This is a genomic window from Flavobacterium hiemivividum, assembly GCF_004349145.1.
Classification (GTDB): Bacteria; Bacteroidota; Bacteroidia; order Flavobacteriales; family Flavobacteriaceae; genus Flavobacterium; species Flavobacterium hiemivividum.
Map to the genome: position 1 here is coordinate 115344 of NZ_SMFO01000008.1, position 45500 is coordinate 160843.

At 35.8% G+C, this 45500-nt stretch carries 25 protein-coding genes; 19 read left to right on the forward strand and 6 right to left on the reverse strand.

What is annotated here, in order from left to right:
- Positions 1–531: 531 nt before the first annotated feature.
- Together E0F98_RS11650 and E0F98_RS11655 are read right to left on the reverse strand one after the other, a co-directional pair.
- Entirely contained in the window at positions 532–750 is a 219-nt protein-coding gene (locus E0F98_RS11650; RefSeq protein ID WP_132111638.1) for a hypothetical protein, read from the reverse strand.
- Positions 751–1217: 467 nt separating this feature from the next.
- Positions 1218–2081, reverse strand: a complete 864-nt coding sequence (locus E0F98_RS11655; RefSeq protein ID WP_132111640.1) for a hypothetical protein — start codon at positions 2079–2081, stop codon at positions 1218–1220.
- 581 nt (positions 2082–2662) lie between these two features.
- On the opposite strand from E0F98_RS11655, the gene tgt reads away from it, so the two are divergent.
- The 15 genes from tgt to E0F98_RS11730 all read left to right on the forward strand — a co-directional run bounded on the left by tgt (position 2663) and on the right by E0F98_RS11730 (position 32296).
- Entirely contained in the window at positions 2663–3793 is a 1131-nt protein-coding gene (tgt, locus tag E0F98_RS11660) for a tRNA guanosine(34) transglycosylase Tgt (RefSeq protein WP_132111642.1), read from the forward strand.
- 103 nt (positions 3794–3896) lie between these two features.
- A complete protein-coding gene (locus E0F98_RS11665) occupies positions 3897–4985 on the forward strand; it encodes an LptF/LptG family permease (protein WP_132111644.1) in 1089 nt (362 codons plus the stop codon).
- The gene (locus E0F98_RS11670) at positions 4972–5889 is read left to right on the forward strand and encodes a DMT family transporter (protein WP_132111646.1); all 918 of its coding nucleotides are present in this window, start codon (positions 4972–4974) and stop codon (positions 5887–5889) included. Before E0F98_RS11665 ends, E0F98_RS11670 begins: the two co-directional genes overlap by 14 nt.
- 259 nt (positions 5890–6148) lie before the next feature.
- Positions 6149–7102: an acetyl-CoA carboxylase carboxyltransferase subunit alpha gene (locus tag E0F98_RS11675; protein ID WP_132111648.1), complete on the forward strand. Its 954-nt coding sequence runs from the start codon at positions 6149–6151 to the stop codon at positions 7100–7102.
- A 142-nt stretch (positions 7103–7244) separates the two neighbouring features.
- Positions 7245–8789, forward strand: a complete 1545-nt coding sequence (gene dnaB, locus E0F98_RS11680) for a replicative DNA helicase (RefSeq protein ID WP_132111650.1) — start codon at positions 7245–7247, stop codon at positions 8787–8789.
- Between the two features lie 167 nt (positions 8790–8956).
- Complete coding sequence (locus tag E0F98_RS11685) at positions 8957–10219, forward strand: asparagine synthetase B (RefSeq protein ID WP_132111652.1); 1263 nt, start codon at positions 8957–8959, stop codon at positions 10217–10219.
- 539 nt (positions 10220–10758) lie between these two features.
- Positions 10759–12192 (forward strand): alpha-L-fucosidase, encoded by a 1434-nt coding sequence (locus E0F98_RS11690; protein ID WP_132111654.1) that lies wholly within the window; start codon positions 10759–10761, stop codon positions 12190–12192.
- Positions 12193–12600: 408 nt separating this feature from the next.
- A complete protein-coding gene (locus E0F98_RS11695) occupies positions 12601–15942 on the forward strand; it encodes a glycoside hydrolase family 2 TIM barrel-domain containing protein (protein WP_132111656.1) in 3342 nt (1113 codons plus the stop codon).
- Positions 15943–16805: 863 nt separating this feature from the next.
- Entirely contained in the window at positions 16806–20039 is a 3234-nt protein-coding gene (locus tag E0F98_RS11700; RefSeq protein ID WP_132111658.1) for a SusC/RagA family TonB-linked outer membrane protein, read from the forward strand.
- 30 nt (positions 20040–20069) lie between these two features.
- Positions 20070–21833 (forward strand): RagB/SusD family nutrient uptake outer membrane protein, encoded by a 1764-nt coding sequence (locus E0F98_RS11705; RefSeq protein ID WP_132111660.1) that lies wholly within the window; start codon positions 20070–20072, stop codon positions 21831–21833.
- Between the two features lie 567 nt (positions 21834–22400).
- Positions 22401–24473 carry a sulfatase-like hydrolase/transferase gene (locus E0F98_RS11710; RefSeq protein ID WP_132111662.1) on the forward strand — a complete coding sequence of 691 codons (2073 nt, stop codon included), beginning with the start codon at positions 22401–22403 and terminating at the stop codon, positions 24471–24473.
- Positions 24474–24530: 57 nt separating this feature from the next.
- Complete coding sequence (locus E0F98_RS11715; RefSeq protein ID WP_132111664.1) at positions 24531–26105, forward strand: sulfatase; 1575 nt, start codon at positions 24531–24533, stop codon at positions 26103–26105.
- A 110-nt stretch (positions 26106–26215) separates the two neighbouring features.
- Complete coding sequence (locus tag E0F98_RS11720; protein WP_132111666.1) at positions 26216–28513, forward strand: glycoside hydrolase family 20 protein; 2298 nt, start codon at positions 26216–26218, stop codon at positions 28511–28513.
- A gap of 73 nt (positions 28514–28586) precedes the next feature.
- Entirely contained in the window at positions 28587–29840 is a 1254-nt protein-coding gene (locus E0F98_RS11725; RefSeq protein ID WP_243699236.1) for a glycoside hydrolase family 27 protein, read from the forward strand.
- An 8-nt stretch (positions 29841–29848) separates the two neighbouring features.
- A complete protein-coding gene (locus E0F98_RS11730) occupies positions 29849–32296 on the forward strand; it encodes a glycoside hydrolase family 95 protein (protein WP_132111668.1) in 2448 nt (815 codons plus the stop codon).
- A 352-nt stretch (positions 32297–32648) separates the two neighbouring features.
- Here the strand turns inward: E0F98_RS11730 and E0F98_RS16190 are convergent, their stop codons facing one another.
- Both E0F98_RS16190 and E0F98_RS16055 read right to left on the reverse strand, forming a co-directional pair.
- The gene (locus E0F98_RS16190) at positions 32649–32801 is read right to left on the reverse strand and encodes a hypothetical protein (RefSeq protein ID WP_243699237.1); all 153 of its coding nucleotides are present in this window, start codon (positions 32799–32801) and stop codon (positions 32649–32651) included.
- A gap of 161 nt (positions 32802–32962) precedes the next feature.
- Complete coding sequence (locus E0F98_RS16055; RefSeq protein WP_165425773.1) at positions 32963–33115, reverse strand: hypothetical protein; 153 nt, start codon at positions 33113–33115, stop codon at positions 32963–32965.
- Positions 33116–33218: 103 nt separating this feature from the next.
- Here E0F98_RS16055 and E0F98_RS11740 point away from each other — a divergent pair, with 103 nt between their 5' ends.
- Complete coding sequence (locus tag E0F98_RS11740; protein WP_132111670.1) at positions 33219–34004, forward strand: alpha/beta fold hydrolase; 786 nt, start codon at positions 33219–33221, stop codon at positions 34002–34004.
- Positions 34005–34316: 312 nt separating this feature from the next.
- Positions 34317–34973, forward strand: coding sequence for a VOC family protein (locus E0F98_RS11745; RefSeq protein ID WP_132111672.1), 657 nt, complete (start codon positions 34317–34319; stop codon positions 34971–34973).
- Positions 34974–34985: 12 nt separating this feature from the next.
- Here E0F98_RS11745 and purU read toward each other — a convergent pair whose 3' ends face one another.
- Together purU and E0F98_RS11755 are read right to left on the reverse strand one after the other, a co-directional pair.
- Positions 34986–35840: a formyltetrahydrofolate deformylase gene (gene purU, locus E0F98_RS11750; RefSeq protein WP_132111674.1), complete on the reverse strand. Its 855-nt coding sequence runs from the start codon at positions 35838–35840 to the stop codon at positions 34986–34988.
- 226 nt (positions 35841–36066) lie between these two features.
- Complete coding sequence (locus tag E0F98_RS11755; RefSeq protein WP_132111676.1) at positions 36067–36777, reverse strand: DUF4197 domain-containing protein; 711 nt, start codon at positions 36775–36777, stop codon at positions 36067–36069.
- A gap of 385 nt (positions 36778–37162) precedes the next feature.
- Between E0F98_RS11755 and E0F98_RS11760 the strand changes: the two genes are divergently transcribed.
- Positions 37163–40615: a methylmalonyl-CoA mutase family protein gene (locus E0F98_RS11760; RefSeq protein WP_132111678.1), complete on the forward strand. Its 3453-nt coding sequence runs from the start codon at positions 37163–37165 to the stop codon at positions 40613–40615.
- A gap of 1119 nt (positions 40616–41734) precedes the next feature.
- Positions 41735–45500, forward strand: a 3766-nt coding sequence (locus E0F98_RS11765; RefSeq protein ID WP_207917104.1) for a SprB repeat-containing protein, incomplete at its 3' end; no start/stop codon positions are given.

Below are 45500 nucleotides of genomic sequence, written 5' to 3' on the forward strand. Positions count from 1 at the left end.
CAATAAAGTTTTTTTTCGATATAGCAAATTGCTTTCGGTTCGGTAGTTAGGCAAAATCGCAATGTGTGACCTTTAAAATTCCGCCGCTTCGCGTCAGTTGGGAAGATTATAACCGATTATTTTTAACTAAAGATAAAAAATCTTGCGAAATATAAAGTGAACATACAACAAAAATCGAAATTACACGAAATTTCTGTGATTCCTTGAAGCAGTTAAATGGAAAGATCCTAAATCTAGGAAGTGACAATTGGAATGGGTACGAAGTCGGGATATTTAGCACAGCAGTTAAGTTTCATTTAAGTTTGAATCAATACTTCGTAGAGAAGGAACTCCATAATGTTCGTCATTCCGCAGGAATCTCAAGCAATGTATTTATATAAAGGAATTAAATGGAGTAATTGTTAAATTTAAGAAGTGATAATTGGAATGGGTACTAAGTCGGGAGACTTCGTCCAGCGGTGCAGGCCAAATGATTCTCCAGCGATAAATAGTGATTTGTGATTTTAACAATCGCCTGTAAACAGCGGATTTTTAGTCATTTTCTGTAATTTCCTTTCTAATTTTCGGCATTAAATAAGCCCAAATAGGAATGTTTAACAATAAAAATAATAGAAAATTAAATTTAGATTCAGACTCAATACTCAAGGTAATAAAAGCACCTAAAAGCACTCCAAATGAAAAAAATAAGGTGGCTGTTAATGAGATTGCTTTTTTAGAGAATGTTAGTTTTCCAATTGTAATTGATTTCATAGATTTTATTTTTTTTATTAGCAATTAAAGGTGGCGGTGCGAAGTCAGGAGATTTCGTACAGCGGTGACTTCGCAGCATTTCAGTACTATTTTAGTATGAATGAATACTTCTGAGAATTGGTTGTGGCTTTGTATTTAGTAGACATCGTTTTTTAATTTTCTAAACCAGTACAATTTAGTTTGCTAACCTCTTGAATGCCATATTTAATCAATACACATTAGATTTATAGTTTTTGTTTTACTATGTTGGCACGGATTACAAATCCGCACTATCGGGTCTCAAGGAATGTATTTCCATAAAGGAATTAAATGGAGTAATTGTTAATTTTAAGAAGTGATAATTGGAATGAGTACGATGTCGGGAGACTACGCACAGGGGAATTCGTGCAGCGGGCGAGAATTTCGCAAGAATTTTCCAGATGAGCATAGATCCAGGATCGTTTATACACGGTGTTGTAAGACGTTTTTCAGAAAGGTAAATCATCTGGTTCATTCATTTTATCCAGTTCCTGCTTAGACAAAATTCTCTTGGATAGGACATAATTTTTCCAAAAATGTTTTCCTTTATTTGTTAGTACATAATAAACTCTTTGATTCTCGTCGTCATCTACTTTTTTGATTAATCCACTATAGATTAATTTTTCTATTACAATTTTGTCTATGTTCTTTGGAATAGATTTAAATTGACTTATTTCTGAACCAATTTCCTCAAAATATGTTGAAACCTCGGTTTTTAAAAACTCTTCATATTCTTTGTCCAAACTCATCTTCATTTCCTCATTAAATTCGGTGTTTTCAGGACTTTCTAAACTTATGTATTGCTCGAGCTTTTTTTGTTCCTTTTTTGATTCAGTCAAATCAATTTTCAATCTTTCAATTATTTTGTCTTTTTCGGTATTGACTTTTGTAAGTTCTTGGATATTTGAATTTAATTGAGATATTTCTGCATTACCTGCTTTTTCTTGTTCATATTTAAACTCTTCTCTCGCAATTTTTTGTTTATCTCTTAAATCGGATAATTGTTCACTGATAGAATTCCGCTTTCTTCCGAATTTAGCATACTGAACTAAAACTTCAATTAACCAAGTGATATATGGCAATAATAAAACATATCCAAAACTGAAAATTAAAGGATAGAACAGATTGAATTGTATTTCGTTGAAATTTTCAGATATATAATTTATTCTGTCCTCGATTTTTTTATCAGAAAGTAAAAGAGTAAAAATTGGTCGCCAGTTAAAAGCTAACCAGGAAAGTAAAAATGAAAATATAAGAGGGTTTTTCAATCTTTCATTTGATACATTAAATAAGTTCGATATAAATTCTTTCATTACTTTACGTGGTTGGTCAAATGTTTTACAACTTGTAGATATGTATGACAGCCGTCATACATTATTTGTAAGGCTAATGTAAGAAAAAAACATTATAAATCACCAAATCGATTTTTGTTTTAATCGTCTGCGTAGAAAGAACTTTGTTTTTAAAATATTCGTTCTCGCGAGCGCGTGAGGGATAGTAGCGGCATCTCCCGGTTTAGAAAAACAAGGCTTTTGGGCGTAGTTTTTATTAATCGGGAATACAGCGAATAGCCCGACCTGAGTTAAATTGCAGGATCGAACAGTGAAGCAATTACGAAGGGCACGCCCAAACAATTCTCAAGCGATAAATTGCGATTTGTAATTTTAATAATCTCCTGTAAACAGCAGAAAGTTTTATATTACAATCCCATTTTTAATGGAAATCCTAAATCTTAATTAATTTTTGTAATTATCTAATTTTCAAATTGTCGAATTAACCTATCTTTGCGCTCCCGAATGGTCGGGAGAAAAAAGCATCTATGAAATGTGCTGTGCTGATCTTAATCTAAATAAAGAGACTGCTAGCAAATTACATCATACTGAAAAAAGCATCTATGAAGTTTGATTTATTACAAAAAGACCCGCAGACGAAAGCCAGAGCGGGAAGCATTACTACTGATCACGGTGTTATAGAGACACCTATTTTTATGCCCGTTGGGACCGTAGCCTCTGTAAAAGGGGTGCACCAGCGAGAATTGAAAGAAGATATAAACCCAGATATTATCCTGGGAAACACCTACCATTTATACCTACGCCCACAAACGGAAATCCTAGAGAAAGCCGGTGGATTGCATAAATTCATGAACTGGGATCGTAATATTTTGACTGATTCTGGAGGATATCAAGTGTATTCACTTTCGGGAAACCGAAAAATTAAGGAAGAAGGAGTGAAGTTTAAATCGCATATTGACGGTTCGTACCACTTTTTTACGCCAGAGAATGTGATGGAAATTCAACGTACCATAGGTGCCGATATTATCATGGCATTTGATGAATGTACGCCTTATCCTTGTGACTACCGATATGCACAGCGCTCTATGAAAATGACACACCGCTGGTTAGACCGTTGTGTGAACCATTTGGAGAAAGTGCCAGTGAAATACGGTTATGATCAAGCATTTTTCCCTATTGTACAAGGAAGTTGTTATAAAGACTTGCGTCAACAATCGGCGGAATATATTGCAAATAGCAACCAAGTAGGAAACGCAATTGGCGGACTTTCAGTAGGAGAACCTGCCGAAGAAATGTATGCCATGACTGAGGTAGTTTGCGAAATTTTGCCAGAAGATAAACCGCGTTACCTAATGGGTGTGGGTACTCCGATAAATATTTTAGAAAACATAGCCTTAGGAATTGACATGTTTGACTGTGTGATGCCTACACGTAACGCTAGAAACGGAATGTTGTTTACGGCTAACGGTACGATTAACATTAAAAACAAAAAATGGGCAGATGATTTTTCTCCTATTGACGAAATGGCAATTACTTATGTGGATACTGAGTACACAAAAGCCTACTTGCGTCACTTGTTTGCGGCTAATGAATACTTGGGGAAACAAATCGCTACGATTCATAATCTTGGGTTTTATATGTGGTTGGTTCGCGAGGCCAGAAAACATATCTTAGCCGGAGATTTTAGAACTTGGAAAGAAATGATGGTTCGTAATATGAGTCAGAGATTATAAAAAATGTTTAAAGGTTTTTAGTTTAAACTTTAAAACTCCTAGCGTGATTTTGCAACTTTTCTAAACTTTAAACTTTTAAATCTTAAACCTTACACTTTTTTAAATGCTTTCAATAATTGATAAATACATTCTGAAAAGATACCTAGCCACTTTTGCGGCCATGTTGGGTATGTTTATTCCTATCGGGATTGTTATTGATGTATCAGAGAAGGTGAATAAGATGATTGAGAACAAGGTTCCATTGCTAGAAATTGCGATCTATTATTACCATTTCACGATTTACTTTGCTAATTCCCTTTTTCCAATATTCCTGTTTTTATCGATTATTTGGTTTACCTCAAAACTGGCTAACAATACCGAAATCATTGCAGTACTAAGCTCGGGGATTTCTTTTACCCGTTTTTTGAGACCGTATATTATTGGTGCTTCGCTGATCTCAGTGTTTGTTTTGATTATGGGATTCTATGTGGTTCCGGCATCGAGTGAAGGCTTTAATAATTTTAGATATACTTATCTAAAAGGAGGCGGAAAGGAAGCCATGCGAGGCGATAATACCGATGTGTATCGCCAGATAAACGACAATGAATTTCTCTATGTGAACAGTTTTAATAGCGCTTCTAAAGTGGCTTTTAACTTTGCCTTAGAAAAATTTGATAAGGAAAAATTAGTTTCTAAGGTTACTGCTAGTCGTATTAAATGGAATCCTGAGGATAGCACTTATACGATGTATGATTATAACAAAAGAACCGTTGGTGTTTTAAGCGATAAGATAGAAAAAATGCCTGAGAAAAAGACTAAGTTCAGTTTTGATCTCGAAGATTTAACGCCGGTCGTTTATATTGCCGAAACCTTAAGCTTGAAAAATCTGTATCAGTTTATTGATAAAGAAAAAAAGCGTGGTTCTTCTAATATCAATGTCTATATGGTGGTTTTGTACAAAAAGTATAGTGTGCCGGTTTCGGCATTTATATTGACCATAATTGCTGTTTCTGTTTCGTACAAAAAACGAAGGGGAGGAATGGGAATGAATCTAACCATTGGTATTGCGATTGCTTTTGGCTATGTGTTTTTTGATAAGATTTTTGGTACACTGGCCGAAAAATCTACTTTTTCACCACTTTTAGCAGTGTGGTTCCCCAATATTATTTTCGGAATATTAGCGATATTTTTACTACGCAATGCAAAACGATAAATTAAAAAGTTACATCAGCCTTCATCTAATCGTGTTTATTTGGGGTTTCACGGCAATTTTAGGAGCGCTAATTACAATCACTGCCGATGCTATTGTTTGGTATCGAATGCTATTGGCTGCAGCCTTCCTATTTGTATTTATAATTTTCAAGAAAAAATCCTTTCGGGTTCCTTTAAATTCGTTTTTGAAATTAATTTTTGTAGGATTCCTGATTGCGATGCACTGGATTACCTTTTTTCATGCCATCCATGTTTCTAATGTTTCTATAACCCTTTCTGTTTTCTCCTTAGGCGCCTTTTTTGCCTCTATTTTAGAACCGCTTTTTTATGGTCGAAAAGTATTGTGGTACGAAGTATTCTTTGGAGTCATCATAATCGCTGGTTTAGCGATGATTATGAAAGTGGAGGTGAATTACTTAAGTGGAATGCTTTATGCTTTGGTTTCGATAATATTAGGTGTCCTGTTTACCCTTATGAACGGGAAATTAATTCAAAATCATGACGCTACCGTGATCTCCTTTTATGAGTTCCTTGCAGGTGTGTTTTTTATATCGATTTATTTTTTATTCGAAAATAAATTCACTGCCGACTTCTTTGTATTGTCCTATAACAATTGGATGCTAATGATAATTTTAGCGTCAATTTGTACCGCTTACGCCTTCACAGCATCTGTTAAAGTGATGAAAAAACTAAGTCCGTACACGGTTATGCTTACCACTAACTTAGAGCCAGTTTATGGAATTATATTAGCTTATTTTATAATTGGTGGAAAAGAGAAAATGAGTTTCTCGTTTTATATTGGAGCCGTAATTATCCTTATTACAGTAATATTGAATGCTATTATCAAACACAAGGTAGGCAAAAAAGTTCAGCCTATTAGTGAGGTAAATTCTGATTTAATGTAGTAAAATTACTGTAAATCAGCCTTGTTTCGTTCTTAATCTGGTAATTAGTATCAAATTGAAGTTGGTGTATAATAGCGTTATTTATTGCTTTTCTTGATCTTGTCAAAACCGAAAGGAACAGGATGGCTAAGAAAGAAATTAATGATAAAATCACATTTAGATAACGGCTTTTAAGACTAAAGTAAAAAATAAACGATTGCAAACGATTTAAAATTTTATATTTGCAGTTCCAAATAAAAAACAAAAACGCACAAATCCTATGGAATATTTAGATTTTGAGCTTCCGATAAAAGAACTAGAAGATCAGTTAACAAAATGTATCGTTATTGGTAAAGAATCAGATGTTGATGTAACAAATACCTGTTCGCAAATCAATAAGAAACTTATCGAAACCAAAAAAACGATTTACAAAAATCTGACAGCATGGCAACGTGTACAATTGTCAAGACATCCTAGTAGACCGTACACTTTAGACCACGTAAGAGCACTTTGCGGTGATACTTTCCTAGAACTTCACGGTGACAGAGGGTTTAAAGATGATAAAGCAATGATTGGTGGTCTTGGAAAAATTGACGGTCAATCTTTTATGATTGTGGGTCAACAAAAAGGATACAACACGAAGACGCGTCAATACAGAAACTTTGGGATGGCAAATCCTGAAGGATATCGTAAAGCATTGCGTTTGATGAAAATGGCAGAGAAATTTGGCATTCCAGTTCTTACACTGATTGATACTCCGGGCGCATATCCAGGACTTGAAGCTGAAGAACGCGGACAAGGTGAAGCAATCGCTAGAAATATATTTGAAATGGTTCGTCTTAAGGTGCCTATTATCACAATTATTGTGGGTGAAGGAGCTTCGGGTGGTGCATTAGGAATAGGAGTGGGAGATCGCGTTTATATGCTTGAAAACACTTGGTATTCTGTAATTTCTCCAGAGTCTTGCTCTTCTATCTTATGGAAAAGCTGGGAGTACAAAGAGATTGCTGCTGAGGCATTAAAATTGACTTCTGCTGATATGAAAAAGCAAAAGTTAGTGGATGATATTATACCTGAACCATTAGGAGGTGCTCACTACGATAGAGAAACGACTTTTAATACAGTTGAGCAGTATATCATGAAAGCTTATAACGAGCTAAAAGACTTATCAACAAAAGATTTAATCGCTCAGAGAATGGACAAATACAGTAAAATGGGCGAATACAAGGAGTAAATTCCTACAAACGTAAAAAAGTCCGTCTCGTCCATAAACGAGGCGGTTTTTTTTTGGTTATAAACAAAAAACAGATACTTATAAACAAATCTTTGTAATAAGTCAACAGCAATATTTTTTAAATTTTGGTTACTTTCGCTATATGGAAAACTTCAGGAATATAAATCCCGTTAAGGTTGACAAGTCAACAATTATTAACCTTGAAAAAGGAAAGCTACCCCCACAGGCTTTAGACTTAGAAGAAGCGGTTCTTGGGGCGATGATGATTGACAAAAAAGGAGTAGATGATGTAATTGATATATTATCACCAGACGCTTTTTACAAAGACGGACACAAACATATTTTTGAAGCGATAGTGCAGTTGTTTACTGAGACACAGCCTATTGATTTACTTACCGTATCAGCACAATTAAAGAAAAACGCCAAATTAGATTTAGCTGGTGGTGATTTTTATTTAATTCAGCTGACTCAAAAAATTTCCTCATCAGCACACATCGAGTTTCACTCGAGAATTATTCTTCAAAAATTTATTCAGCGAAGTTTGATTCGAATTTCATCTGAAATTATTGAGGATTCTTATGATGATTCTGCCGATGTATTTGACTTATTAGACAAAGCCGAATCCAAGCTATATGAGGTTACCCAAGGGAATATTAAACGTAGTTCGGAAACTGCACAAAGTTTAGTATTGCAAGCTAAAAAGAGAATCGAAGAAATTGCTGGTCAAGAAGGATTAAGTGGTGTAGCCACTGGATTTGAAAAGCTAGACAAGATTACCTCAGGATGGCAGCCAAGTGATTTAATAATTATTGCGGCAAGACCTGCGATGGGAAAAACAGCATTTGTATTGTCGATGGCTAGGAATATGGCGATCGATTTTGGAATGCCAGTAGCTTTATTTTCACTTGAGATGGCATCTGTACAGTTAATTACGCGTTTGATTTCGTCTGAAACGGGATTGTCTTCAGAGAAATTACGTACTGGTAAGTTAGAAAAACACGAATGGGAGCAGCTGAGTACTAAAGTTAAAAATTTAGAGAAAGCACCTTTGTTTATTGATGATACACCTTCACTTTCTATTTTCGATTTAAGAGCGAAAGCAAGACGTTTAGTGTCACAACACGGAATTAGAATTATCATTGTGGATTATTTGCAGTTGATGACTGCTGGTGGAAATGGAAAAGGCGGCGGAAATAGAGAGCAAGAAATCTCTACAATTTCCCGAAATTTAAAAGCCCTAGCTAAAGAGCTAAATGTTCCTGTAATCGCACTATCTCAATTATCGCGTGCGGTTGAAACACGTGGATCTAGTAAAAGACCTTTGCTTTCTGACCTTCGTGAATCGGGAGCGATTGAGCAAGATGCTGATATTGTTTCCTTTTTATACCGTCCTGAATATTATAAAATTGACGAGTGGGATGATGATGAAGCTTCGCCTACAGCCGGACAAGCCGAAATCATGATTGCAAAGCACCGTAATGGTAGTATAGAAAACGTTCGTTTGAAGTTTATAGGACACCTAGGAAAATTTGACAATTTAGAAGACCACAGTGGTAATTATGATGATTTACCTTCTTCAATGAATCAAGACGACAATCCTTTTATAACTAAAAATTTACCTTCGGCACACGAGGCATTTGGGTCTAATCTCAATGACGACGATGACGACAGCGATATGCCTTTTTAATAATTTCCCCAAGCCTATTTTTAATAGGCTTTTTTTATAATTTATATAAATTGCTTTTTTTGAGTCGTTTCTTTCAAATGTTAATCTTGGATAGGAATTAATTTAAAAAGTTAGATTTGAGTAAATTAAATATTTCCTTTGCTATCTTTGATTGAAAATCTTATCTCATGATTCCCAAAAGAGTACTTTTTATTCTAGTTTTTCTGGTGTCGATTGCAGCAAAAGCATCTTTTATTTTGTTGCCAATGGATGAAAATACGCAAAAGAATCATTTGAAAGCTTATGGAATTACTTTTTGGTGTTTAGAGAAAAATTACAAAGCCAGTTGGTTACTCAATTATCGCGGCGGCTCTTTTCTCTTGCCAGACGCACCAGAAATACGTAAGGAATGTCAGATTCGCGGGGTTAGTTTCGAAGTGCTTTCTGATAGTGAAGAAGCTCAGATTTTAAATGAAATAGCTAGTCCATCGCAAAATATGGAGTCCGTCATTCTTGAAAAAGCACCTAGAATTGCGGTCTATACTCCAAAAGGGAAACAGCTTTGGGACGACGCGGTGACGCTTGTTTTGACGTATGCCGAAATTCCATTTACACCTATATATGATGAGGAAGTTTTAACCGATCAATTAGTACTTTATGACTGGTTGCATTTGCACCATGAAGATTTTACGGGACAATATGGTAAGTTTTTTGGCTCGTATCGAAATGTTCCTTGGTATATCGAGGACAAGAAAAATGCAGAGGAATTAGCCGTCAAATTAGGCTTTACCAAAGTTTCTGAGGAGAAAGGGGCTGTCGCCAAAAAAATAAGAGATTTTGTGGTTGGCGGAGGCTTTATGTTTGCCATGTGTTCTGCTACTGACAGTTTTGATATTGCCTTGGCGGCTGATGGAGTAGATATTTGCGAATCAATGTTTGATGGAGATCCAAGTGCTGCGAATTATCAATCCCAGATGAATTATGGAAATACTTTTGCTTTCAAAGATTTTACTCTCGAAAGAAGTCCTGAGAAATATGAGTTTTCAGATATTGATATGACGGAGAAACGCCGCATACCAATGGATAAGGATTATTTTACATTAATGGAGTTTTCGGCTAAATGGGATCCTATTCCCAGTATGCTTTGCCAGAATCATACCCAACTTGTAAAGGGCTTCATGGGACAAACTACTTCCTTTGATGCTGCACTAGTGAAGTCGAATATTTTAACGATGGGAAGCTGCGAACTCAATGGAGAAGCGCGGTATATTCATGGCCAAAAAGGAAAAGGAATGTTCACCTTCTACGGCGGTCATGATCCAGAAGATTTCCAGCATCAAGTAGGAGAAGCACCAACAGTTTTAGATTTACATCCAAACTCTCCTGGTTACCGTTTAATTTTAAATAACGTGCTATTTCCTGCTGCCAAAAAGAAAAAACAGAAAACCTAATCTTTTAATGGGCTAGCTGATAGGTTATTATTTTCTAATTCTATTTTTTTATAACGGCGAGTGTTAATTTTTTTTAATGCTCTGTAGTGCTGTACTTAGGATTTTCCATTTCCATTTCGATTTTCATATTGAATTAAATTTGTCCAAAAACTGGTAGGCACTGTTTATTGATTCATGAAAACTTATGTAGATTTGATTTATTGATAATTATGTGTTTACCCAATATTTCCGAGTGAATATTTACTATATGTGTAATTTGTTAGATAAAGAGTTAGGGTATTTCAATTATTAGGATTGATAATCCCAATTGTAAATACTAGTTAAAAGATTCAATTTTTCAATAGTTCTAAAGAATTTAGCTAGTACAAACATATTATAAGAACACCTACAAATGAAAATATTTAAAATACAAGCAATAGTTTTAGCACCATCTTGTAGGTGATTTGTGCCTCTATTGGTCCAGAATATAACGGAAACAGTTATCATAGTACAGCCTACGCTTATGAATTAGTGAAATTTAAATTTATTTTAAAATAGTTATGGATATACATACAAAATTTAGAAAGCTATTATTAAGTATTATTTTATTGTATGTATGCTCAGTAAATGGACAAGTAAAATCCCTGCCGTTACCAAACAAACAACAATTGGCTTGGCAAAAGGCTGAGCTTGGTGTAGTTTTTCATTATGATTTGCATGTGTTTGACACGTCAAAATACAACCAAGGGACGAACAGGATTACTCCAGTTGAGGATTATAATATTTTCAATCCACAACAATTAGATGTTGAGCAATGGGTAATTTCGGCAAAAGCTGCGGGCGCAAAATTTGCGATTCTAACTGTAACTCATGAAACAGGTTTCGCTTTATTTCAATCGGATGTGAATCCGTATTCAATGAAGAGTCTAAAATGGAAAGACGGGAAAGGCGATCTTTTTAAGGATTTTACAGATGCCTGTCGCAAACATGATATTAAACCAGGTGTTTATTTAGGTATCCGTTGGAATTCATTTTTTGGAGTGCATGATTTTGTAGTAGACGGAGAACCAAATGGAGCAATGCAGAAAAAAAGACAGGCTTATTACAATAAAATGGTAGAAGGAATGGTAAAAGAAATTTGTACTAATTATGGTCCTTTATTCGAAATATGGTTTGATGGTGGCGCTAGTACTCCAGAAAAAGGTGCGCCAGATGTTTTACCAATAGTAAAAAAATACCAACCGGATTGTTTGTTTTATCACAACGACCAGCTTGCCGAAGCACGTTGGGGCGGTTCTGAAAGCGGAACGGTAAACTATCCATGCTGGTCTACATTTCCATACAATTTTACAGGTTCAGGAGAAAGTGCTATTCCTGGAATTTCAAAAAATGGATTTAAATTACTTAAAGAGGGCGATGCAAACGGCGAATATTGGGTACCAGCTATGGCAGATGCTCCGTTGCGTGGTTTTAATGGAAGACATGAATGGTTTTGGGAACCTGGAGATGAAAACAGTATTTATCCTTTGAAAGAGCTAATGGATATTTATTATAAATCTGTTGGGCGAAATGCAACTTTAATTATGGGATTAACACCAGATAATACGGGGCTTTTGCCAAAAGAAGATGTGCAACGTCTAAAGGAATGGGGTGCTGAAATTAAAAAGAGATTCGATTCCCCTCTGGCTGAGACAAAGGGAAAAGGAAAAATTATTGAATTAAAACTGAAGAAGGAAACAGCGGTAAATCAAATTGTAATACAAGAAAATATTGCTTTAGGACATAGAGTAAGAGCTTTTAGTGTACAAGCTTATGTGAATGGGAAATGGCAAACAATCAATAAAGGAACTGCTATAGGGAATAAATATATATATCTTTCTGACACACCGATTCGTACAAACAAATTAAGATTGCGTGTTGATGAATCAGTAACGGAGCCAGATATTGTGAATTTTTCGGTATATAATGTGCAGGATGTAAGTGTCGATTTGTAAAGGAGACCAGTCTTAGATAGGGTTCAGCAAGAGGTGAAATAAAACTGCATGAAAATGAAATAACTGATTATTTTGTTTTTGCAATAGCAATTCGAAAAATCAGTTTTCTTAAGTGAAATGTAATTTTTCAGGAAAAACACGAACAAACTGGTAGGTACTGGTGTAATTCGTTCGGAATTCAGTATATATTTGGAATTCTTTATTTTTCTAAAAATCAGTTGGAATGAAAGAAACGGATGTCTTTTTCCATAGGTAAAGTTTTTTTAAACAGTATTATAACTAAAAGTTATATAAAAGCGCATAGAAGGATTCAATAAGAATAAGAGGTTGTTTGAGTAGTTATGCTTTGACACCTTAAAGAATAGCATAACAAACAAAAATGAATACTTAATATTTAACCTTTTTAATATGAAAATTAATAGCCTTTTAGTTATTAGCTCTTTATTTTTTTTCGGTGTTAATTCCTACGGTCAGAAAGCTGACATCTGGCATTATATTGAAAATGAAAATATGATCAGTGAGAACAAAGAACCTGGTCGCGCCACATTTACATCCTTTACTTCTGCAGCCGATGCAGCAACTGGAAATGCAAAGTACAAGCAAGTCCTAGACGGATTGTGGAAATTTAAATATGTTGACTCCCCAAAAGATCGTCCTACCACTTTTATGAATCCTTCAGAGAATCTAAGCGGTTGGGATAATATAAAAGTACCTTCAAACTGGGAAGTAGAAGGCTATGGTATTCCTATATATGTAAATCATCAATATGAATTTGCCGATTATAAAGCGCCTATCGCAAAAGATATGGAGCTGGATGGAGTTTATCCAAAATACCCGGGAAAAGTTCCTCACGAAAATAACCCAGTAGGTTCGTACCGTAGAGATTTTGACATCGCCAATGATTGGGATGGAAAAGAAATTTTTCTACATATTGGTGCAATGAAATCAGGAGGTTTTGTATGGTTAAATGGAGAGTATGTAGGATATTCTCAAGGGAGTAAATTGCCTAGTGAATTTGACATTACAAAACACGCTAAGGCTGGAAAAAATACTATTGCTATCCAAATCTTTAGATGGACAGACGGTAGTTATTTAGAGTGTCAAGATTTTTGGAGAATTAGCGGAATTGAGCGTAGTGTTTATGTATATGCTCAGCCAAAAGTAAGAATCAAAGATTTTGAAGTAGTTTCAACCTTAGATAAAGCCTATGAAACTGGTGTTTTTAGTTTAGATGTCGAGCTTAAAAACCATTTGTCTAAAAAGCAAAAATTAAAAGTTGCTTACAGTATCCTTGATGGAAATACAGTATTGCAAAAAGGAGTTGAGGCAATTTCTATCGAGAAAGACGCCGCTGATAAATTGTCTTTTTCTACTGAAATAAAAAATGTAAAAGCGTGGAGTGCAGAGCATCCTAATTTATATACTTTAAATATTGATGTTTTAGATTCTAAAGGAAAAGCGATTGAATCGACTACTCGCCAAATTGGTTTTAGAAGTGTCGAAATTAAAAATGGATTATTATTGGTAAACGGACAACGCATTACTTTAAAAGGAGTAAATGCGCAAGAAACAGATCCAGAAACAGGTCACGTTATGTCAGAAGAGATGATCATGAAAGACATTCGTTTATGGAAAGAAAATAATATAAACGCTGTTCGTTTAAGTCATTATCCTCGCGGAAGTAGATTTTATGAATTGTGTGATGAGCATGGTATTTATGTAGTTGATGAAGCTAATATTGAATCTCATGGGATGTATTATGGAGACCATTCATTGGCTAAAAAGCCAAGTTGGGAAAATGCACACGTGGACAGAATGACGCGTATGGTTGCCCGTGATAAGAATCATCCTTCGGTAATTATCTGGTCTATGGGGAACGAAGCTGGAAACGGTGTGAATTTTTATGCAGGTTACAAAGCGATTAAAGCCTTAGATAAATCCAAAAGACCTGTTCAATACGAACGTCCTTATAAAGATTATGACGGAAGCAATTATGATATGGATTGGAATACGGATATAATTGTTCCGCAATATCCATCACCAGCTGCATTTGAAGAAATAGGAAAATCTAAAACAGACAGACCATTTATTCCAAGTGAATATGCGCATGCAATGGGGAATAGTACAGGGAATTTCCAAGATTATTGGGATATTATTGAGCAGTATGATAACTTACAAGGTGGATTTATTTGGGACTGGGTAGATCAATCTATTTGGAAAACAAATGAAAAAGGAGAGCGTTACTATGCTTACGGAGGAGATTATGGTAAAAACATGCCTTCGGATAATTCGTTCTTGAACAATGGAATTGTTTTTCCAGACAGATCGCCACAACCGGCACTTTTTGAAGTAAAAAAAGCACATGAGTTTATAAATTTCAAGCAAAAAGGAATCAACGGTCATAATGAATTAAGAATTTTAGTAGAAAATTTATATGATTTTACAAATCTGAATCAATTTGATTTAATAGCTACAATTAAAGCAGACGGAAAAGTATTAAAGACGGTTCCAGCTGAAACATTAGATGTAGAAGTTCACACAGGAAAATTAATCCGTGTTGATTTAAAAGGGATTGATTATAAAAAGAATACGGAGTATTTTGTTGAGGTTTCAGCAGTTACTAAAAAAGACTGGGGAATTTTACCAAAAGGATTTGAAGTTGCTCATGAACAAATAAAAATTGACAGATTGCATGTTGAAGAACAAACAGCTGTAGCGCAAGGAGCTTCATTAAAAGTAAAAAATACTGATAAAGGTGTTGTTGTTTACAACGATGTTGTTAGCTTAGAATTTAATAAAAAAGAAGGTCGTATTACTTCTTATGTATTCAAAGGGAATGAATTGCTGAAAGACGGAAAAGGACCTAAACCTAATTTCTGGAGAGCGGTGACTGATAATGATTCTGGAAGCAGAATGTATGCAAACAATATTGAATGGAAAAAAGCTTCATTATTTTCTGAGGTGGAAAGCATGTCAACTAAAAAAGTAGCAGACAACTTGATCGAATTGAATGTAACTTATGAGTTGCCAGGTGTAAACACTAAGTTTCACAGTACCTATCAAATTGATGGAAACGGAATTGTAAAAGTGGAGAATCTTCTTGATAAAACCGCTTATAAAGCTGATTTGCCAAGACTAGGAATGCGTATGCAATTACCACAACAATATAGTAAGATGACTTATTTTGGTCGTGGTCCATGGGAAAACTACTCTGATAGATATCATTCTGCTTTCTTAGATTTATATGAGTCTAGTGTAAGTGATCAATACGTTCCTTACATCCGTCCACAAGAAAACGGTTATAAAACAAATGTAAGATGGGTAGCTTTAGCTGATGAAAAAGACAACGGTCTTTTAGTTGTTGCCGATAATGTAAAGAAAGGTTTAGGGATCAGTGCCTTGCATATGACCATGGAAGACTTTGATACGGCTGATGGTTTAGATTATGGAAATAAAGCTAAAATTGAAACTAAATATAGAATTGACGGAGTTCCTGTAATTAACGCGAGCAAGCACACGATCGATATCAAAGAACGTGATTTAGTGGAGCTAAATATTGATCTTGGACAAAGAGGTGTAGCTGGAGACGATAGTTGGGGATCTACGCCACAGGATAAATACAAGATTAAGGGAGATGTGGCACAAGGCTATTCCTTCTACTTGATTCCTTTCGAAAAAGGAACTAAAGAATCTATGTTAAAATTATCAAAAGAGTATGCTAATTCAAAAGTAAAAACAGCTACCAAATAACAGCAGGGTTTTGTAAATAGAATTCACGATAACCTTGTATTATAGGTATTTATGAATTTAAAATTAAAGAAAGAGTAATGAGGTTTTAAATCCTTATTACTCTTTTTTCTTGTTAAAAATACAACTGGTAGGTAGTGAGTGATATTTACTTTTAGTTTTTTTAAAGAAATATAAATGGTTTAGTTTTCGGTTGATATATACATAGGTTTTTTCCTAATTTCAAATATGAGTGCGTTTTAAATATAGAATGTTTTTAACATAATATTATACTTAATGACAACTTAACTCATTTGGACGACTAAAATTAATCGACAAACGGCGTTAAGTGGATTTTGTTTTTTCGACTTTTAATAAACAAATACATGTAGGAATCTCCAATTGTTTCGTAAGGTTTATTTTTTTAATAGTAAATGAAATAGCATTCCGAATTGACTTTTTTGACTAGCCGTTTAGAAACTGGTGGGTAGTGGTCTTTTTCATAAATAATCTATTCTATTTTTGACAGTAGCTTCTATTTTCATTAAATAACTAATTCAGCCAAATAAATGAAAACTATTTTATTTCGAACAGTACTTTATTTATAAATCGTTTTACTAAATCGATTGAGTTGAAAAAAAGTACAATAAACCTGCCAATAGCTAAAAGAGCTACGCTTTCGAATAACCCAATAGTGTAACTAAACATGATACCAATATAATTAATAACCAAACCACTAAAAATGATGAAAGGAAAAACGAATTAGTAAACAATTGCAAGAAAAAAGGAGAGGTGATTTTGAATCGCTTATTCTAAAGAAAGTTGTTATTGCAAAGATGTAATAGCTCAATTTTATTTAGTCACGAACTAACAAAAAAAATTAAAGTATGGTTAAAAATAATAACACTAATACGATTTTTAAAATAAAGAAAATTGTATTTGTTCAGCTGGTACTAGGAACCTTTATGGTTAGTACAGCATACGCTGAGAATAGTAATAGAGGAGCACTTTTAGAAGGATCTACTTCTTCTACGATTGAAAACACCAGTGGCGTTGCTTTTGAAAAGATTACTGGTCAAGTAGTTGATGAGCAGGGAATTTCTCTTCCTGGAGTTAACGTATTTAAGAAAGGGAGTAAAACAGGAGTTTCTACTGATTTAGACGGTAATTTTACGATTAACGCTGAAAAGGGAGAAGTTTTGGTTTTTTCTTATTTAGGATTCCTAAACCAAGAAATACAAATTAAAGATAAGAAGGTATTAAAGATTGTCTTGAAATCTGAGGCTCAGCAAATGAGCGAAGTAGTAATCGTTGGTTATGGTTCTCAGAAAAAGACGAACTTAACCGGATCAGTTACTCAAATAGATGCAAAAGTTTTAAAAGACAGACCAATCACAAGATTATCTCAAGGATTACAAGGAGCAGTGGGTGGTTTGAACATTACTAGTAATGGTGGAGGGCCTAACGCTACCCAGTCAATAAATATTCGTGGGTTTACAGGATTAGGTTCTGCTGGATCGCCATTAATTGTTATTGATGGAATTCAAGGAGGTGATATCAACTCCATTAATGCTAATGATGTTGAAAGTGTTTCCGTTATAAAAGATGCTGCAGCCTCAGCTGTTTATGGATCAAGTGCGCCTTATGGAGTGATCTTGATTAAAACGAAGCAAGGAAAAAAAGGGCAAGCTGTTTCTATAACGTACAACAACAACTTCACCTTTGACACTCCAATTGGACTTCCAACAATGTTGAATTCGTTAAAATTCGCAGAAATATATAATCAATCTCTTGCAAATGGAGGAGGAAACCCTTTTTTCAACCAGGATGCAATTGATAGAATGACAGCGTATCAAAATGGAACTCTTGCAACAGAAACAGTAGCGAACTCCACAGGTGATTCTTATAAAGCATGGGGCGGTGCAAATGCCAATAATGATTGGTATAAAATTTATTTCAAAGATGTATCATTGAGTCAGCAACACAATATTGGCGTAAGTGGAGCATCTGAGAATTCAAATTACTATGTAGGTTTAGGTTATAATAAAAAAGAAGGAATGTATCGCTATGGTGAAGATAACTACAAACGTTATAATCTTCGTACAAACCTTTCAAGTAATCTTACAGATTGGCTTACTTTCAATTTTAGAGGTGCTTTTTCTCAAGATGTGTATGATACACCAAACACTTATGGAGGTAAAACGGGTGGGAATTATATGCACCAAATAGGTAGAAAGCATCCAAATTTAGCGTTGTATAATCCTGACGGAGCAATTTCTGACGAGAGTGATATTTTGTTGATGAAAGAAGGTGGAAGAAATATAGTAACAAACGACAAGCCGATATTTACAGGTGAGTTTGTAACTAAATTTACTAAAAACTGGAGTGGAACTGTTAACTATACTTTTGATGGTGTATTTAACAATGAAACGAATCATACTAAGATCCTTTATACGGCATTGCCAAGCGGTACATTAGCTGAAGTAGGAGGAACTGCTCCAAATAGATTTTCAAGATACTTTTCTAAATACCAAAAAAATATCATCAATGCATTTACTAATTATGACTTAGATCTTAAAAAGCATCAGTTTAAATTTTTAGGAGGTTATGTTCAGGAATTAACCACGTTTTCTTCTTTGTTTGGTGCTAATAATAATTTGTATTCTGATAAGATTCCGTCTATCTCAACTTCATATGGAACCACTCCTTCTGTATCTGACAATGCTTATAAATTAGCCATTCAAGGATATTTTGGAAGAATAAATTACTCTTATGATGATAAATACTTGCTTGAGATTACGGGGCGTTATGATGGTAGTTCTCGTTTCTTAAAAGATGTAAGATGGAAAGCATATCCCGGAGTTTCTGTAGGTTGGAACGTAAACAAAGAAAATTTCTGGAAAGATGGAATCGCTGATGTCGTGAACACACTTAAATTTAGAGCTTCTTATGGTTCATTGGGTGCTCAAGATCCTAATCTTTTAGGGAATTATCCTTTTTACCCAAGTTTAGGAACGGTTTCTCCTACATCAAGTAACTGGTTTTTTGGTGCAAATAGAGAACCTTACGTAAACACTCCAGGATTAGTAGATCCTACGTTAACATGGGTTACAGCTACTACAAGAAACTTTGGTATTGATGCTTCATTTTTGAACAGAAGATTGACAGCGATTTTTGACATGTACACTAGAAAAATGGATGACTACATAGGTCCTGCTCAACAATTGCCTGGCGTTTTAGGAATTAATGCACCTCAAACAAACAGTACTGCTTTGGAAACAAAAGGATTTGAATTGACATTAGCTTGGAATGACCACATAGGGGATTTTAAATATGGTGTGCGAGGAGTTCTAAGTGACTATAAAGGACGTGTTACTAAATATCCTAACCCTAATAAGTTATTGAACACATGGTATGAAGGACAAGAGATGGGTGAGATATGGGGATTTGTAACGGATCGTTATTTTACTGAAGCAGATGATTTAGCAAACGTAAAACAATTCAACTTGTCTAATTGGTCTGCGGGAGATATCAAGTATGTTGATTTAAATGGTGATGGAAATATTGATTGGGGTAATTCTACTGTAGATAATCCTGGTGACAGAAAAGTAATTGGGAATTCTACACCTAGGTACAGTTATAGTTTATTTATGGATGGTAGCTGGAAAGGATTTGATTATAGCATCTTTATTCAAGGTGTGGGTAAAAGAGATTACTATACTACTAGTAATATGTATTTCGGTATTGTTGGAAGTGAATGGCAAAGCTCTTTGTTCACAGAACATCTTGACAGATGGTCACCTGAGAATCCTAATGGATTTTTCCCAAAATCATATATTGGTGGAGGTAATAACTGGAAGAATACAGAGGCTCAAACTAAATATTTGATAAACGCTGCTTACCTGCGCATCAAGAATGTACAAGTTGGGTATACCCTTCCTAATACTATTTCGAATCAAGTAAAAGTTCAAAAGCTACGTTTTTACATCAGTGTTGATAACTTAGGAACATTCACTAAGATGAATGATCACTCTGTGTTAGATCCTGAGAACACATTCTCTGATGCTAAAAATTATCCTTTACAGAGAAGTTTTTCTCTAGGTGCTAACATCACTTTGTAAAGACAATAATAATTCTAAAATTATAATAATATGAAAATTATAAAATATTTCAGTGTAGGACTAGTTTGTCTTTTGGCACTTAATTCCTGCGAAAGTGACTTCTTGGAGCGTTCTCCAGAGGTGAATATTAGTGATGGTGAATTTTGGAAATCTAAAAATGACCTAAAATTATACACCAATAATTTTTACAATAACTTCCTTCCTTCTTACCAAGGATATTTCACTCAAGGAATTTACGGCCTAGATTCAGATGAAGGAACAGATAACATGGTTCATCTTAATTTTAACGGAAATATTCTTAACGGGGAGCGCATTGTACCTTCTTCTGGTGGTGGATGGAGTATAACTGAGTGGGGAAGAATTAGAAACGTAAACTACTTTCTACAAAATTATACTAAGAGTACTGAGAACTTCGAAGTAATTAAAGAACATGTAGGAGAAGCTCATTATTTTAGAGCGCTATTGTATTTTGATTTATTGAAAAAATTCGGGGATTTACCTTGGATTGATAAAGCTTTAACTCCTAGTGACGCTGATTTATTGAAAGCTCCAAGAGTATCAAGAGCAATAATTGCTGATAATATATTAGCAGATCTTGATAAAGCAACTCTTTACTTACCTACCAAAGCTGCTTCATCAAGCAACCGCGTTTATAGGGAAGTTGCTATGGCATTACAAGCTAGAATTGCTTTGTATGAAGGGACTTGGGAAAAGTACCATGCAGGCACTCCTTTTGGGGTAGCTGGTTCTAATGGAGACAAATACCTAACGAAAGCTGCGACAGTGTCTAAAGCGATCATTGATTCAGGAATTTTTGACTTAGATAATAAAGCTACAGGAAGCAATAGAGGATATTGGTCACTTTTTAATCAGTCGAACTACTCAAATAGTAGAGAAGTGATTTTTTGGAGAAGATATGATGTAGCTTCTAATTTTACTAATCGTTGGGCTGAATATGGAGCTCGTGGTAATGGTAAGGGATTTACAAAAAGTTTAGTTGACGATTATTTATGTATTGATGGTAAGCCCATCAGTTCTAGTTCACTTTATCAAGGGGATGAAACTTTAATTGATATTGTTACAAATAGAGATCCAAGGTTAAAACAATCGATTCATGTAAATGATGGAGCGCATCCAATCACTAATAATCGTCCTTCAGGTTTAGCCGATCTTTTATTTACAAATCCAATAGTAGATCAAGCTACAGAAGACAACTGTTCTACAGGTTTTCAAAGATTTAAAGGAACGGAACCTAACTATGCAAAGCAATTAAATGGTATGGGCGATGCGGGACTTATTTTCTTTAGATATGCTGAAGTATTATTGAATTATGCTGAAGCAAAAGCTGAACTAGGAACAATTACTCAAGGTGATCTTGATATCTCAATTAATCAATTGAGAGCAAGAGTTCAAATGCCAAATTTAGTAATGGGACTAATAGTAAGTGACCCAAACTGGGCTTTCCCTACTTTATCACCAGTTATTAATGAAGTAAGAAGAGAAAGACGTATCGAGTTAGCTGTTGAAGGTTTCCGTCATGATGACATATGGAGATGGGCTGCTGCAGATGAGTTGATCATTGGTAAAAAACCATTAGGTGCTAAAAAAGCACAATGGGCAAATGTGCCAGGAATTAACCTTTACAACACAAATGCTGAAGGTTATGTTGAGCCCTACAAAAATGTTGGTGCAATGGCAACTGGATATAAATTTAAAGCAGATAGAGATTATTTATTGCCTATCCCTTTAAATCAAATTACATTAGCTGGATATAAACAAAATCCAAACTGGTAGTATAACTAGTATCATTAAAGGAATTTGCCCAAGGATATATAAAATATCCCTGGGCATTTTTTTTGCTTTTATTTTCGAAATAGAATTAGGCTGTAATTTTTGGTATATAGAATACCGCGATTTTTTTAGAATGTCGATGTAATATGAAAATGGTTTAATTCAGTTGGACTATTTTGAATATACAATTGGTCTTTTGAAAATTTTAAATTCTCTGTAAATTGCACTAATTTTTATACATAACAATAAAAAAACTGGTAGGTACTGGTGTTTATTTTTAAAAAACTGTTATATTTTTGGAATTCAGTTTTTTTAATTGCATTTGATCCCCAATATATTTTTTAATTTCTAAAGTAGGCGTTTTGAGCTAATTGGAATTAATAAGGATGAAATAATAGAATTAAAGAAATCGTAATACAATATAATAACAGAGGATAATTTTACAATGGTTGAGTTAGTTTGAAAATTGGGGGGAATATTTATTTTCTCCCTTTTTCTTTTGTAAAAGAGTCATTTATTTTAATAGCTATATAAAGAATAGAAAAATAATTTTAAAAGATAAATCTAGAGATGAAAAGAATATTTTCGATGCTATTATTAGGCTGTTTCGCCTTAAAAAGTTTTGGACAACAAAAGCCAAATATTATCTACATTTTAGTAGATGATATGGGATATGGCGATGTAGGTGTATTTTTTCAAAATGAAAGAATGAAAAGTGCTGATCGTTCAAAACCATACCAAATCACTCCATACTTAGACGAGATGGCAGCATCGGGAGCGATATTTACCCAACAATATTGTAATGCACCAGTTTGTGCGCCTTCCAGAGGTTCGCTGTTAACAGGGACAAACCAAGGAAACGCGCATGTTAGAAACAACCAGTTCGATAAAGCACTTGAGGAAAATCATACAGTGGGAACCGTTCTTCAACAAGCGGGTTATCAAACCATGGCAATAGGTAAATGGGGATTACAGGGAGAAGAAAAAGCGGCGCCTTACTGGCCGTCACACCCCTTAAAAAGAGGTTTCGATTCTTATTTTGGATACATCCGTCACATGGATGGTCACGAACATTATCCTTATGAAGGAATATATCGCGGTAAAAAAGAAGTTTATGACAACTATGTGGACGTAGCTGATGGACTTGAAAAATGTTATACCACAGATTTGTGGACGGCTGTGGCCAAAAAACAAATTATAGAGCACACCAAAGGAAAAGAGGCTGACAAGCCATTTTTCATGTATCTTGCTTATGACGCACCACATGCCGTACTAGAACTACCTACTCAAGATTATCCAAAAGGATTAGGTTTAAACGGTGGATTACAATACACAGGAAAGAAAGGACATATGATTAATACTGCATCGGGTGTCCCAGATAGTTTTGTTTATTCTGAATATGCTAAGGCGACCTACGATCATGATAATAATCCAAGTACAAAAGAACTTTCATGGCCAGATACTTACAAGCGTTACGCTACGGCTAACCGTCGTATCGATGATGGAGTGGGTGATATTCTTCAATTATTAAAAGATTTAAAAATTGACGAAAATACCTTAGTTGTATTTTCATCTGATAACGGCGCGGCTGTGGAGTCTTACCTACCAGCTAAGTACGTTGGTTTTGAGCCTACCTTCTTTTCAAGTAATGCTACTTTTGAAGGGATTAAAAGAGATGTTTTAGAAGGTGGTGTTCGTATGCCAGTTTTAGCCACTTGGCCTAAACATATTGAAGCTGGAAAAGTGATTGCTACTCCATCAATGTTATCTGATTGGATGGCTACTTTTGCAGATATGGCTGGAATTCCGGCGCCCGCAAGAACTGATGGAGTTTCATTGTTACCTTCAATGACTTCGAAAGGAAAACAAAAAGAAAGCCTAGTTTATATAGAATATGAAGGGGAAGGCAGAACACCTAATTTTAAAGAATTTGATCCTTCACACAGAGGCCAGAAACGCGGACAAATGCAAATAATTAGAATGGGTGATTACAAAGGAGCTCGCTATGATATTAAATCGGCAGCCGACGACTTTGAGATTTACGACATTGTAAAAGATCCTAGAGAGTTAAACAATCTTGCTTCAAAATCGGGTTTCGAAAAAATGCAACAGCAAATGAAGGCTGCTGTTTTACAGCTAAGACGTGCTGATACAGAAGCTCCTCGTCCTTATGACACCGCATTAATTCCGGCAGCAGAAGTATCGGCGAAAGTCGCATCTGGAGTTGTTCAACAATTCTTTGAAGGAGATTTTCCTTGGGTAGTTGCTACAGATGGATTGAAAGCTAAAAAACAAAAAATTAGCAAATCAATAAGCGACGCCAAATCAACAAAGAAAAAAGGAATGTTTCTGTATACTGGTTTTGTGAAAGTTCCCACGGACGGGAAATACAGCTTTTCGATGAAAACATCTAGTAAGGCTTTTGTGCGTTTGCACCAAGCTAATTTATTCGATGCTGATTTTGGATATCAAGCTGGTGAAGAATTGACAGCGGAAGTTTTCTTAAAAGCAGGATATCATCCAGTTTCGGTGTATTTGCTGAAAAATTCAAAAGCAAATGAAACGATTCACATCAAGTGGAAGTCTGCTTCGCAAACCAATTGGAGGAATTTAGAAGCAAGTGACTTATTCCATTCGAAATAATATACTTAGTAATACGAATTGCGTATTTTGTTGAGAACTAACTAATTTATAATAAAAATGAATTCCACACTCAAAATTTCACTCAAAAAAGAGCAGCTTTACCTCGGTTTACTGACTTCGTTATTATTTGCTGTCAGTGTATTTGCTCAATCATCAAAAAGCAAAGAAAATAAGAGACCCAATATTGTCGTTTTTCTAGTGGATGATATGGGTTGGCAGGATACTTCTGTGCCATTTTGGACAAAAACTACCGAATTCAATAAAAGGTATCATACACCTAATATGGAACGACTTGCCAAAGAAGGGATGAAATTTACCAATGCTTATGCTACGCCAGTTTGCACTCCTTCACGTTCCAGTTTATTAACGGGAATGAATGTTACAAAACACGGAATTACTAACTGGACTTCGCCATACAAAGACAATAATTCAGAGAGTAAAGACCAACAAATGGTGCCGATGTCTTGGAATATGAATGGTTTGAGTTCTGTGCCAAATATTTCGAACACAGCTTATGCGACGCCATTTCCCCAGCTACTGAAAGATACAGGATATTTTACAGCGCATGTAGGTAAAGCGCATTGGGGTTCTATGGGTACTCCGGGTGCTAATCCATACAATTTAGGGTTTATGGTAAATATTTCTGGTCATTCAGCAGGCCATCCACAGAGTTATTTGGCTACCGATAATTACGGAAATATTCCGGGGAAAGCCAGTGTTCAAGCGGTTCCTGATTTACAAGAGTATTATGGTTCAGACACTTTTTTGACCGAAGCATTAACATTAGAAGCTATAAAATCAATAGAATTTCCAATTCAAAACAAGCAGCCTTTCTTTCTACACATGGCTCACTATGCGGTTCATGATCCTATAATGGGAGACAAGCGTTTTGAGCAAAAATACCTAGACGCTGGAGTAGATCCAATTGAAGCTAAATATGCTTCGTTACTTGAAGGAATGGATAAAAGTTTAGGTGACATAATGGATTACCTGAAGAAAAAAGGAGTAGACAAGAATACGATTGTTATTTTCATGAGTGATAATGGTGGTTTAAGTCTGGTTCCTCCTCGTGGCGGTATTGAAAACACACACAATTTACCTTTAAAAGCAGGAAAAGGATCTGTGTATGAAGGTGGTATTCGTGAACCTATGATTGTAAAATGGCCAGGTGTAGTAAAGCCGGAAACAGTAGCAAATCAATATGTTATTATTGAAGACTTTTTCCCTACAATATTGCAAATGGCGCAGATTAAAAAGTATAAAACGATACAAGAAGTTGACGGACAATCGTTTCTTCCTATTTTGAAAAACCCAAACTTCGTAGATAATAGCAGGTCATTAATTTGGCATTCACCGCACAATTGGAGAGGAGTAGACGGACCTGGAATTAACTACTATAGTGCTATCCGTAAAGGTGATTGGAAAATGGTTTATAGCATGAGAACCGGTAAGAAGGAATTGTACAATTTGAACGATGATATAGGTGAGAATAATAATCTTTCTGCTGTGAATCCTGATAAGGTAAAAGAACTTGCTTCGATTCTTTCTAATGAATTAAGAAAAAATAAAGCGCCAATACCTAATTTCAAAAGCACCGGAAAACCAGTTCCTATGCCTGATGAAACACCATAAATAAAAATAATAACATTATGGAGAGCCCTTTTTTTTATTGATTTCTCTTTTAATAAAAAGTTATAAACCTAAGGCAGTATTATGATTGCCAGATTAAATATTAAATAAATATGAAAAAAATAATTTTAGCAGCATTGCTATTGCCTTGCCTGCTTTTGGCACAGCAAAAAGTATCTATTATTCCGCAACCAGTTAGTATACAAATTGATAAGGATAGTTTTATTATCGATAATACAACGACTATAAGTTTTAAAAAATCGGATAAAGATTTAAAAGCCGTTGCCGATTTTTTATCAGCAGGGATCAGTAAAATTTCGGGTATTAATTTATCCCAAAATAAAGGCAAAGGGAAAAAGATCGAATTCAAAATTAGTCCTACGGAGGGAATTGGCGAGGAAGGTTATTTATTGAATGTTACGCCAAGTGAAGTTAGAATTACCGCAAATACAAACAAAGGTTTAATTTATGGTATTCAGAGTTTGTTTCAGGTGCTACCGCAAGTGCGTACCAATGCAATCTTAAAAATACCTAGCATGCAAGTAAAAGATTATCCTCGTTTTAAATGGCGTGGAATGCACTTAGATGTAAGTCGCCATTTCTTTACGGTTGACATGGTAAAAGAATATATTGAGCTTTTGGCTTATTATAAAATGAATACTTTTCATTGGCATTTAGTTGATGATCAAGGCTGGCGTATCGAAATTAAAAAATATCCAAAACTGACAGAAATTGGAGCTTGGAGAGTAGATCAAAATGATAAAATTTGGGCCAAACGTCCGCAAGCAAAAGCAGGTGAAGAACCTACTTATGGAGGATATTACACTCAGGAAGAAATTAAAGAAGTTGTCAAATTTGCTGCAGCAAGAGGCGTTAATATCGTCCCAGAAATCGAGATGCCAGGACACGTGGCTTCGGCAATAGCTTCTTATCCTGAATTGAGTTGCAATCAAAAATTCCAATTGCCTTTAACAGGAGGTGATTATACGAATATGTCTAGTAATTATTGTCCAGGAAATGAAGATGTATTTCAGTTCAATGAAGATATATTAACAGAAGTGATGGCGCTTTTTCCATCTCAATACATACACATTGGCGGAGACGAAGTCGATAAAAGCTCGTGGAAAAGTTGTCCAAAATGTCAAGCGAGAATGAAGACCGAAAATCTGAAAACAGAGGAAGAGCTGCAAAGTTATTTCATCAAGAGAATCGAAAAGTTTATTGTCAGCAAGAAAAGAAAAATGATTGGTTGGGATGAAATTCTTGAAGGCGGACTGGCACCAGAAGCGGTAGTTATGAGCTGGAGAGGAGAAAAAGGCGGAATAGAAGCAGCCAAAATGCACCATGAAGTGGTGATGACGCCCGGTAATCCAGTATATTTTGATCATTATCAAGCAGGTCCTGATGGTGAACCATTAGCAATTGGTGGGATGAATACTTTGAGAAAAGTGTATGATTATGAACCTATTCCTAAAGAATTACCAGCGGAAAACAGAAAGTATATACTGGGAGCACAAGCTAATTTATGGACCGAGTATATAACCACAAATGAAGGAGTGGAATATATGGTTTTGCCTCGAATGTTGGCTTTGGCCGAAGTAGTTTGGAGTCCTTCTGCGGCAAAAGATTGGACGAGCTTCAACCAAAGACTGAAATGGCATTATCGCGGTTTTCAACAAAAAGGATTGCATTATTCTGAAGGAAGCAATAAAATTGAAATTACTCCTAAAGTTGAAAACGGACAGCTTACAGTCGCTTTAGCTTCTGAAGTAGTGGGAAGTGAGATTTTCTATACATTGGACGGAAGCGATCCAAATGACAATAGTATAAAGTATGATGCTCCATTTACAATCGAAAAAACGGCATCAGTAAGAGCTGTATCGGTTTATGAAGGAAAAGTAGCAAACGGAATTCCTTCTAAATTAGATTTTGCAATTCATAAAGCGTCGGGAAAAAACGTAAGCTATTTGAATAAACCTAGTAGTGCTTATAAGGCTAATGGAGACAACAGTCTAACTGATGGAGTAAGAGGTACTTTTAATGTGACAAAATACTGGCATGGGTTTTATGCTAAAGATATGGTTGCAACCATCGATTTAGGAGAGACAACTACTGTGAGCAAATTGGCTTTGGGATGTTTGCAAAACAAAGTAGATTGGATATTTTTTCCAACAGCAGTTAAATTCGAAATTTCTACAGACGGAATAAATTATAAAGAAGTTGTACAAAGTGAATTGCCATTGGAAAAAAGCGTTGAGCCTACAGCAATCCATAATTTTACGACAAGCTTTGCAGCCCAGAAAGCTAAGTTTGTTAGAATAACGGCAAAGATTATCCCTGCACTTCCTAAAGGACATAATGGAGAAGGAAAACCAGGTTGGTTGTTTGCTGACGAAATAGTAGTAGAATAGTTTGTATTTAATTTTTGTGTGAAATCTATGAAACCCAACTTATAATAGTTGTATTTTCATTTAACAATGTTTAATGATGAAAAAAAAATGTATTAGTCTTATTGCAGCTGCACTTTTGTTTGCTAGCGCTAATGTAAATTCTCAGACGAAATCCAGTAATGGTTCAATATTGGCGCCAACTCCTCCTATGGGATGGATGACTTGGAATTATTTTGCCGATAATTTTAACGAAAAAGATCTTCGCGAAATGGCCGATGCCATGGTAAGTAGCGGTATGCTAGAAGCAGGTTATGATCATTTATTTATAGATGATGGATGGCAAGGAGGCCGAGACAACAAGAATAATATGATTCCAGATCCAGTTAAGTTTCCATCTGGAATAAAAGCGCTGGCTGATTATGTACATAGCAAAGGATTGAAATTAGGTATTTATTCGGATGCTGCACCGCTTACTTGTGCGGGTTATACTGCCAGTTTAAATTTTGAAGAACAAGATGCTAAAACTTTTGCTAGTTGGGGAATTGATTATTTAAAATACGATTATTGTGGTGCTCCAGATGATATGGAAATTGCCAAAACTCGTTATAAGAAAATGGGAGATGCCTTAAGAAATAGCGGTCGTGATATCGCTTTTGGAATCTGTGAATGGGGTGACCGTAAGCCTTGGCTTTGGGGTGCTCAAGTAGGAGGTCAGTTGTGGCGTACTACTGCAGATGTAAGAGATAAATGGAAAAGTCTAAAACCAGCAGAAAAACAAAGCGATCTACATGCAACTGGTGCGGGAATACTTGATATTGTCGATTATACGCAGGATCATGCTGTTTATGCGGGACCAGGTCACTGGAATGACATGGATATGCTAGTAGTTGGACTTTATGGTAAAGAAGGACCTTCGGGTGCTATGGGTGGAACTGGTTGCACGGATGCAGAATACCAAAGTCAAATGAGTCTTTGGAGTATTATGAACTCGCCTTTGGCTGCTACTAACGATCTGAGAAACATGAATGCGGAAACGAAACGCATTTTGCTAAACACTGAAGTGATTGCTATAAATCAGGATGTTCTTGGTAAACAAGCGGTAAGTAAAGTAAAGAACGAAAAATGGAGTGTTTTTGTAAAGCCTTTATCTAATGGAGATTTTGCAGTTGCAATTTTGAATCGTGCTGATACTACTCAAAAAGCCAATTTCAATTTTGCTGAATTAGGATTAACCGGCAACTACGAAATAAGAGATTTATGGCAGCACAAAGTTATTGGAAAAGGAAAGAAATGGGATGGAAAAGTGTTAAGTCACGAAACAAAATTGTTTCGCCTAAAGAAAATATAGTGTAAGAAATGAAAAATGGAGCTCTTTATTTATTAGTTTTTTTTGTGTCCAATAGTTGGATTCACGCTCAAACAGATCAGGAAATTAAATTCGATTCGCCGGCTACACATTTTACCCAAACAATACCTTTGGGTAATGGTAGGTTAGGAGCTATGGTTTATGGAAATCCTCATAAGGAACGAATTGTTCTTAATGAAATTTCAATGTGGTCTGGCGGTATCGAAAACCCCAATAGAGACGATGCTTCTCAGCATTTAGCTGAAATTCAACGATTGCTCAAAGAGGACAAAAATAAAGAAGCTCAGAATTTGCTGCAAAAATATTTTGTTAGTGCTGGACAAGGGACAGCATTTGGCAATGGTGCAAATGCAAAGTACGGGAGCTATCAAATCTTTGCAGATTTATTGATTAATTGGCAAGATTCTACTGGTGTTGTTACAGATTATAAAAGAGTATTAAACTTGAATAATGCTTTGGCTGTGAACGAATGGAAGAAAAATGGGATTACTTTTAAAGAAGAAGTTTTTAGCAGTGGAGCCGACAACGTAATTGTTGTTCGCCTTACTGCCGATAAACCCAATGCCTTAAATTTTAAGGTTTTGCTAAGCAGGAAAGAGCATGCTCAATTTTCTGCAGCAGGAAATAACATTACCATGACTGGGCAGTTGCCAGGAGGAAACGGAGAACTTGGAATCCGTTTTACGGGATATGCTAAGGTATTGTCAACAAATGGAAAATTAGAAACAGAGAATAACAGTATAAAAGTTACGGCGAGTTCGGAGTGTATCATAATTCTTAGCGCTGCAACAGATCTAAATTGGCCTACTGTTGAAAAACGGGGGAAAGATCCAGTAGTAGTCGTGCAAAAAACGGTGAATGCAGCCAGTAAATTTTCTTGGAAAAAATTAAAAGAAAAACATATTACAGATTATCAATCTTATTATAATCGCTGTAAACTAGAATTCACTGCAAAACAAAATGAATCAATCGCAGATTTATCTACAGCAAAGCGTTTGATTCGGTATTCCAAAGGAGAAAGCGATGTTACTTTGCCTGCGCTATATTTTAATTTTGGGAGGTATTTATTGATTTCGTCTTCACGTCCGGGTGGATTGCCCGCTAACTTGCAAGGACTTTGGGCCGAAGAATATCAGGCACCTTGGAACGGCGATTACCATCTAAATATAAACTTGCAAATGAATTATTGGCCCGCCGAGGTCACTAACTTATCTGACTGTCATAAACCTTTAGTGGAGTTTACAAAGCAATTGGTTGAACCTGGCGAGAAAACGGCTAAAGCGTATTATAACGCTAATGGTTGGGTTGCACATGTAGTTGCAAATCCGTGGAAGTTTACTGCGCCTGGAGAAGGAGCCGATTGGGGTTCAACATTATCAGGAGGAGCTTGGTTGTGCGAGCATTTGTGGCAACACTATTTATACAACCCTAATAAGGAAGTGCTGAAACAAATTTATCCGGTTTTAAAAGGAGCTTCACAATTTTATAAAGACATTTTGATCGAAGATCCAAAAACAAAATGGTTGGTTACAGCACCTTCTAACTCTCCCGAGAATTCTTATAAAACAGCAGAAGGTTTTGTAGGTCAAACAACTATGGGCCCAACTATGGATATGCAAATAGGTCGTGAATTGTTTACCAATACTATTACAGCGGCTAATTTATTAGGTGTTGACGCTGATTTTGTAACTTCTTTAGAAAAGGTACGAGGACAATTAGCGCCAAATCAAATCAGTCCAAAAACTGGAATTGTACAGGAATGGCTAAGAGATTATGACGAAACTGAAATAAACCACCGACATGTGTCACAGTTGTACGGACTTTATCCATTTGATGAAATAAATGCAGCTGAGACTCCTGAAATGATGGAGGCAGCTCGCAGAACATTATTGCGAAGAGGTGACGAAGGTACGGGCTGGTCAAGAGCTTGGAAGGTTAATTTCTGGGCAAGATTAGGAGATGGAAATCATGCACTAAAAGTTTTAAAAGGATTGTTGACTCCTGCTTTTAAAGAAGATGCTGATAAATACACCGCTACTGGCGCGGGAACATATCCGAATCTTTTTTGTGCGCATCCTCCTTTTCAAATCGATGGAAATTTTGGAGGAACTGCAGCCATTGCCGAAATGCTTTTGCAAAGTAATGGTCAGAATTCAGTAATTCATTTTTTGCCAGCACTTCCTGAAAGTGCGGAATGGAGTCAAGGAAGCGTAAAAGGAATGCAAGCCAAAAATGGTTTTGAAGTAAATTTTGAATGGGACAATTCCAAATTAAAACAAGCTGAAATTATTTCTAAAAATGAGGCTGACTGTTATCTGAAATTGCCCTTAAATTTGGCGGTGTATCATTCGAATGGTAAAAAAGTGTCGCTTAAGGCAGAAGCAAATAATGTAGTTGTTTTTCCAACTAAAAAAGGAAGTAGCTATTTTGTGAAATAGAAGAGGTTTTTAAATGGTCTTGTTCGATAAGATAATTTTTACCCAAATTAGATTGACTTTTAAAGCCAAACCGATGGTTGTTGTGCCTGTCTTTTCAAGCATTCTCTATTACTTTAATTATATAAAAAACCACTAGTAGATTTAGCTTAATCTGCTAGTGGTTTAATTAATTATAATCAAAATCGTATCGGTTGTTTTTAACCTTAATAATTTTGCCCTTCTAAAATACAAGTTCTAATGTTGTATAAAAAGTTCTAGTGTCTGAAGGAATAATCCCTGGGCCTGGATATCCTTTCGCTCTGCGAGTGAAATAGCTGTTGTTATTAAAGTTAGTCACACCCGCTTCGATTTTCTATTTTTTCCATTTGTAAGATGCCGAAAAATCGGCTACATAATAAGCAGGGATTTCTCCAAATATCCCGTAGGTATTATCATTGTTATCCGTTTTGCTATTTTTGGCTTCTGTAAATTGTGATGAAACATAAGTAAATTGTAGGCTAGACATAAAGTTTTTATAGCCAATTCCTGTTCCTGTTTTAATGTTAAAGAGAGGAACAAATTCTACTTTGTTACCTTCTATATTAGGCGCATCAGGTTTTTAATATTATTTTGGTTCTGTTTTTATTGACAAATTTGCTGTTTTGAAGGTTTTAAATTGGAAGTGTATTATGCTTCACATTCTTCTAGGATTAATTCTTCTTTAGGGGTTTTAACTTTAGAAAGATGGTCAGTATCAGTATTGAAATTTAATTCAGAAAGTAGTTTGTATTCTCTTTGGAGTTTTTCAATTTCACTTTTCTCTTGCAGTAATCCGGTCATGGTGGTATTTTTTTGCAAATTTACGGGATACTTTTAGAAAGTAATCTATAAAAAATGTTAAGATTGGGATTTAAAATTAAAGTGCTATTTTTGCAAAAAAAACGTGCTTAATTATATCATTTACGAGAATCAGTCTAGCAGCCAGTGGGTAACTTTTGTCCATGGTGCAGGTGGAAGTTCGTCTATATGGTTCAAACAAATTCGGGATTTTAAAAAGCAGTACAATGTGCTTTTACTGGATTTAAGAGGTCATGGCAATTCTAAGTCGCCGCTAAAAACGGCCTTTAAACAAAAATATACTTTTTCAGCTCTTGCCAATGATATTTTGGAGGTGTTGGATTTTCTAAAAATCGAAAAGTCACATTTTGTTGGAATTTCGCTCGGTACAATTTTAATTAGACAATTAGCTGAAATGTATCCTCAAAGGGTACAAAGTATGATACTTGGTGGTGCGATTTTAAAGATGAATTTTCGCTCTCAAATATTAATGCGATTGGGAAATACCTTCAAATACGTTTTACCATATCTTGTGTTGTATCGATTCTTTGCCTTTGTCATCATGCCTAGGAAAAACCACAAACAATCTCGTATTCTCTTTATAAATGAAGCTAAAAAAATATACCACAAAGAATTTCTAAAATGGTTTAAACTAACAGCCGAAATCAATCCTGTACTCAAGTGGTTTCGTCAGGTCGAATTAAATATTCCTACACTTTATGTTATGGGTGAAGAAGATTATATGTTTTTGCCATCAGTTAGAAAAGTAGTGGAGAGTCATTACAAATCCTCAAAATTATTTGTTGTGGCTAATTGTGGTCATGTGGTAAATGTAGAACAACCCAATGTTTTTAACGAGGCGGTTCTTTCTTTTCTGAAGGGTACCAAATAAAAACTGCCGGTACTCAATGAATACCGACAGTGATTTTAACTAACCAAAACCAAATAATAAATAACCAGTTTATTACTCTGCAAAGAACGTATAAATGTGAACCATTTGTTGTTAAGATTTTGTTATTACTTTGTTGTACATAAGTTAAGTTTTTTAACTTTAATCTTTGGTCAGCTAATTACTGATGTTCTCCTTAAGCTACACATTAGTGTTTAGAAACAGCTATAGTATTTATTGTTAGTATGTTATCGTATAGATATATTTTATTGAATTAGAAGCTTGCATTTCAATATCACTTTTTAGTATAATAATATGAATCTAATAGAGCTCGAATTATTAACAAATAACATCGACAAAACAGCTGCTTTTTATAGCGAGGTGATCGGTTTGTTAATTATTTCGAGAGCAGAATCTAGTGTTATGTTTGCCGCAGGTAGCACAAAATTGATTTTTAGACAATCTAACATCCAAGCTCCTATTTATCATTTTGCTTTTGATATTCCAAATAATAAGCTGGATGAAGCTTTTGCTTGGATCGAAAGAAAAACAGCTATTATCGAAGTGGTTTCACCTGAAAAAATTGCCGATTTTGTCAACTGGAATGCGAAGTCTTTCTATTTTTATGATAACAACGGAAATATATTGGAATGCATTACTCGCTATAATATAAGTATTGAATCTGAAAAAACCTTTGATGGAAGTTCGATTATTGCAATAAGTGAAATCGGTTTAGTTTCCAGAGATATAGCACAATTAAGTGTGGAAATCTACAATAGTTTTGGAGTTTCTGTGTTTCCATTGCAGCCAAAACTGGACAAATTCATTGTTTTAGGAACAGAGGAAGGCCTTTTTATTTTATCTGAAGAGGGGCGAAATTGGTATCCCACCAAAACAGTAGCAGAACCTTTCTGGAAAAAGTTGACTTTTCGAAATAATGATAAAAAATACGTATTCGAAACAAATAATTGAAATAGCCTTTTATTAATAGAACACCACCGTTTTATTAGAATACACCATCACCTTTCTTTCTGAATGTAGTTTTATGGCTCTTGCCAAAACAGTGCGCTCCAAGTCTTTTCCTTTCATAATAAAATCATCCACTGAATTGATGTGCGAAACCCTTGTAATGTCTTGCGCAATAATTGGACCTTCATCTAATTCCTCCGTAACATAATGACTGGTGGCGCCAATTATTTTCACGCCTCTTTTAAATGCGGAATGATACGGTTTAGCACCCGGAAAAGCTGGTAAAAAGGAATGATGAATGTTGATGATTTTATTTTCGTAAAGCGCAATCAAATTTGGAGTTATAATTTGCATGTAACGGGCTAATACTATAAAATTAACCTCATATTTTTTGAGTAATTCTATCTGTTGTTTTTCTCCTTCGGCTTTGTTGTCCTTTGTAAAAGGAACATGATAAAACGGAATATGGAATTGATCAGCGATGGGTTTTAAGTCTTGATGATTGGATATAATCAACGGAATTTCGACATTTAATTCTCCCGCACTATAACGTCCTAAAATATCATACAAACAATGATTGTATTTGGATACAAATAATGCCATTTTTGGTTTTATCTCCTTATTATAAAGATCCCAAGACATATTAAATACCGTGGCAATCGTTTCTTTAAAATCGGCTTTTATATCTTCGAGGCTAATAGATGGATTGGTGAGTTCGCTTTCCAGTCGCATAAAAAACACATTTTGCTCCACATCAACATGCTGATCTAAATAGGTGATATTTCCTTCTACTTTCAGTATAAAATTAGTCACAGTAGCTATAATTCCTTTTTGATCTTCGCAATGTATAAGTAGCGTAATTTTTTGCATTGTAAGTGGTTGTTTTCGAAATTTAAAATTTCTGTTTTATAATTTCACTGGTTCTTGTAGCAACAAAAAAAAGTTTAGTTTTGATTCTCTTATTTCATATACTGGATGAAACAGCAAAATCAAAACTAAACCATTTTACTTAAAATAAACAAATACAAAGTGTTTTATATCTGTGTTTATCACTATTTTTTTGTGTGATTTTCAACGTGGAGAGTTGCAAAAAGAATTACATTTTCTTGTCTTGCATTGCAAAAACTTTCTGTAATAAAACAGAAGTTCTAGCGCTAAGATTTGTTCTAATGTTTTTCTCTTCGACAGCCACCATTTTAAAAACGCCATTCATTGCTTGATTCGTTACATAATCTGTCAAATCAGGATTTACCTTATTTACAAGTGGAATACTATTGTATTTAGTGATGATGTTAGTCCACACTTTGTCAGCTCCAACTTTAGTAAACGAATTTTTTATAACAGGATTAAACTTTCCGTATAAGGCAGTAGAAGTGCTGTTTTGTAGGTAATTAGTTGCTGCACTTTCATTTCCCATCAATATTCCTCTTGCGTCTGCAAATGACATGCTGGTCACGGCATCCACAAATATTGGAGTTGCTTCTTTTACGGCGTCTTCTGCGGCACGATTTAATACTTTTAGACCTTCATCGGCCAAAGAGCTAAGACCAATACTTCTTAATCCTGCATCGACTTTTCTTAATTCTTCAGGTAAAAGAATCTTTACTGCTGCATTTTTGTAGAAACCGTCGGTGGCGGTCAACTTAGTTACTTGTTTAGAAATACCGTTGTTTAGGGCTTCTTTCAATCCGCCCGAAATATTAATCACTCCCGTACCGTCAGTCTGTGGAAACTGATTCATGACTTGTTGCATCTCAGCGCAACCAAAAAGTGAAAACACCACTGTTAAAAGCAAAAATTTTTTCATATTCAAAGTTTTATTAGTTTACTTCGGCTGCCTTGCCACTTGGCTTCAGTCGAAAACCCTACTTCTTCAAATATAAAGCCATAAATTGATTTTTAGAGAAGAAACTGCTGGATTTATTTAAAAAGAGGTTCTCTTGGTCTCAATGCATTGGGGCATTAAATTAAGCTTGTCAAAATTTAATAAAATTTACCTCATGTTATTTTTGCTTTTTGATCATAAATTGGCTCAAATTTGAAGAGAATAAGGAATGAATATACTAATGAAGCTTTTAGAATATCAAGCTCAAATTGAAGATTTTTACTTTTTTATCAACAACTGTAAGGAACGTCAGGCAATCATTAAAAAAATTTGTAAATTGCAGCATTAAAATTATCATATTCTCAAAATGAAACCACAAACGCCATATATTCCTATAAATAAAGTAAGAATTGTAACTGCAGCCTCTCTTTTTGATGGTCACGACGCAGCTATAAATATAATGCGAAGAATTATTCAATCTACCGGTGTTGAAGTGATTCACCTTGGTCACGATCGCAGTGTCGAAGAGGTAGTGAATACCGCTATTCAAGAAGATGCAAATGCCATTGCATTGACGTCCTATCAAGGAGGTCATAATGAGTATTTTAAATATATGTATGATTTGCTTGTTGAAAAAGGAGCGGGTCACATTAAGATATTTGGAGGCGGAGGCGGAGTAATCCTCCCTTCAGAAATTGAAGAATTACAAGCTTATGGAATCACTCGTATTTATGCGCCAGATGATGGCCGTTCTATGGGGTTACAAGGAATGATAAATGATCTGGTTGAGCGTTCTGATTTTCCAACAGGAGATAAGTTAACAAATGAAGTTGATCAATTAGCATCGAAAAACCCAACAGCCATTGCAAGAATTATTTCTGCAGCAGAGAATTTTCCTGAAATAGCAAAACCTGCTATGGATGCGATTCATAAAATGAACGTGACTTGTACAACACCAGTTCTTGGGATTACAGGTACAGGAGGTTCGGGGAAATCTTCCCTAGTAGATGAGCTAGTTCGTCGTTTTCTAATCGATTTTCCAGAAAAAACAATAGGATTGATTTCTGTCGATCCATCAAAAAGAAAAACAGGAGGAGCGCTGCTAGGAGACAGAATCCGAATGAATGCTATCAATAATCCGAGAGTATATATGCGCTCTTTGGCAACTCGTCAATCTAATTTGGCCTTATCTAAATATGTAGCTGATGCGATTCAAGTAATCAAAGCGGCTAAATACGATATTATCATTTTAGAAACTTCTGGTATCGGGCAATCGGATACAGAGATCATGGATCATTCAGATGTATCATTATATGTAATGACACCTGAGTTTGGTGCGGCAACCCAATTAGAAAAAATCGACATGCTTGATTTTGCTGATTTAGTGGCATTAAACAAGTTTGACAAACGTGGAGCCTTAGATGCTATTCGCGATGTTAAAAAACAATTTCAACGCAATCATAATCTCTGGGATGTGAATCCTGATGAAATGCCAGTCTTTGGAACTATTGCTTCACAGTTCAATGATCCAGGAATGAACACGCTTTACAAAGCGATTATGGATAAGATTGTTGAGAAAACAAATTCCGATTTGAAATCAACTTTCGAAATCACTCGTGAAATGAGCGAGAAGATTTTCGTAATTCCACCACACAGAACTCGTTACTTGTCTGAAATTGCCGAAAGCAATCGTCTATATGATGAAACGGCGGTCACTCAAGAACAAGTGGCACAAAAATTATACGGTATTTTCAAAACACTGGAGTCAGTGTCGGGAAAAGTTCCTGCGATTGCTAAAGCTGGAATTGATGATGCTTCTGTATTACCAACAGCCATCGAAGCTGAAAAGCAAGGAGTTGCTGAAAATAAAATTTTCCTGAATCTGTTACTGAATCAATTTGATAAAGTGAAAATGGATTTAGATCCATACAACTGGGAAATAATATTGACTTGGAATGAAAAAGTAAATAAATATAAAAATCCCGTTTATACTTTTAAAGTTCGTGATAGAGAAATAAAAATGGCGACACATACGGAGTCTCTTTCTCATTCTCAAATCCCGAAAATTGCTTTACCAAAGTACCAAGCTTGGGGCGATATTCTACGTTGGTGTCTGCAGGAAAATGTTCCTGGAGAATTTCCTTATACTGCTGGATTATATCCATTCAAGAGGGAAGGAGAAGATCCTTCTCGTATGTTTGCAGGTGAAGGAGGACCAGAAAGAACAAACAAACGTTTTCATTATGTAAGTGCAGGATTACCAGCAAAACGATTGTCAACAGCTTTTGATAGTGTGACTTTATATGGTAATGATCCTCACATACGTCCGGATATTTATGGAAAAATAGGGAACGCCGGAGTTTCTATATGTTGCTTGGATGACGCTAAAAAACTGTATTCAGGTTTTGATTTAGTTCATGCCATGACATCAGTGAGTATGACTATCAATGGGCCAGCGCCAATGCTATTAGGGTTTTTCATGAATGCTGCCATCGATCAGCAATGTGAATATTACATCAAGGAAAATGGATTAGAAAAAGAAGTTGCCGTAAAAATCAATGCTCTATATAAAGGTAAAGGTGTCGAAAGACCACATTATCAAGGTGATTTACCTGCTGGTAATGACGGTTTAGGATTGATGCTTTTAGGTGTGACTGGAGATCAGGTTTTGCCTTCAGACGTTTATAATGAAATTAAAGCGAGAACCTTGTCACAAGTTCGTGGAACAGTTCAAGCAGATATTTTAAAGGAAGATCAAGCACAAAACACCTGTATTTTCTCTACTGAATTTGCGTTGCGTTTAATGGGTGACGTTCAGGAATATTTTATTACTAAAAATGTAAGAAACTTTTATTCGGTTTCTATTTCAGGCTATCATATCGCCGAGGCAGGAGCAAATCCTATCACGCAATTGGCTTTCACGCTTTCTAATGGTTTTACTTATGTGGAATACTATTTAAGCCGCGGAATGAATATTAATGATTTCGGACCTAATTTATCATTCTTCTTTTCGAATGGAGTAGATCCTGAATATGCAGTTATTGGTCGTGTAGCACGTAAAATTTGGGCGAAAGCCATGAAAAACAAATATGGCGCTAACGAAAGAGCTCAAATGTTGAAATACCATATTCAAACATCAGGTCGTTCTTTGCACGCACAGGAAATTGATTTCAATGATATTCGTACGACGTTGCAAGCCTTGTATGCCATTTATGACAACTGTAATTCATTGCATACCAATGCTTATGATGAAGCAATCACCACGCCAACAGAAGAGTCAGTGCGTCGTGCGATGGCAATTCAGTTGATTATTAATAAAGAATTAGGTCTAGCCAAAAATGAAAATCCAATTCAAGGTGCTTTTATCATCGAAGAATTAACTGATTTAGTCGAAGCGGCAGTATTATTAGAATTTGACAGAATCACGGAACGTGGAGGTGTTTTAGGTGCTATGGAAACCATGTACCAACGTTCTAAAATTCAAGAAGAGAGCTTGTATTATGAAACGTTGAAACATACAGGAGAGTTCCCAATTATTGGTGTGAATACATTCTTGAGTTCAAAAGGTTCACCAACGGTTATTCCGGCTGAGGTAATTCGCGCTACTGAAGAAGAGAAAAAATACCAGATCACGATGTTGGACAATTTACACAAAGCCAATCACGATAAAGTGGATCAACAATTAACAGCTATTCAAGAAGCCGCAATTAACAACGAAAACTTATTTGATCACTTAATGGAAGCAACTAAGATCTGTTCTTTGGGACAAATCACAGCCGCATTATTTGAAGTAGGTGGTCAATATAGAAGAAATATGTAAGCAGAGAACCGCTTTTTTGCATTGCAAAAAAGCGTGTGAATCGCTTATCCCGATGGCTATCGGGATCTCTTAAAGTAGAGTGTTGATTGCATTGCAAAAAAGCGTGTGAATCGCTTATCCCAATGTCTATCGGGATCTCTTAAGGCAGAGTGTTGATTGCATTGCAAAAAAGCGTGTGAATCGCTTATCCCGATTTCTATCGGGATCTCTTAAAGTAGAGTGTTGATTGCATTGTAAAAAAAGCGTGTGAATCGCTTATCTCTATTTATACTGCTTATCGAAATGAAACAAACCTTCCGTTTATGGGAGGTTTTTTCATTTAGACAAAACACATTGAATTTAAAGTAATACATATTCAATATTCTAAAAAGAGTTTATGTTGCTTATAAAAAAGAGATGACATATTCATCTGGAACTCCTACTATAAAACCTTCCGTTTATGGAAGGTTTTCTTATTTACACTAAATTTTTCAATTGTAGGACTATATTTCCAGTATTTAAAAGGGTTCGCTAAAGAGAGTTGAATTGGGATGAGAATTTTTATTAAAATTATTAGTGGTTGGGCTGTAATACTATTCTGAGGTTATAAATTTTTTGTAATCAAATAGCTAATAAACTGTTAATCAATTATTTAACAAGAGTAAAAGTATTAATGTTTTTTTTTTGTAATTGCTTTCCTAATTGGACGTGTTGTTTATCGATTTAAACGGAATGTTACCTTAAATAGGCATAAACTTCCTCCATTTATTTTTATTAATCCCTAACTTTGATTTAACAATAAAAAACGCTAAATAAATGATTTTTAGTAAATTATAGATGTGATTTTACAATTTAGATCCAATTTTAAATTTAGTAATACCATTTTCTATTCAAATTAAAATTATTGTTCCTGTTTTATTATTTTTTCCTCCTCCAAATCACTTTTTATCAGTTTGTCCTACTGCGATTATTACGCTTTACCTAGTGTAATAAAAGGTCTTTTTTGTTAGCAGCAAAATACCCTTTAGATGATGGTTCACTTCATGTTTTTTATGAAGATGTTTTTTCTGAATAGTTTATTTCCCAGATCTATAAACTAGTTATATAATATATTTTTTATGACGTAAAATTACTATTATTATGAAAAAGAGTACCGTTTCGAAGTTGTTCGATAGATTATTTGGCACGTTAATATGTTGCTTTATAACGAATAACTTCCTTTTTAAATCAAGTTTTAAAAAAAATGATGGTCGAGACACCATTAATTTTTTATCAAAGCGTTGGCACTACTCGTGGCGCCAATCGTTGGTTTTGCCTCTACTTTTGGTGGCAATTATTATGACGGACACTACAGTTCATGCCCAAGGTTCTATAAGAGGATTCGTTCCTGTTTTAGCGCCTAAATCAGGATCTGGAGTTGATGGAGATGCCTATGCCCATATGCCCGCTGGCTATGAAGCAGTAGGTGATCTATTTGACGCTCAACATCCTGACATTAATGGTCATGGTGTTATTAATCCCTTTACAGGGGAGTTGCTTTATCCTGGACAATCTTTTTTTCTACAGGATAGATATGAAAATGATTTAACAATCTTTACAGCGTCTAATAAAATAAATGACAATCCCAACACATACACTTGGGGACCGGGCAATTCGCCCAACAAAAACGAAATCCAAAACGCTGGAGCCCATTTTTCATACGGTGATCCTAGTTTACCGGGAGGAGTAGCCACTGACTTATGGTGTTTATTTGCTGGTGACCGACAAGTTACTAGCGGTAGCAGCTATATTGATTTTGAGTTTTTGCAAAAATCAATGACCATAACTGGCGCCACTATGGCTGCCAATGGATCTGTTACCGGAGGTAGTGGAGGTTTTACTAGTTTAGGAACAGATGGTGGTCGTACGCTCGGTGACATTCTGATCACTATTGAGTTTACTAACGGGGGTGGCGATGCCAATGCCGTAATTCGGGTATGGTCTGCCAAGGCTGGAGGAGGATTTGAATATGTGATTCATCCAAATTCAGAATTTCTTGGCAAAATATTCATCACTAACAATACCGTCATGACTCACGTTCCATTTGATGTTTACGGTAGTGATCCAAATGGAACTGGTGTAGGGGGAGATTATGCTCCTAATCAATGGGCCGAAGGTGCCATTAATTTGACGCAGGTATTTAAAAATACACTAGCTCTAAAAGATCCTTGTTTTTCAGTAAGTACGTTATTTATTAGAACAAGATCTTCTGGAAATTCACAACAATCAGAATTAAAAGATTTCCCTGGTGCTCCAATTCAATTTACCGTGGATGGAAGACCAAAAGGAACGGCGGTAGCAACAAATCCAAGCTGCAATGGCGGGTTTGGTTCTGTAGATCTTAGCGTTACAGGGGGATCTTCTATATATACTTATTCTTGGACAGGTCCAAATAATTTTACAGCATCCACTCAGGATATTAGTAATGCATTAGCTGGTACTTATCAATGGACGGTTACGGATTCTAAAGGATGTATAGCATCGGGATCAGTAGATGTTACTCAACCTCCTGCGATAGTAGTTTCTAATGCAACTTTACTAAGTCCTAAATGTAATGGAGGAACCGATGGTTCAATCACTATTACGTCTTCAGGCGGCACAGGAATACTAATGTATTCTGCTAATGATGGTGAAACTTACCAAGCATCTAATGTATTCAGCGGCTTAGCTGCAGGAGAGTACAAATGGGCGGTAAAAGATGCCAATAACTGTATACTTAAAGGAACAGTTACAATAACTCAACCAACAGCAATCGCTGTATCAGCTGCGCTATTAAGTCCTAAATGTAATGGAGGAACCGATGGTTCAATCACTATTACGGCTTCAGGCGGCACAGGAATACTAATGTATTCCGCGAATGATGGTGAAACTTACCAAGCATCGAATGTATTCAGCGGCTTAGCTGCAGGAGACTACAAATGGGCGGTAAAAGATGCCAATAACTGTATACTTAAAGGCACAGTTACTATCACACAACCAACAGCAATCGCAGTATCAGCTGCGCTACTAAGTCCTAAATGTAATGGAGGAACCGATGGTTCAATCACTATTACGGCTTCAGGCGGGACAGGAATACTAATGTATTCTGCTAATGATGGTGAAACTTACCAAGCATCGAATGTATTCCGCGGCTTAGCTGCAGGAGACTACAAATGGGCGGTAAAAGATGCCAATAACTGTATACTTAAAGGAACAGTTACAATAACTCAACCAACAGTAATCGCAGTATCTGCAGCTCTGGTTAGTCCTAAATGTAATGGAGGAACCGATGGTTCAATCACTATTACGGCTTCAGGCGGCACAGGAATACTAATGTATTCCGCTAATGATGGTGAAACTTACCAAGCATCGAATGTATTCAGCGGCTTAGCTGCAGGAGAGTACAAATGGGCGGTAAAAGATGCTAATAACTGTATACTTAAAGGCACAGTTACTATCACTCAACCAACAGCAATCGCAGTATCAGCTGCGCTAGTAAGTCCTAAATGTAATGGAGGAACCGATGGTTCAATCACGATTACGGCTTCAGGCGGCACAGGAATACTAATGTATTCAGCTAATGATGGTGAAACTTACCAAGCATCGAATGTATTCAGCGGCTTAGCTGCAGGAGAGTACAAATGGGCGGTAAAAGATGCTAACAATTGCGTGTTGAAAGGCACAGTTACAATAACTCAACCTCCTGCGATAGTAGTTTCTAATGCAACTTTACTAAGTCCTAAATGTAATGGAGGAACCGATGGTTCAATCACTATTACGTCTTCAGGCGGCACAGGAATACTAATGTATTCTGCTAATGATGGTGAAACTTACCAAGCATCGAATGTATTCAGCGGCTTAGCTGCAGGAGAGTACAAATGGGCGGTAAAAGATGCTAACAATTGCGTGTTGAAAGGCACAGTTACTATCACACAACCAACAGCAATCGCAGTATCTGCGGCTCTAGTAAGCCCTAAATGTAATGGAGGAACCGATGGTTCAATCACTATTACGGCTTCAGGCGGGACAGGAATACTAATGTATTCCGCTAATGATGGTGAAACTTACCAAGCATCGAATGTATTCAGCGGCTTAGCTGCAGGAGAGTACAAATGGGCGGTAAAAGATGCTAACAATTGCGTGTTGAAAGGCACAGTTACAATAACTCAACCAACAGCAATCGCAGTATCTGCAGCTCTAGTAAGTCCTAAATGTAATGGAGGAACCGATGGTTCAATCACTATTACGTCTTCAGGCGGCACAGGAATACTAATGTATTCTGCTAATGATGGTGAAACTTACCAAGCATCGAATGTATTCAGCGGCTTAGCTGCAGGAGACTACAAATGGGCGGTAAAAGATGCTAACAACTGCGTGTTGAAAGGCACAGTTACAATAACTCAACCAACAGCAATCGCAGTATCTGCGGCTCTAGTAAGTCCTAAATGTAATGGAGGAACCGATGGTTCAATCACTATTACGGCTTCAGGCGGSACAGGAATACTAATGTATTCTGCTAATGATGGTGAAACTTACCAAGCATCGAATGTATTCAGCGGCTTAGCTGCAGGAGAGTACAAATGGGCGGTAAAAGATGCCAATAACTGTATACTTAAAGGAACAGTTACAATAACTCAACCAACAGCAATCGCAGTATCTGCGGCTCTAGTAAGTCCTAAATGTAATGGAGGAACCGATGGTTCAATCACTATTACGGCTTCAGGCGGCACAGGAATACTAATGTATTCTGCTAATGATGGTGAAACTTACCAAGCATCGAATGTATTCAGCGGCTTAGCTGCAGGAGAGTACAAATGGGCGGTAAAAGATGCCAATAACTGTATACTTAAAGGMACAGTTACWATMACWCAACCAACAGCAATCGCTG

What these genes read in the sequence shown, in the direction of transcription:
- E0F98_RS11665 (WP_132111644.1), top strand. Translation starts at nt 3,897, where the DNA reads ATGCTTTCAATAATTGATAAATACATTCTGAAAAGATACCTAGCCACT.
- E0F98_RS11655 (WP_132111640.1), bottom strand. Translation starts at nt 2,081, where the DNA reads ATGAAAGAATTTATATCGAACTTATTTAATGTATCAAATGAAAGATTG.
- E0F98_RS11695 (WP_132111656.1), top strand. Translation starts at nt 12,601, where the DNA reads ATGAAAATTAATAGCCTTTTAGTTATTAGCTCTTTATTTTTTTTCGGT.
- E0F98_RS11650 (WP_132111638.1), bottom strand. Translation starts at nt 750, where the DNA reads ATGAAATCAATTACAATTGGAAAACTAACATTCTCTAAAAAAGCAATC.
- E0F98_RS11760 (WP_132111678.1), top strand. Translation starts at nt 37,163, where the DNA reads ATGAAACCACAAACGCCATATATTCCTATAAATAAAGTAAGAATTGTA.
- E0F98_RS11705 (WP_132111660.1), top strand. Translation starts at nt 20,070, where the DNA reads ATGAAAATTATAAAATATTTCAGTGTAGGACTAGTTTGTCTTTTGGCA.
- E0F98_RS11715 (WP_132111664.1), top strand. Translation starts at nt 24,531, where the DNA reads ATGAATTCCACACTCAAAATTTCACTCAAAAAAGAGCAGCTTTACCTC.
- E0F98_RS11720 (WP_132111666.1), top strand. Translation starts at nt 26,216, where the DNA reads ATGAAAAAAATAATTTTAGCAGCATTGCTATTGCCTTGCCTGCTTTTG.
- E0F98_RS11710 (WP_132111662.1), top strand. Translation starts at nt 22,401, where the DNA reads ATGAAAAGAATATTTTCGATGCTATTATTAGGCTGTTTCGCCTTAAAA.
- E0F98_RS11730 (WP_132111668.1), top strand. Translation starts at nt 29,849, where the DNA reads ATGAAAAATGGAGCTCTTTATTTATTAGTTTTTTTTGTGTCCAATAGT.
- tgt (WP_132111642.1), top strand. Translation starts at nt 2,663, where the DNA reads ATGAAGTTTGATTTATTACAAAAAGACCCGCAGACGAAAGCCAGAGCG.
- E0F98_RS16055 (WP_165425773.1), bottom strand. Translation starts at nt 33,115, where the DNA reads ATGACCGGATTACTGCAAGAGAAAAGTGAAATTGAAAAACTCCAAAGA.
- dnaB (WP_132111650.1), top strand. Translation starts at nt 7,245, where the DNA reads ATGGAAAACTTCAGGAATATAAATCCCGTTAAGGTTGACAAGTCAACA.
- E0F98_RS11700 (WP_132111658.1), top strand. Translation starts at nt 16,806, where the DNA reads ATGGTTAAAAATAATAACACTAATACGATTTTTAAAATAAAGAAAATT.
- E0F98_RS11685 (WP_132111652.1), top strand. Translation starts at nt 8,957, where the DNA reads ATGATTCCCAAAAGAGTACTTTTTATTCTAGTTTTTCTGGTGTCGATT.
- purU (WP_132111674.1), bottom strand. Translation starts at nt 35,840, where the DNA reads ATGCAAAAAATTACGCTACTTATACATTGCGAAGATCAAAAAGGAATT.
- E0F98_RS16190 (WP_243699237.1), bottom strand. Translation starts at nt 32,801, where the DNA reads ATGTCTAGCCTACAATTTACTTATGTTTCATCACAATTTACAGAAGCC.
- E0F98_RS11675 (WP_132111648.1), top strand. Translation starts at nt 6,149, where the DNA reads ATGGAATATTTAGATTTTGAGCTTCCGATAAAAGAACTAGAAGATCAG.
- E0F98_RS11755 (WP_132111676.1), bottom strand. Translation starts at nt 36,777, where the DNA reads ATGAAAAAATTTTTGCTTTTAACAGTGGTGTTTTCACTTTTTGGTTGC.
- E0F98_RS11690 (WP_132111654.1), top strand. Translation starts at nt 10,759, where the DNA reads ATGGATATACATACAAAATTTAGAAAGCTATTATTAAGTATTATTTTA.
- E0F98_RS11745 (WP_132111672.1), top strand. Translation starts at nt 34,317, where the DNA reads ATGAATCTAATAGAGCTCGAATTATTAACAAATAACATCGACAAAACA.
- E0F98_RS11725 (WP_243699236.1), top strand. Translation starts at nt 28,587, where the DNA reads ATGATGAAAAAAAAATGTATTAGTCTTATTGCAGCTGCACTTTTGTTT.
- E0F98_RS11670 (WP_132111646.1), top strand. Translation starts at nt 4,972, where the DNA reads ATGCAAAACGATAAATTAAAAAGTTACATCAGCCTTCATCTAATCGTG.